Origin of the sequence: Tateyamaria sp. ANG-S1, assembly GCF_000814025.1 — a bacterium.
GTDB lineage: Bacteria > Pseudomonadota > Alphaproteobacteria > Rhodobacterales > Rhodobacteraceae > Tateyamaria.
In genome coordinates this window covers 1-55428 of record NZ_JWLL01000016.1, presented here as the reverse complement: position 1 = coordinate 55428, position 55428 = coordinate 1, and the positions used below count along the sequence as shown (strand labels likewise).

Below are 55428 nucleotides of genomic sequence, written 5' to 3'. Positions count from 1 at the left end.
CCGATTGCAAGACTGTCAAAACCGATAAATCCATGTCTGCTCCACCAAATCCTGTCCATATGAATGCACAGGCCGTGACCGGGCCATCTGCCACCCGTTGCGGGCATAAAGGGCACAGGCCGCCTCGTGGCTTTCATGGGTCCACAAGGTCATGCCCTGGTATCCCTGCTCCCGGGCAAAACCCATACACTGCTCTAACAGCATCCGACCCACACCGCGCCCCCGCGCCTCCGGCACCAGCAGGAACAGACGCAGCTTGGCCGTCACCTCATCGTGACGCACGCAAAAGATCGACCCAAGGCGCACACCGTCTGCCTCCGCAATCCATCCGCGCTCGCAGGCCGGATCATGGTCCCCGTTGAAGGCTTCAAGAATCGACCGCACCAGCCGCCCGAAACTGTCGTCAAAGCCAGCTTCGCGGGCGTACAAAGACCCATGCTGCTCCACCAGCCAATCGGTGTCGCTTGCTTCAAAGGTGCGCAAAGTCACATCTGTCATGCCCGCACCATCCCGCACCACAGCTTGCCTTTCAATCCCGATCAGGCTAGCACGCAGCCTTCACGTCCGCCGGAGAAGACCATGGGTATCAACACCGAAAGCGATATCGAAGCCAACCTGCAAATCGGCCCCACCGACACAGGCATGGTGCGCATCTATATCGAGGCGAAAGGCGTTGAAATTCCAATGGATTTCGACCCCGAGGAAGCCAACGAGATCGCGGACGAGATCAAGGCCGCCGCCAAGGCCGCAGGCGCGCTGAAACGCTAAGTCACCGCGCCAGCCCCTCCGGGCAAACGTCTCAGAACCGAATGTCGTACCCGGCCTTCACACCGTAGGTGCGCTTGGTGTAGGCCCCCAACCCGCCCAGAAAGCTGTCGATCACCACGGCCCCGCCACCCGGGGTCCGGTAGCTGACGCCAAGGTTCACCCGCCCCTGCCCCTTGCGCTGATCCGGCATGGTAAAGGCGGCCCCGTAGCGATGGGTCGATGTGCGCGACAGCGCACCACCACCGCGCAGCACAAAATTTGCGCCGTTCTTGTGGCGCAGGATGCGGCGAAACTGCAGGCCCATCTTGACCTCGTTCATCCGCACGCCCTGCCCGGCCAGCGCGCTGCCCGCGCGGGCAGCCGCATCATCCGTGGCATAGGACGCCACCAGGCTCGGCGTCAGGGTCGTCACCCCATAGCTCAACTGCCCCGACAGCTTCAGCTGCGCCAGCCCGCGCCGGCTGTCGGGCCACTGCGTTCTATCGCCCGCCCGCCGGATGCCGTAAGACGCCCGCCCGCGCAAAATCCGCCCTTCCACGTAAAGCGGGTGATTGGCGGCACGGGCCAGGAAATAGGACCCGGCCATCGCGCCACGCCCCGCCCGCGCGGACTTCGCTCCGGCCTGGGCCAGATAGTCCGCCTCGATCATGCCCCCCACGATGAAGTTGGGCGTGACAAAACTGTGCAACCCCACCACACCAATGCCATAGCGGTCCTTGCGCAGCCCGTCCGCGTCCCACCGGCCCGTCGCCCGCGCCCACAGCAACCGGTCCACACCGCTTGAAAAGGTCAACGCACCCTTGTCGTCGGTCACATCGGCATTGAACACACCCGTCCCCGCCCCCGACAGAAACGCCGACAAATCAGGCTGATGGCGCACCAGCCGGTTCATGCGTGCGGTCTTCAACTGATACATCAGCCTCTGCGCTTCGACCGTCTCGGCCCGCGCAGCACTGTCACCCAGCACCCCGACACATGCGACCAAGGCCACCACGCCGCAGGACACAGCAACACCCCGCAGCCGACCGGCATATCGCATCGCTTTGCTGACAAGACGTTTGATCATCACATAAGGCCCCGGGCGTGGCTGGAACAGGCAGAAAGGCAGCAGTATGATTGAGCAGCATGTGCGGTCGTCAGAGGTGCATCACGCTACGGCGGGTGTTCTACCCCAAAACGCACAAGCGCCCAACACCGAACCGCACCCCGGCCCCGATCTGCGCGGTGAAACGTGGCGTCATGGCACCGCTTGCCCTACCACCCCAGCCCCGCACCCGGATCGCGCAGCGCCTGCAAGCGCCGCGCCGCATGGGTCGCAAATTTCTGCACCATCACCTTGCGCCGCGCAGGCGCCAGCTTGTCCTCGGGCGCCATCCTTATGATCTCCGCATCATAGGCATCGGCAATCAACAACCCCGTCCCCTCCGGCAACAAATCCACCGGAAACTCGCCATCGACGGCCCAGAAAAACCGGTCACACCACTCCAGATAGCCGTCCCACTTGTGATCCGACATGAAATCCGCCCGGCTCGACTTGCACTCGATGACCCAGACCTCCCCCTTCGGCCCCAGCGCCATTACGTCCACGCGCAAACCCCGCGCAGGCACGAACTCCTCAACCGTGGCCCAGCCCAGCGACGCCAGATGGCGCGACACGCCCCGCGCCAGCACCTGACCGGGCATCATCGTGGTGAGATCAGCGACAACTTCCATGGCGTCCAGAATATGAACAAACCCTGAACAAAAGCAAGCCACCCCCACAAGGCTTGGCGTTCCGCCCCTCTGCCCCTACCTTTGGCCGACAGCGGTGGGAGCCGACACATGACCAACGACACAAGGCTCAACGATACTGGGCTAAGCCAGACACAGGCCCGCGGCGTCCGCTATGCGCGCGAGCTCGAAGGACATCTCGGCTGGCTCGACACCTTCTCCGGCACCGCCCTCGGCGTGCTGGCCACGGCATCAGGCATCTACACCTATCTCGGGGTGTCGTCCCTCCTCGACGAAAACGGCGCCATGTCGGTCTTCGCCGCCATCGCCTACTCGGTCGCCGTCTCCGTCGGTATCTTCGTCTTCTGGTCCTACATGATGCGCCTCTTTCCCGCCGTCCGCTCGGCCCAGGCCCGCATCGGCCTGATCGTGGCCATGGGCGCAGGCTCGCTCGCCATCGTCGCCATGTCCTCCTGGCTCAACGCCGCCGCCCTCGCGGGCTCGGCGGCTGTCGAACAGCACCTCGCCAAGACGGTGCAGGACTACCAGACCAGCCTCGAACGCGCGCACGAGGTTGCGCTCAACGGCCAGTCCCTCGAACGCGACGTCGCCCGCGTCCGCCAATCCTTCGAAGACCTCTCCGAACAGGAAGCCGCAGGCGCGCTCTCCGGCCTCGCAGGCCGCGGCGCCGTCTTCCGCGTCCTGCGCTAGAAAGCGGCAGAACTCTCGGGGCTCGAAGGACAAATCAGCGCCCAAACCCCTCTGGTCGAGGCCGCCTTCACCGAAGGCAACGCAATCCTCTCCCGAATGCGCGCCCTCACCGTCGAACCGGGGCCCGTTGAGGCGCGCAGCGTCGAATTCTCCGAACAGGCCGTCCGCCTCGCGGGCCTCATCACTCAATTGCGCCAACTCTCCGTCGCCCCCCTCGTGGAACGCGCGGCCCAAGACCTCGCCGCCTCCGTCGTCCTGCCCGAACTCGACAGCTCCACCGAACAGGGCCGCACCGACCAGGCTGCCACCATCACCTCCGTGCTCGAAGTGCTCGCCCAACGCGCCAACACGCTCGAACGCGCCGCCCAAAACGTACAGGCGCAAAGCACGACCACGGACGTCACCTACACCCCCATCTCCTCGGCAGACGCGGTCATCCTCTACGCCCGCAATTTCGTCCCCTCCTGGGCCGGGGCCATCGCCATCGATCTGCTTCCAGCGGTCCTCGTCTTCATCCTCGCCATCACCCAATCCGCCATCCGCGGCGGACGCGAAGGGGCCGCAGTCGAAGACACCCTCACACTCGCCGAGCTGCGCGCCGCCATGGCCGCCCTGCGCGATGTCGAGGACACGATGACCGCCCCCGGCCAGATCAACCCGCCGGACACACCCAAACGGGTCGCCGAATGACCGACACGGCGGACACGGGGACCCCACAAGGCAAACAACGCAACCCCGTCGCCCGCGTGCTGATGGGCGTCCTGATCTTCCAGCTTGGCATCGGCGGCCTCCTGATCCTCGGCGACATGCAGGGCCTCCGCCTGCCCACCTTCGGCCCCGACGCCCCGCGCCTCACCGAACCGGTGCGCCCCGGCGACCAACGCCGCACCTTCCGCCCCGACCGCGACCGCCCCGTCACGCAACCGGCCCGCGATCCCGGCGAACTCCCCAACCGCCTCGTCCTCACACAAACCGATGGCACAACCTACCGGCTCGAAGGGGGCATAAGCGCAGGCGACGCCGACCGCCTCGCCGCAATGATCCTGCAGTCCGACCCCCGACCCGAAACGCTCATCCTGCAAAGCCCCGGCGGCTCGGTCCAGGACGCCCTCGCGCTCGGCCGCACCATCCGCGCCGAAGGGATCAGCACGCAAATGCTGCGCGGCGAATTCTGCTACTCTGCCTGCCCGTACCTGCTGGCCGCAGGCACCACGCGCGACATCTCCCCCGACGCCTCGGTCGGCGTACACCAGCACTATTTCGGCCAAAACACCTTCCTCCCCGCCGCCTTCGCGGTCGAAGACATCCAGCGCGGCCAGGCCGAGGTGATGACCTATCTCGACGAAATGGGAATCGACCCGCTCGTAATGCAACACGCGCTCAGCACTCCACCCGACCAGATCTACGTCCTGCTCCCGGAGGAGCTTGCGCGCTACGGCTTTACCCCACCAAAGGAGTAAGCCCGACCATCAAGGCTGTTGCCGCGTCAATCCCTTGCCGTCCTCGATGTGCCGATGCGTCGCCAAAACGGTCGCGATGCGTTTTTCATCCGGCGGATGCGTCCCCCAGAAACTCAGTTTCCCGCTCTCGGTCCGGGCCTGCTCGGGACGTGCAAAATAGCGGGCACCCTTCACCGGATCATAGCCCGCCGCATCCGTGATGTAGGTCCCCAGCGTATCGCTCTCCAACTCATAGGTCTGCGAATAGGCAGCGGTTCCAATAGCTGCTCCCAACTCGACGCTCCGGTTCACCAGATTGGGATCAGTGTACCCGCCATAGGCCGCCGTTTGGGCATTGGCGGCTGCCGCAATCGTCCCCAGGATCAGCGCACCGGCGATCTGTTGTTGCTGCTGCTTCTCGATATGGCGCCCGATCAGATGGCCGTATTCGTGCCCCATGACAAACGCCACCTCGTCATCGCTTTGTGTGTCGCGCAGAAGTGGCAAGGTCATGCGCACCACCGGTGTGCCGTCGACGTAGGTGAAATACGCATTCCGCTCGGGCAAGGCCCGGTCGATCTCGACACGCGCCGCACAGTTAAAATCGGGCCGTTCCTCCATGACCTCCTCGCAAAAGCGCTCGGCCACCGGACGCACCCGCCGCGCAACGCGCTGAAACCGGCGCTCTGCTGCCGCAACAGACAGCGGCACACGCGCGCCCTCAGACTGCGCATCTGCAAACATCGACCGGGCCTGCGTCGCACTCGCGGCGTCGATCTCGGGCAGCGAGAACGTAGTACCGCACGCCCCACAAAATGCCAGCAACGCGAACACAGCCAAATGTTTGAGTTTCGTGTAACGCATCCCGGCAGCCCTTTTGTGAGATTCTTGCTCTACCACCACTAGGACTGACGCGAATAGGCGTCAATACGCAGCCGTCTGCACCACGCGCAGCACGGCATCAGAGCGCCTCAGCAAATTCGTCCATACGATAGATCGCCTGCGGCATAAGGTATCGCGTTAACCCTTTGAGACGGCCGATTTTCCGCACGCACCCGAAAACGCGCAATTTTGCCCCAAAACTGCGCAGTTTCTCAAAATCGGCGCGAAACAGCCCCGTTTCAAGGGTTCCAAAACACGCAGTTTCCGCCGGAAACTTCGCAGTTTCACGACCCGGCACAGGTAGACCGCCATCAAACGAGCCGCCAAATCGCTGGTTAACACACCGCACGCACCCCGGTCCGGGGCTCCGCCCATTCGAACCTCAAACACTCCCCCGGAGTGTTTGCCGCTGGCGCGGACCGGTCCGAATTCCCTGTTTCAAAAAAATCCTCCCCGAAGGGCCGATAAGCCACCTGCCCCCAACGGCAAGCCTTGCCGCACGCCACCCTCCCGCCTATGTAAGCGCGTGGCGGGTTCTGCCCTTCTCGTGACAGGTTGCATTCCGGTGGCCTTAAGCAATTCCGAGGGAGCTGGCTCTGTCCGGGCCCTGGTCCGGTTACCTGGCGCCCACCTGTATATACAGGTCCTCGGGAATGAGAGAACCAAACGGTTGTGGTGGTCCCGTCACTTCACCCCAACATCTTGTGCTGCAATCCTGCACAGACCCGGTTCGCAAGCGCGAATTGCGGTGCGCAGACGCGCGCCTATCTTTGCCGCAACGCAAGGATGAAAGGAGACACCCATGTCCCTCAGACCCACCATTGAAACCCGCAAGGCCCAGCCCACGATGGAAGGCGCAGGCGTCCACCTGCACCGCGCCTTCGGCTTTCAGGACCCCTCGGAAATGGACCCGTTCCTCCTCTTCGACGACTTCCGCAACGACGTGCTGGAAAATTTCGAAAAGGGGTTCCCCTGGCACCCACATAGGGGAATAGAAACAATCACTTATGTGCTTGAAGGCACCGTCGAACACAGCGACTCCTTAGGCAATTCAGGCACCCTCGGCGCAGGCTCTGTCCAATGGATGACCGCCGGGTCCGGCATCCTCCACCAGGAGATGCCACACGGCAATGCGCGCGGTCAAATGCACGGCTTCCAGCTCTGGGGCAACCTGCCCGCGGACCAGAAAATGACGGCTCCACGCTATCAGGACATCCACGGGTCAGACATACCCGAAATCACCGATGACGACGGAACGAAAGTACGGGTTATCACAGGCGAATTCTGGGGCAAGACAGGCCCGGTCGACGGCATCGCCGCCGATCCGCAATACCTCGATATCTCGGTGCCCGCCGGTGTGAAAAAGACCTTCAAAATAGACACTTACCGACGCGCCTTCGCCTATGTCTTCCAAGGTGCGGGCGCCTTCGCCGACGCCTCCGACCCTTCGGGCATCTTGCTGGAAAAGGAAGTCGCAGGACAAGAGCTCAACATCCGCGACCTCTCCGGCGACCGCACCCTGATCCGCTTCGGCACAGGCGACGAAGTCACGGTGCAAGCGGGCCCAGACGGCATCCGCTTCCTGCTGATCTCCGGTGCGCCCATCAACGAACCCGTCGCCTGGCACGGCCCCATCGTGATGAACACGCAAGAGGAACTGATGCAGGCCATGCGCGATCTGCGCAACGGCACCTTCATCCAACCTGCACACTGAACGGGACGGCGGGCGGGGCGCATTTGGCGCAGCCAAACAGCGTCCGACCCGCCGTCACGCCATCACGGACTTGCGCACCATGTCCCAATACTGATCCTGCACGTCCCCAAGGCTCAAACGCCCCTCATCCCGGAACCATGTCGTCACGCCCGTCAGCATCGCAATCACGGCGAGCGTGGCGATCTTGGGGTCTGGCACGTCAAACACACCAGCCCCGGCCCCATCGCGCAAAATGCGTTCCAAAACAGCCTCATAGCGACCACGCAGCCCCTCAATCTCGGCAAAGTTGTCGACGTCCAGATTGCGCAATTCCATGTAAGCAATGAACACCGCATCCGGTCGCGCGTGGTGAAACCCGATGTGAAAGCGAACAAAGGCCTCAAGCTGCTCCAGCGGTGGATCACCCCCATCAACTGGCACCGCCGCCAGCAGCTCGACCATATGGTCACGCATCAACTCAACAAGCAGGCTCTGCTTGTCCGGAATGTAGTTATACAGCGCCCCCGCCTGCACCCCAACTTCGCCCGCGATCTGGCGCATGGACACAGCCGCATAGCCATGCCGCGCAAACAGCCGCAGTGCCGCGTCGCGGATACGCGGGCCTGTGATGTCGGAATGCGAACCAGTTGTGCGCGCCATGGGCAGGATTTAACTGAACACCCATTCAAACCCAAGCGATGCTTGCGCCATTCGGGACCATGGTGCATCACAAGGGCAACACATGGTTTTCGGAACCCGTTTGAATATGCGCGCACCTGCCGCCCTTCTTCTCTTTGCACTTGCTGCGTGCACACAATTCCCCGAATTGGACGACGCAGTATCACCCGATGTGGCAGGGTCAGACTTCCCGGCCCTTCTCCCGCTGGAGCCGCTTCTGGCGGGCACAGCACCAATTGTCGGCGACCCGATCCAAACCAGCGAAAGCCTCGAGGCGCGTATCGAAGCGCTGCGCGCCCGCGCGCGCGCCCTGCAACAGCGCCCCATCGTCGATCCCGCCACCCGCGCCCGGATGCAGGAACGCTGGGGCTAACGGCAATTGCACCCCGCCCATGAACCCGCTACATCGCCCGCGACGCCCAATCGCTACAAGGACCCCGACATGAACGCACCGCTTCGGCTTGGCATCGCAGGGTTGGGCACCGTCGGCATCGGCGTGGTGAAGATCGTGCGCCAGCACGCCGCCATGCTTGAGGCACGCACCGGCCGCAAGATCGAGATCACCGCCGTCAGCGCGCGGTCCCGCAACAAGGATCGTGGCGTCCCCCTCAACGGCTATGCGTGGGAAGACGACCCCGTTGCCCTCGCCACCCGCGATGATGTGGACCTGTATGTCGAACTGATGGGCGGCACCGACGGCCCGGCCAAAGCCTCCGTCGAGGCCGCGATTGCTGCAGGCAAGGATGTGGTCACGGCCAACAAGGCGATGCTCGCCATTCATGGGCAAGCGCTGGCGGAGGCTGCGGAAGCCAAGGGCGTCAGCCTGCGCTATGAGGCGGCTGTCGCCGGTGGTATTCCCGTGATCAAAGCGCTGACCGAAGGGCTTGCCGGAAACGAGATCAAGCGCATCGTCGGCGTCATGAACGGATCCTGCAACTACATCCTGACCCGGATGGAAGACGCGGGCCTGAACTATCAAGAGGTCTTTGCCGAAGCTGACGGGCTGGGCTACCTTGAGGCCGACCCTCAGCTTGACGTGGGCGGCATCGACGCCGCGCATAAGCTGGCGATCCTGTCCTCCATCGCCTTCGGCACGCGGGTCGATTTCGACGGGATCGAATTGGAAGGGATCGAGCGGGTCAGCATCGACGACATCCGCCATGCCGCCGACATGGGCTACAAGATCAAGCTGCTGGGCGTGGCGCAAAAGACGGGCCGCGGGCTGGAGCAGCGTATGATGCCCTGCCTCGTGCCCGACACATCACCGTTCGGGCAGCTTCAGGGCGGCACCAACATGGTCGCCATCGAAGGACACGCGGTAGAACAGGTTGTCCTGCGTGGTCCCGGCGCGGGCGAAGGGCCCACTGCCTCTGCGGTGATGGGCGATGTGTGCGACATCGCGCGCGGGCTGCGCCTGCCTGTCTTTGGCCAACCTGCTGATACTTTGACGGAGGCGCCACGCGCCGCATCCATCCTTCCCGCACCCTACTATCTACGCATGGCGCTGGTCGACAAACCCGGTGCGCTGGCCAAGATCGCCACCGTGCTGGGCGATGCAGGCGTCAGCATCGACCGGATGCGCCAATACGGGCACAGCGACACGACCGCCCCCGTGCTGATCGTCACCCACACCTGCACCCGTTCAGCCGTGAACGCGGCGCTGGAGGCGATGCAGAGCACCGGTGTGCTGGCCTCCGACCCGGTTGTGCTGCGCATCGAATCCATCTGAATTTTCAAACTTCGCCAAAGGACTTTTCTTCATGACCGACACCGCACAATTCCAGGACCGCATGCTGTCATTGGGCCTCGCCCGCGTGTCCGAGGCGGCAGCACTCGCCTCCGCCCGGCTGGTCGGCCACGGCGATGAAAAGGCAGCCGACCAGGCGGCCGTGAACGCGATGCGCCAACAGCTCAACATGCTGGACATCGCGGGCGTCGTCGTCATCGGCGAAGGCGAGCGGGACGAAGCACCCATGCTCTATATCGGCGAAGAGGTCGGCACAGGCACAGGCCCCGGCGTGGACATCGCGCTCGACCCGCTCGAAGGGACGACATTGACGGCCAAGGACATGCCCAACGCCCTGACCGTGATCGCCATGGGCCCGCGCGGCAGTATGCTGCACGCGCCTGACGTCTACATGGACAAACTGGCCATCGGCCCGGGCTACGCGCCCGACACCGTCACACTCGACATGACGCCTGCCCAACGGGTCGAGGCGCTGGCCAAGGCCAAGGGCTGCGAAACTTCCGACATCACGGTTTGCATCCTGGAACGCCCCCGGCACGAAGCCGTCATCAAGGCCGTACGCGACACCGGCGCCTCCATCCGCCTCATCACCGACGGTGACGTCGCAGGCGTGATGCACTGCGCCGACCCGACCACGGGTATCGACATGTATATGGGCGAAGGCGGCGCACCCGAAGGTGTGCTGGCAGCCGCGGCACTGAAGTGCATGGGTGGCCAGATCTATGGCAAGCTGCTGTTCCGCAACGACGATGAAAAGGGCCGCGCGGCCAAGGCGGGGATCACCGATCTCGACCGTATCTACACGCGGGATGAGATGGTGACGCAGGACGTGATCTTTGCCGCTACGGGCGTGACCAGCGGATCGCTTCTGCACGCCGTGCAACGCGAACCCGGCTGGCTGACGTGTGAAACGCTGCTGATGCGGTCCAAGACAGGCTCGGTCCGCCGCATCAACTACCGCACCCCGACCCACACGGTCTGAGTGCCGGGCGGGCGACATGGCCCGCCTTACGATTGCTCTGGCGCGTGCCGGGGCCCTGCCCGCGCCGATCTGGCGCGGCGCGACATGGGGGGAGAGTGGCGCTGTGGCATTTCTGGGGGTCGAACAGTCCTTGACCGGTCGGGCCTGGATCGGCCCGGACCTTGCCACGGAACGGGCCGCCGAAACGCTGGCGCAACATACCCAATTGCCCCGCCCTATCTGCCAGATCCTGGCGCGGATGGGTGTCGCGCCGGACAGCGCCGACAGCTACCTCAACCCGACCTTGCGCGATCTGATGCCCGACCCGAGATCGCTGCGTGACATGGAATCAGCGGCGTCCCGAATTCTGGCGGCTGTCCGTGGTCGCCAACACATCGCCATCTTCGCAGACTACGATGTGGACGGCGGCAGCTCGGCTGCCCTGCTCATCACCTGGCTGCGAGAGGTCGGAGCCACCGCGCCAACACTCTACGTGCCCGACCGCATCGACGAAGGCTACGGCCCCAACGACGCCGCCATGGCTCAATTGGCTCGGGCGCACGACCTGATCATCTGCGTCGATTGCGGCACCCTGTCTCATGGCCCAATCGCAGCAGCACAGGGCGCGGATGTAATCGTTCTGGATCACCATTTGGGCGGTGAAACGCTGCCGGACGCCTATGCCGTCGTGAACCCCAACAGGCAGGACGAAGACGGTGCCTTGGCCCATCTCTGCGCAGCCGCGGTGGTGTTTCTGGCGCTTGTCGAAGCGGGGCGGCAAATGCGGGCGAGCGGACAGACCGGGCCCGATCTCATGGCGATGCTGGACCTTGTTGGCCTTGCCACAGTGGCCGATGTGGCACCGCTGACCGGTGTGAACCGCGCGTTTGTGCGGCAAGGGCTCAAGATCATGGCACGGCGAGATCGGACAGGTCTGGTCGCGCTGGCGGACATCGCAGGTCTCGACACTGCGCCGACACCATACCATTTGGGCTATCTTTTGGGTCCCCGGATCAACGCAGGCGGCAGGATCGGACAGGCTGACCTTGGCGCGCGGCTGCTGGGCACAACCGACCCGCACGAGGCGGCGGCACTGGCCGAGCGCTTGAACACACTGAACGCCGAACGCCGCGACATCGAAGCCAAGGTGCGGGCAGAAGCAATTGCACAATGCGAAGCGCGCGGCAGCGACGGTGCGCTGGCCTGGGCCGCTGGACCGGGTTGGCACCCCGGTGTCGTGGGCATCGTTGCCTCGCGCGTGAAGGAAGCGACCAACCGCCCCTCCATCGTGATCGGCATTGAGGACGGGATCGGCAAGGGATCGGGGCGCTCGGTCTCGGGCATCGATCTGGGTGCACCCATTCAACGGCTTGCGGCCGAAGGGCTTTTGATCAAGGGGGGCGGACACAAGATGGCGGCCGGGCTGACCGTCGAGGAAAGCAAGATCGACGCGGCCATGGCGCGGCTGTCCGAATTGCTGGCTAAACAGGGCGCCGACGCGCTTGGCCCCGCCGATCTGCGCCTCGACGGTGCCCTGATGCCGGGCGCAGCAACCGTCGAGCTGCTGGATCAAATCGACGCCGCAGGCCCGTTCGGGGCCGGCACCCCTGCCCCGCGCTATGCTTTTCCCGGGATGCGCATCCTGAACGCCCGGCGCGTGGGAGAAACCCATCTGAAAGTGACCTTTGGCGAAGCGGGCGGCACGCGGATGGACGCCATAGCCTTTGGGGCGTTCGACACCGCGCTCGGGCCGGAATTGATGGATCACGGCGGCGCCTCTTTCCACCTGGCAGGCCGGGTCGAAATCAACACATTTCGCGGGCGGCAATCGGTGCAATTGCGGCTCGAGGATGCCGCGCGGGCCTGATCACGGGGCGACGGGAAAATTCCGCAGATTTATATCGGCTCCGGCGTTTTTTCCGCTTGCGCCCTTCCGCTGAATTGCCTATCTGAGCGCTCACACCAGCGATGGCCCGTTCGTCTATCGGTTAGGACGCCAGGTTTTCAACCTGGAAAGAGGGGTTCGATTCCCCTACGGGCTGCCACCTCCCCCGACAAGCTATTGATAAGCATGGACTATCCCTCCTGCTTGTCCAACTCTTTAGAAGAGTTGGACAATTTTCCCAGTTTTTCGAAGCCGCTATCGGCCAGTTTCGAGCGGTTTGCAGCCCTCGTGTAGACCGAAGCTTGCGTGGTATCCGTGTGTGCGAGATACGACGCGATCTCCCAGTCGGACGCTCCCGCATCGGCCAACCTCGTCGCTCCTGCCTTGCGTAAGCCGTGTATCGATCCGGGAACTTCTGCTTCGCGGCAACGGTCACGGAACCAGTTGCCAAAGGACGTGACCTTGTAGGGTTGGCTCGCGTAAAGGGTGCGCAGAGTATCGACTTCGACCAGTGCGGCAGTCTTCAGGTTGCTAATTGACCAAAGTGCAGCCAAAAGGATCAACGCACCGAGCAGACCGGAAGCAGCAATGCCACCAATTACAAAATGCCGAGTCCGCTTTACGCGGGTTTCAAGTTTGTCCATCTCATCTTAGACAAACGCCATCTTTGCCTCGACAGTTGCGGACTTGAACGCTGTCTCTTGCACAAGCGTCTGTAGGTAATCTATCGCCTTGACTAGGTCGGCTGCCTTCTGTGTCTGCACTGCACCTTCAAGCTGGCGTTGCTGCCGCAGATAGGCGATCCGGTCATCTAGATCGGCGCTCATGGCTCATACCCCTGATCCAAAGGCACCGAGGCGGATTTCAACTCGTCTGATAGGTCAGAGCGCAGTTGTGTGGGGTCAGCTCTTGGCAGAAACGCGGACAACTTGTGCCAGGCCGAAATGATCGCCGAGACAGGTTTCTCCAGGTAAGACATGATTCCGTAATCATCCACACTCTTCGCCAAGGCTCGATCCGAGATTTCAATTGAGGAACGTTCCGGGTTGAACCGAACGGCCCCCGAAAACACGCCTACGAGCACACGCACCGTTGTTCCGGCAACGTCCAGCACCACCCTTTTGACAACCCGCCTTTTCTCAAGCTCAAAGGCGAGTTCTTGTTGTTTCATGTCCGCCTTTGCGGCTTCCATCTGAGCGGACTGAGCTGCGAGTTCTTCACGCACTTTCTGTTGCAGTTGACGGGCGTCCTGCTTCGCCGCGTCAACCACTTGCCGAGCATGCTTCGTAGTGCGTCTCTTTGCTTCCTCAGCCTCACGCTGAGCCTGATCGACCAAAGCCAGCTTTTCGGCGAGTTCTTCTGCTTTCTGCGCCGCAGACTGTTCCAGGGCGTCCTCAGCGTCAATGATGCGCTCCACCCGCGTCGCAATATCAGTTTGCAGCTTGGCATCGCGCCGCGCTTGATCTTTGCGGGCCTTCCATTGCTGGCGGCTGAGCCGTTCACGTTTCGGCCCAGTTCGAGTCAGGCCACAGGCAAGACTCACATGCTCATAGTAGTGGTCCTGCAAATCTCGCGCCTTCGCGCGATACGCGGCATTGCCAAGTTTCAGTGCGGCCTTGTTGTCATGACCTTCGGCACGGGCTGCCTCCACCGTCTCCTCTTTGGCTTGCCAAGCTGGATTGAGCTGGCGGGCCGAACAGGTCCGATCATCAAGCGGCAAGACATAGGCGTGCATGTGCGGGTGCTTTTCGCCCCAATGCTCGATCACCGAAACCAACTTGTCGCCGAACCGCCTCTTGAGCCAGGCAAGATTATGGTCCCGCCAGCGTTCGTATTCGACGCGGGCCTCGGGTTTCGAGTTCACAAGATCGGTCGGCAAGGGGTGCGATGAAACAGCCGTCATCAATGTGTGCCGGTCTTTTCGGATACCGCGCCGCGCCTTTCGGCCATTCTTCAGAGCGACCTCGACCCCACCAGCGGCGACCATTTCGTCATGCAGCCTCCGGACCTCGGTAGCAGCCACGCCATAGACGAGAGACGGCGGGCGTGGATCGGCAACGTGCTTGCTGTACTCAGGTCCACGGGAAGCTTCAGCGAGCACCCTTTCAACAGACTGCCCGACCTCATTGGCTTTGCGCGAATAGGACTGAAGGTGCATGAATTGGGGACCGGACATCACAGCCCCCCAGTTTCAAAGCAAACGCAATATGGACCGACTATTGAGTTGCAAGCAACTCGCCGGGCAGGGCGCCGCGCCCCTGCACCCAACCAAGCGGCTGTGCCGCCGATCCCAGCGGGACCGAAGCCGCCTTCCGCGGCTGCAACACCAGCCCGCGCCAGCCTTTTGGTGGGCGTGCGGTCTGATGTTGCTAAGGGGGCTTTGTGGGAGAGTGGAGACCGCAACATCACAGGCACCCTGCAGCTTGCGCATCATCGAGCGTGATGAGATTGTGGCCAACGACGTCATGCAATTGAGTCTTCGTCAGGTGCCGACACATCCCGTGGCGCGTCCTGATCCAGCCTGCAATCTGTTCGGCACGTTTCACTGCCGCCGCTTCTGCCTCCACCCGAACAAGCCTCAGATCATCAACATGCCGCTGCCACTTTCGATCCCGCAGCCAGTTGTCGATGAATGCTACCTTGCTTCTGGTGAAATCTGCGCTTTCTGTCGAATAGGCTTGGGGGGCTACCACCAACTCATCCCTGGAAATCTGCCGTAGGATATCCTTCACAAGTTGGCGACAAGCTTTTCGGTCCCGCCTACGGTCTTCAGGTTAAGCCGCCCAGACGATTTCAAGGTCAGCATCCGCCTCCTCCGCGCTGGAAGGATCTGGTTTAGAATATGGTTCTGATATGTTCGTATTACATTTGCCCTCAGGGGCCGATGCGCTGTCCTCTGGGGCAAATGCATCATCTGACCTTTCGGGTCGCTCCATTTGCCCTTCTAGGCAAATCGGTTCGCCCAAGGCATACCAGTTCGCGCGCTTAAACTTGTCTTGGGCAAAGTTCCCCTTGAGGATCAGCCCAGCCTCAACCAGCTTGTCTAGTGCTGTTCTGATCTGCTTGGCGGTCAGATATGGGAACTTCTTATCGAAGGCGGAAAGGGAGTTATAGGTCCAGTAGCGGCCTTCATGGAAGTTGCGCCGATTAGTTTCATTGTGACGGACCCAGAAGACGAGGTTGCGATAGACGACCGCCGCGTTGACGCCCACCAGCATGGCGATGTCTGGGTCGAATGTATGAAAGGCCGCATCGGCCTTGACCTCCGAGCGACTCATTGGACTAGCTTTAGACGGTTGGACGGACCCCGGTTTTCTTGAATAAATTCAATGGGGTCGAAGCAACCAGTTGGACACTTCAAGCCGTTGATTTCATTTACTTCTTGGCTTACCCTACGGATTGCCACACTTTTCCCTATAAGCATGAGAAGTTGGCGTATGCGCCGGCTGGTTGGTGAAACGATTAACACGTAAGCCACTCATCGCATCAGTCGCGCTGCTTATGTATTTATCAGCGGGCTTCCGGCGACCGGGATACTCCCATCAAATGGACTTGCATGTCCCGGCCCGCAGGAAACCGACCAAGGCGCTTCTAACTTGGCCGCTGGTCGCTTCACACGAGTGTCTCAGCGATCACTACTAAGCTGCGTCGACGCATAATCAACACAGTCGAAGGGTACCAAACAACGCGCGTCGGCATTGAGTTTATCGCCTAGGACTCCCGTTCCACGTCGCGGCCTTTGGGCGGAGCGAGGTTTTCAGCAGAACGCCGGAGTGCGGGGACATAGTGGGTCTGTTGCCCACGGCCACCGTGCTTGGAGGCATAAAGCGCCACATCGGCGTCATCCATCACCTCGGCGACGCTTTGCTTCGATGCCGGGTCATAAATGGCGGACCCGATGCTGGCAGAGATCTTGCACACCTCACCCTGAAACGGGATCGGCCGCGACAGGCGTTCGATGATGCGGCGCCCTATACCCTCCATCGCTTCGCCACCCTTGGCATGCGGAAGAATGATCACAAACTCATCACCGCCCACGCGCGCGACAGTGTCGCTGTCCCGCGTCTCTTCGACCATGACACGCGCAACCGTCTGCAATACATGATCGCCTGCGGCATGGCCCAACGTATCATTCACCGCCTTGAACCAATCCAGATCAATCTGCATCAAGCCGAACCGCGTGCCCCAATCCACGTGGCGAGCCACCACATGGTCCATTGCCCGGCGATTTTTGAGGCCGGTCAAGGTATCGGTAAACGCCTGCTCCTCTGCTGCGATCATGGCCCCCTGAAGGCGCAGATTGAGCTTGCGGGACGCTTCCATCGCGGCCGACTTGGCCTCAACCAGATACAGCATTTCGACGGTCAGATCGGTAGCCGCAAAGTCCCCGCTGGTCAACGCATAGTCAGACACCGCATCCACGACCGAAATGCCAAAGGATAGGTTCACAATGCTTTGGCCTTCGGTCAGGCCGGGAACCAGCAGCCCCTTCACCTCGGTCTTGGGGGCATCGCGCAATTGAAGATGCAGCTTGGTTCCAGCGGCGGCACGCAACGCATCCATCGTGGTGATCGCACGCGGCCGTTTGAGATCGAAGATTTCAAGAAAGCGACGCCCCACCATCTGCGCATCCGGGCGCAGCTTTTGCAGCGTCGGTCCTGCGTGCACCACATGTCCTGTGGGCCCGAGAACAACATGCATCGGACATAGAACATCCAGGGCCTGCATGAGTGCTTCGTGATCGTTCATGACGCGCGTGCCCCCAGATCAAATGCACGGCCTGCAGCAAATTCAGTTTCGACCAGAGTGACCGAAATCGTTTCGATCCCGTCGCCGCCCCCAGTATGTTCAAGCAATGCAAGTGCGCCGTAATCATCGGCCATCGTTCGCAGAATACCCATCATCACATGCCCATACCCCACCATCGGGCTTTCACAGATCAGGCTGAAATGCGTGGGCGAGTGATCCCTTAATTCGATGCGCGGCAGGTTCAGATCAGACACAGCAAGGCGCGCGCGATCCGGCAGATCATCCAACGAGTGCAGGAATTCAACGAATGTGACCCCGCCGAAACGCAGCAATCGGCGCAAGGCTTCGACATTCGGATGCGACACCAGATATGTTCCCATATCCTCCATCACATCGCTGCGCGGCCTGTTCAGCACGTTGCTGATCGCATCCAGCAGGCGCGGTGTGATGTCATCATCATAAGTGAGCATCGCCTCGAACTCGACAAAGTCGAGATCTGCGATGCGGGTCGCTTCGACCCATTTGTCAGCCCCGTAACTGTCCGTCACGAAACACTGAATTGCTCGATTGATCAGCCCATGCATGGCGCGACATTCCCATTTCCACGAGACCGACAATGCCCGCTGACCTCTAAACAATCCAATAACAGATGCAATTTGACCTAATTATTGGACCGCACAGGCTCAGAAATCGGTGGGCGCGCCGCCTTCGGTTTTGCGTCGCGCGACAAAGTCAGCCAACGCGTCGCGAATGGCCACGTCCATGGGCGGGGCTTCAAAGCTGCCGATGATGTCCTTGAACATCCGATGCGCCCGCTCCGGCGTCCAGACAGCACCTGCAGCCTCCCAACCTTCGTAGTTTTTCCAATCACTCAAAAAGGGCTGGTAGAACGCGGTCGCGTAACGGTCCTGCGTGTGTTGAATGCCAAAGAAGTGTCCATCGTTGCCGACCGAGGTGATGGCCTCCAGCGCAATATCATCCGGGCCCGTCCCGGTGATGACAGGGTCCATATACCGCTGAATTTGCTGCAAGATCTCGCAATCCATGATGAACTTTTCGGGGCTCGCGATCAGCCCGCCCTCCAGCCAGCCTGCGGCGTGGTAGACCATGTTGCTGCCCGACTGCACTGCGGCCCACAGGCTGTTCGACGTCTCCCACATGGCTTGCCCATCGGGCACATTGGCCGCGCACACGCCAGAGGACCGCATGGGCACCCCGTAGAACCGCGCAAGTTGCCCGGTCATCTGGGTCGCGCGCATATATTCGGGCGTGCCAAAGGCGGGCGCGCCGGACTTCATGTCAACATTGGAGGTGAACGTCCCGATGGCGCAGGGCGCGCCGGGGGCCACGTATTGGAAGAGCGCAATGGCGCACAGCGCCTCGGCAATGGATTGGGCCACGGCACCTGCCATCGTCACCGGGGCCATCGCGCCCGCAAGGGTAAAGGGCGTCACCACAACGGCCTGCCCGCGCCGGATCATACGCAAACACCCGTCGATCATCGGCTGGTCGTGCTTGAGCGGCGAGGTTGAATTTATGTTGGTATACATCCGCGGCGTCGCCTCGAACGCCTCGTGGGTCAGACCGCCCGCGATGCGCACCATCTCCATCACGTCCTCGACCCGCTCCTTTCCCAGCGAATAGGCGTGCATGACCTTGTCGGTCAGGGTCAGCTTGTCAAAGACAACATCCAGGTGGCGCACGCTGGCGTGGATATCGACCGGCTCGACCGGATAGCCACCCGCGAAATGGATGCAGTTGAAGTATTGGGTCAGCTTCAGCAGGTTCGCGCACTTCTCCCGCGTGCCGGGCACCTTGGTGCCAGTCTCCATGTCCCAGTAGTTCGGGGGTGAGGAGACGTTGCCAAACAGAATATGCCCGCCGCCCACGGTGATGGTTCGGTCCGGGTTGCGGGGGGTCAAAGTAAAGGTGGACGGCGCCTTGCCCACCATCTCCATGACGAAATGGCGGTCCATCCGCACAAGGTCACCATTGATCTTGCAGCCAGCCTCGCGCAGGATCTCCAACGCCTCTTCGTTCAGGAACTGAACACCGATCTCTTCGAGAATGCGCATGGCCCCGTCGTGAATGGCCTCCACCCCCTCGGGCAACAGCGGCTCGATCGGAGCATCCGTGACCACAGGTGGGTTCCAGGGCATTTGCTCAATCACCGCTGCGCCACGCCGGGCCGCAGCCCCGGCCCGTCCGCCGCCCCGTGCCCTGCCACGGCTGCGTCCCCGTGGTTGATCCGGTGTTTGGTCAGGTGTCGCGATCTCTGCCATGGAACTGTCCCCCGGTCATCCGTCCGACCCCAAGACAGCGCAGCATCAGGGCGCGCACCGTTCCATTTGCGACCGCTCGTGTCGTTTTTTCCGAGAGAACAGACGATTCCGGTCCGTCAGGGGACGGCAACCTCGTCCAGCCAGGCGGGCAGCGCACCGATATCGGGCAGCACGGCATCGGCAAAAGGTGCCAGCACCTCGCGCGGCGCAAGACCGGTCAGCACGGCAAGCGTGCGCATCCCGGCGGCACGGCCAGCCATCAGGTCATGGGTGCTGTCGCCCACCATGACGACTGTATCCGGCGTCAGTCCAGTCTGCGCGCAGAAGCCCAAAAGCTGCCCAGGCGCGGGTTTGCCACCATAGCCACTGTCGCTGCCTGCAATGAAATCGAACAAACCGTCCACTTGCGCTTCCGCCAGATGCGCGCGGGCGGGCGTTTCGGCGTCATTGGTCGCGACCCCAAGGGCAAGCCCGCGCTCGCGCAAGGCAGTCAGCAAGGGCACAAGAGGCACAGCCTCCGCCTGCGGTGCCCGTGACGCCTCCTGGTTCAGAAGGAGGATCATGTCGTCAGGCGACAGATCCGGAAAATGGGCTGCAAGCTCCGCCGCGATCTCGGTTGGCGTTCCAGCAATCACGATGCTGTCGCGTGCAAATCGGGCGCGCAACAGGTCAAAGCCAATGGCCGCACCCGCCCGCTCGGCCAGGGCCTCGTCCCCTTTGGCTGCCCGGCGCAGAAATGCGGCGGCCCACGCTTCCCACGTCGTGGAAAAGTCAAAGAGCGTGCCGTCCTTGTCAAAGATCACGCCGCGGACCGGCGCAGGTGGTGCAGTCACGTCCAATGCACGTCTCCGCCACCCGGCAGCGCCATGCGTGCCCGCATCGGTGCGTCGTAAGGCAGGCCCTGTGCGTCGCAGAACGCCGTGACCCAGGCATCATCCATCATTATGAAATCCAGAAGCGCGCCCAGAAAGGCGGGATCTCCCACACCCGCGCGCATGTCTGCCTCGCTCGCACCTGTCGCGCCCAGAAAGACGGGCAACATCTCTTCATTGCCCGCCATCCACGCCACGGCCTGCAGCGCGACCACTTCGGCGGATTCTTGCGAATGGGACATCACGTTTGTGCCTTTGCAGTCTGATGGAAACGCTTTGTTAACCTAAACGATCAAGAACCTAACGTACGTCTTTTGTAACGAATTGGAAACGCATCATGCACGGCAAGGTCCTTCTTATCGACCCGATTGCGACAAACCGCATCGTGCTGCGTGTCAAACTGGCGGCCAGTCACTACCACATGGCCCAAGCCGCCTCCGTCGCTGAAGCGATGCAGGTGATGGCGCAAGATCTCCCTGATCTGATCCTGTGCGCAACCGACCTGCCCGATGGTGATCCGCTGCGGCTTCTGAACCGGATGCGCAAGGCTGGCCTGGCGGGCAAGGTTCCGATGATCGCGCTCAGCGGCTGCGATGACAATGCCGAACGCCTGCGCTTGCTGGCCGGTGGGATCGACGATGTGATGCAGAAACCGATCAACGACGCACTCCTGCTGGCGCGCACCCGGTCGATCATCCGGGCCTATGCAACCGCAAGCGAATGGACATTGCGCGAAGGGACATCACGCGCCCTGGGCTTTGCCGAGGCGGCAACGGGTTTTGCCCCGGATCAGTCAGTCCGCATCATCGCCCGCGACGGGGCCAAGGCCGAACCATGGGCGGCGGCGCTCACCCACCGGATGAGCGCACGGATCAGCTTTGCCCGGCCCGCAACCGCTGTGGCCGACCTGGAGCCAGGCCGCGCACCCGACGCGCTTTTGCTGATCGTTGAGCCGAATGAAGGGCCGCAGATGCTGCAACTGCTTGCCACCGTGCGCAGCCAGGCCAGCACGCGGCATTGCGCGATACTCGGTGTAATTGGGTCCGATGACATGACGCTGGGCGCGCAGATGCTCGACATGGGGGCCAACGACATGATGCGCAACACGCGCACCACGGACGAGATGGCCCTGCGGCTTGAGGCACTGCTGAACCGCAAGCGGGTCACCGATGCGCTGCGCGACACGGTGAAATCCGGGATCGAGGCCGCCGTGATCGACCCGCTGACAGGGTTGCACAACCGACGCTATGCCATGCCGCACCTCTCCCGGATCGCGGAACGGGCAGCGCGCACGGGCAAGCCCTATGCGGTGATGGTCGCCGATATGGACCACTTCAAACGGATCAACGACACCATGGGCCATGCGGCGGGCGATGCGGTGCTGATCGAAACCGCACGCCGCCTGCGCGAGAATCTGCGCGCGGTGGATCTGATTGCCCGGATCGGGGGCGAAGAGTTCCTGATCGTCCTGCCCGGCGCGGGCCTGTCAAACGCGCGCAAGGCTGCCAAACGCCTGTGCAACATCATCGAAGCAACCCCGTTCGATGTGCCCGACCAAGCCACTCAAGTGAACGCCACCATGTCGATTGGCATGACCGTGGTCGATCCGGCCCGGGGCGCGAAGACGTCCGTGCCCCACACCCCCGAAACCCTGCTCGACCGGGCGGACCGCGCGCTTTACGGGGCCAAGGCGGAGGGGCGCAACCGCGTCACGCTCGACCGCCCGGCAGCCTAGCGGCGCAGATCAGTCCTTGCGATCGGGCTTGCCACGCCCGCCACCGCGCCGCGCAACCTCGCGGACACGCTGGGCATAGGCGCGCCGTTCCTCAGCAGGCATCTCCGCCACGATCTCCAACCAAGTGGCCTGCGCCACGGCCTGAACGTCGGCGACACCGCGGGACTGACGCAGCAAGACAGCCTCGACCGCCGCGCGATCAAACTCGTCTGCATCAAGGGCCGCCACCATGTCATTATATGCCGCCCGACGCGCGCCGCGGCCGGGCAGGTCCGGATCGTTGCGCACACTGCCAAAGACGCGGCGGCGGTCCTCCTGCGGCAGCGCCATCACATACGGCATCGCATAGCCCATGCCCGGCCCCTTGCCTCCCAGCGGCCCGCCCCGCAACACAAACCCGGCAACCAGTCCAATCACTGCCAGATTGAGCGACAAAGAAAGGCCAAGCAGAAGCTTCAACCAGAGCGGCGCGCGCCGCTCAACTTGCGTGTCACCCATACTCACCCCTCCTCCAGCGCCCAACCAAAGGCATCGAGGCCGAGCTCAGCGTCATAGTAATCATCATATCCAAGTGTCCAAACCAGGTCCGCACCGGTCGAATCCAGCGCCCCCAAACCGACGACAAAGCCAGTGACCGTCGCCGCCATAAGGCCACCGACAGCGCCCCAGCCACCAATGCCCTGTACCATCTGGCGCCACCAAGGAGCCGCAGCCACGGCTCCACCCGGAGCAGGCAGATGGGTCTGTGCATCCGCCAGCACACGGGCCATCAGGTCGGCAGACGGGCCCGGACCGGGATCCGCTGCCAGATCATCCAGCATCTCTTCGATGGTCTTGCCCGGATCGGGCGCGTGTGGGCCTCGGGTCATGTCCTTCATCCTTCATATCCAAGGGCGGCCACCCGCCCTTTCAAGGCCTGCGCCAGCGCGCGCTTGGCACGGGCGGTCAGGCTTTCCACCGCCTCGACACTCACGCCAAGTGCCGCTGCAATCTCTGGGTTCGACGCCCCCTCGAAATGGCGCAATGTCAGCGCCATACGCTGCCGTTCCGGCAGATCTGAAATGGCCGCGCGCAAGGCGGCGTGGCGGGCGGTCTCCTGCAAGCGCGCCTCCGCGCCGGGGCTGGGGTCCTCGGGCTCGGCCACGTCCTCCAGGGCCATCCCTGACCGCGGGCGCTTGCGCAGACGGTCAGTACACAGGTTCGACACCACGCGATAAAGCCATGTCGACACCTGCGCCTCCCCCTCCCGCCACTCGGGCGCGATACGCCACAGGCGCAGCATCGCCTCCTGCACCACATCTTCGGCCTCTGTCGCGTCCCCCAGCATGCGAAAGGCCTGCGCCTGCGCGCGGGGCACAAGGCGGATGGTCAACGCACGCGCCGCCGCCGCATCGCCCCGCGCATAGCGGGCCAGAAGGGCTGCGTCATCCACATCCGGGCGGGCGTCAAGCGGCATGGTCATCGTTTCGGCAAACTGCATGGTCCCGCCCCTGCAAACAAGGGGCGGGACCGCTGACCATCAGTTGTCGCGCTGCTTGGGGCCACGCTTGCGGGCCTCTGACCGCGCCTGCTCGAACTCTTCGGCGGAAATGCCGCCGCTGCTGTCGGCATCCAGACGCTCGAACATCCGTGCCGGATCGCGGCGATTGTTCCGCATCTCTTCCATCGACAACTTACCGTCCTCGTTGGCATCCATCCGGGCCAGAACACGCTCGGCCCGTGTCCTTGCACGCTCTTCGCCACGGGCTTGAAGCTCCTCAACGCTCAAGAACCCGTCACCATCGGTGTCCGCCTCGGCAAAGCGCGCCTGCCCGGCGGCCTGCATCTCCTGCAGGGTCACTTCACCGCTGCCATCCGCGTCCAGCGCGGAAAAGTCTGGACCGCGGTCACGCGCCATGGCCGAAATCGTGGTCACGCCGATAGCCGCTGCGGCGATAGCGGCAATAAATGTGCTGCGTTTCATAGGTGTCTCTCCGTTTTCTTTGCCTCCGAACGGTCGGTTACTTCCGCCGCTCTGTGCCTCTTCAAACGGGAGGGGCCGCAGGTTCCGTCGAAAAAAAATGCACACGCCCCCCAAAGACATCTGGACGCGACATCGGGACGCAAGGACAGATTGTGACATTCCACTCGGCCGACAATCACAGCATGGTGCGCAAATTCCGAGAAAGGTGTTTCCCATGCAGTCCGAGCAGACAAGCCTCACCGACACGCCCGAACGTTCCATGCGCACGGCCCTGCTGCGCGGCTGGCGGCGCAAATGCCCGCGCTGCGGCAACAGCCATGTGCTCAAGGGCTATCTGAAGCTCGCTGATAGCTGCTCTGTCTGCAAGCTGGACTACACGCACGCCCGCGCCGATGACGGCCCTGCCTATCTGACGATCCTGCTGGTCGGGCACCTGATGGCGCCGCTCCTGCATGTGGTGTTTGTCGAATTCCGGCCCGAGCCGCTGGTGCTGTTCACCATTTTTGCAGTTGGCTGCGTGGGCCTGTCGCTTTACCTTTTGCCCAGGTTCAAGGGGGCCATCGTCGGCTTTCAATGGGCGCGGGGCATGGGCGGCTTCGGCCGGCACGGCTAGGTCCAGCACCCCGGGGGGGCGCTGAGCCGCAAGGGGTAAGATGACGGAAACAGACAAGTCCCAGATCCGAAACGCAGCCACCGTGATCGTGCTGCGCGACCGGTTCACGACCCCGCGTATCCTGATGGGCCAGCGCGGGGCCAAGGCGGCGTTCATGCCGAACAAATTCGTCTTTCCGGGCGGCGCGGTGGATGCAGGCGATCATACCGTCCAGCTGGCTTCGCCACTGACGTCCCCGAATGACGCACGGCTGGCCGAGGACGGCGATGCCGGTCTGGTGCCTGCCCTCGCAGCCGCCGCCATTCGCGAGCTTTTCGAGGAAACCGGCCAGATCCTCGGCCAATCGGGCCGTTGGTCCGACGCTCCGCCCGATTGGACACAGTTCGCCTCCACCGGCTACAGGCCCCATGCGGCACCGCTGCAGTTCGTGTTCCGCGCGCTCACGCCTCCGGGCCGTCCCCGGCGCTTTGACGCCCGCTTTTTCCTGATCGACGCCGATGATCTCGCCTCCGAGCCCGATGATTTCAGCCGCGCCTCGGACGAGCTGTCGCATCTGCAATGGGTCGCGCTGGACGAGATCCGCAGCTTCGACATGCCCTTCATCACCGAGGTTGTGCTGGCCGAAATAGCCGCTCGCGTCACCGACCGCACGCCGCCCGACAGCGTGCCCTTCTTCAAAAACAATGACGAAGAAAGCCTGTTCCTGCGTCTGCGCGGTCACCCGATGACAGACTAGATCACCGCAACCAGCAGCAGGATCGACGCCAAAAGCACGCCCATCCCCATCCATTCGCGCAGTTTGATGGTCTCGCGAAAGATCAGCACACTGGCCAGCGCGCTCATCGCCAACTCCACCTGGCCGACGGCTTTGACATAGGCCGCGTTTTGCAGGGTGAAAGCGGTGAACCAGCAAAACGACCCCGCCATCGACATCAGGCCAACCCAAATGGCCACCCGGCGCGCAGACCACACCGCAGCGATCTGCCCCGGCTCGCGCCAGCGCAGCCACAACAGCATCGCCACTGTTTGCATCGCTGTCACCGCCGCCAGGGTCAGGCCCGCCCGCGCCAGCGGATCAGCCAGATCAAGGCTCAGCGACGCTCCCCGGTAGCAGACACCGGAAACTGCAAAGAGCAGCCCAGCCATCACGCCCAAACCAGTGGAGCGATTGGCCAGGTCACGCCACCCCCACCGCGCCATCTCGGGCGGCGCAGACAGCAACAGCACCCCAACCAGCCCAAGGCCGATGGCGGCAAAGCCCCAACCGCTGACCACATCCCCCAGCAGCACCCAACCCACCAGCACGGCCTGAATGCCCTCGGTCTTCTTGAACGTGATCCCAACGGCAAAGTTGCGGGCCTGAAACAGCATCACGGTCGCAACGGTGGCGAGAATCTGTGCCGCACCGCCAAGGGCGCCAAACACCCAGAACCGCCACCCGAACTCCGGCCACACCTGTGCCGTCCAGGTCATATAGAGAATGATCAGCACCAGAACGAGCGGCGAGGAATAGAGAAACCGCGCCAGCGTAGCACCCGACGCGCTCAGCGTGCCCAGCGACAATTGTCGCTGCAGCATGAACCGCAGCGTCTGAAAGAACGCCGCAGCGACGGTGATCGGAATCCAGAGGGCCATGGCCCTCTATGGCCGCTTACCGATCCGAGAACCAGAGCGGATGCGGCACCGGATCCTTGGCCTTCAGAAAGTGACGCGCAAACACCTCTCTGTAAGACCCGTAACGATACCCTTCATTGCACGTCAGGTACCGCTCACGATGCACCCGGTAGAGCGCAGGTAACCGGTACCACGGCACCCGCGGATGCATGTGATGCACCACATGGAAGTTGTTGTCCAGAAACAGAAAGGCGAGCAGCCCGCGATCCTCGACAATCACCGTCCGCGCCCGCGCCTGATGCTCCAAAAACATCCGGATTTCCAGCACCGACAGCGCCGCATAGCACGCCGCCAGATAGACCCAGCCCGTCATCGCACTCACGCTCACCGAAACCAAGACCAGCGCAAAACCCGGCAGATGCACCCCCCACCCGCGCAGCATCTTTTAGTGCCCCACACGGACCGCCCGCCAATCATCACGCATGAAAACAGTCTGCCCCACAAGCGGCCACACGATCATCCGCCCCGCCAGGGTGTTGTTCACCCGCAGCAGAGCCCGCACCAGGACTGGCATCCGCCGCCAAACCGCAGGGTCGATACAGTTGCTCTCAAATTCGTCATAGGGGTCAGTAAGGTTCGCATCCTGATGATGCGCCAGATGCGTATCGCGAAAGCGCACATACGGCACAAACTATCCCGGATTGACCAGCACAGCCAACGCCACCGGCCCGGACCCAAAGCGCCATGTAAACAACCCACAGCCCCCCAACGTGATCCACTCAATCTGCAAGGGGCGATCAAAAGGCAAACGGCGCGATGACCGACGTACAGGCATCGACAAAACTCTCCGGAAAAACCATTCGGAGAATACGGCTACGCCCGGCTGCCGAGAATTCCGAAATGACTTAACAATTCAGCCAAATCGTTACAAAAACGTCATGTGCTGGACATCCTCGACAAGCGCCTGATTGGCACCCAATTCCGCACCTGCCTCACCCCGGCCATTCAGGACCAGAACATGTCACAAAGCGAACTCACCCGCGCCATAGGCACCCTGTCCCTGCATGTCGACACGCTGGTACAGCAAGCCTCCTTCACCGCCCGCGCCCTACCCGATCACCTGCAAAGCCTGCGCACCCTCATCGCCTAAGGGGCCTTTGTCTCGGAGCCAGCATCGCTTGGTCGACGTGGGACAGGAGCGCACGGCTTTGCCAAGCAAAATCGCCGAGGGACCCCGCACCGCGGGGATACGGTCTATTTTCCTTGGCAAAGACGGGCGGTTCTGTCACGCCCAAGACCCTGCGACGCCGGACCCGGGACAAAGGTTTTGTCTTGGTGAAGCGGAAGCCAAAACCAAAAATGTCACGCGCCGCAAGGCGCTCAATCGGATCACCTCACGGCCGCTGCCCGACAGAACGCCCCGCACCCTCAGGCACCGTCAACACAGCATGCGCCGCCGCAATCCGCTCCAACGCCGCCACAATCCCCGGCGCAGGCTCCGACGGCCGCCGCGTCTCCAGGCTCACATGCAGCAGGAAATGCTCCCCGGTCGCCAGCAATCGGTCGTCATCATACATCTCGTGAAACAGATGCAGCTTCTTGCCCGCCCCGGCCAACACCTGCGTGCGTACCTCAATCACAGTGCCTGCATGCACCTCGTCCACATGCCGGATATGCGTCTCGGCGGTGAAGTAGCTGCCCCCCGTCGCAATATACTCCGCATCACACCCGATCAGCGCCATGAAACGGTCGGTCGCATCGCCAAAAGCCTGCAAGTACCGTGCCTCGTTCATGTGCCCATTGTAGTCGGTCCAATCCAGCGGCACCGCCCGGCGCACGGTCAGAATGGGGGCCGAGACATCCTCCAGATCAGCGGCAGAAGCGTCCAAAACGGAACCTGCACGCAACGACGCCTCGTGCCTATTCAAAACCGCACCCGCGCCCCAGTCATTGGCCTTCAGCGCCCGCATCATCGCGACCAGATTGTCATCCCGCGCCGCCAACATCTCCGAAATGCTCATATGCCCCGACTGCGCATCCGACTGCCCGGCAATAAGATCGACAAGGTCATCGGTAAATTCCGGCACATCCATCAACTTGGTCCAGGGCCACTTCAGCGCCGGGCCAAACTGCGCCATGAAATGGCGCATCCCGGCCTCGCCCCCGGCAGTTCGGTAGGTGTCAAACAGCCCCATCTGCGCCCAGCGAATACCAAAACCCATGCGAATGGCCTCGTCGATCTCCTCGGTCGTCGCCACTCCGTCCTTCACCAGCCACAAGGCCTCGCGCCACACCGCTTCAAGGAAGCGATCCGCAATATGCGCATCAATCTCCTTGCGCACATGCAGCGGGTACATCCCCAGCGAAGACAGCGTGGCCTTGGCCCGCTGGATGAGCGGCGCATCCGTAGCCCCCGACGGCACCACCTCGACCAGCGGCATCAGGTAAACCGGGTTGAACGGATGACAGACCATGATCTGCCCGGGCCGCGCCGCGCCGTCCTGCAACTCACTGGGTTTGAACCCGCTGGTGGACGACCCGATGATCGCATCCGCAGGGCACGCTGCCTGCACTGCGGCCAAGGTGCGATGCTTAACGTCTAACCGCTCCGGCACGCTCTCCTGTATCCAGTACGCCCCCGCAACGGCCTCCGCCAAATCAGAATGAAACGACAACGCTCCTTCGCCGGGCAGGGCCACATCCGTCAGGCTCGGCAAAGCGCGCCGCGCCTGCGCCAGCACCGGTGCCAGCTTGGCCTCCGCCTCCGGGTCCGGATCAAAGACCCGCACATCCCACCCGTTCAGCAAAAACCGCGCGGCCCACCCGCCGCCAATCACGCCGCCGCCGATGATGGCGGCGACCTTTGCTACAGGCTCGCCCATGTGTCCGTCCGATATCCGTTGAAATCCAAAACCTGCTCCGCCGCCCGGATCTGATCCGCGCGCGCTTTGCCATCACGGGTCACCACAAAGCCAAAGCGTCCCTCCGGATCGCCCATCGCAGCCGTGTTGTGATCGGGATCAATCCAAAGCACCCAAAGATCGCGACTATCGCCATCCTCATAAGTGAGCCGCAGGATACCCGTCCCAACCGGCGCCACCGCCGCATCCCGCCCGTCGCCTGATGCGCTCCGTTCCCGCCAGACACCTGCCGCAATCTCAAACCCCACCAGAGGCCAGTCACCGGCCCCACTGCGCACAACCTGCCAGCGCCCGTCAAAGCGCGGAAATTCGAACCGCGTGATCGCCCCGATCGGCACCGTGGGATTGCGCAACAGCCGCGCATCATCCGAACCGGTCAGTGACCCCGACGTACAGGCAGCCAGCGAGAATATTGCCAAAAGGTAAACGAAACCCGACCAAAGCGCCCGTTGGGGGTGCACAGGGGGTGCACGCATGGTGCACGGGGGGTGACACCTTGTTCTCACCCCTTCGGCGCCCGCTTCACGAGCCCCAGTTTCGCCCGCACCTCTTCCGGGCCAATCACCCGCGCCCCCATATTCTTGATGATGGTCCCGGCCCGTTCCACAAGCTGCCAGTTCTCCGCCAGCACCCCTTTGCCGAGCCACAGGTTGTCCTCCAAACCCACGCGCACATTGCCCCCGGCAAGCACTGCAGCCGCGACATAAGCCATTTGGTTCCGCCCCAACGAGAACGCGGAAAAGGTCCAATCCTCCGGCACGTTGTTGACCATGGCCATAAAAGTGTTCAGGTCATCCGGCGCGCCCCAAGGCACGCCCATGCACAATTGCACCAGCGCGGGCGCATCCAGAATACCGTCCTTAACCAGTTGTTTTGCATACCATAAATGCCCAGTGTCAAAGGCTTCGATCTCGGGTTTCACCCCCAGATCGGTCATCATCCGCCCCATCGCCGTCAGCATCCCGGGCGTGTTGGTCATCACGTAGTCGGCCTCGGCAAAGTTCATCGTCCCGCAGTCGAGCGTGCAAATCTCCGGCAGGCATTCCGCCACATGCGCCACCCGCGCCGACGCCCCGATCATGTCCGTCCCGTCCTCCTTCAAGGGCAGCGGCGCCTCAGTATCGCCAAACACCATGTCGCCCCCCATTCCCGCGGTCAGGTTCAGCACAACGTCCACATCCGCATCCCGAATACGCTCCGTAACCTCCCGATAATACTCAAGTTTCCGGCTCGGCACCCCCGTCTCCGGGTCGCGCACATGACAATGCACCACCGCGGCCCCCGCCTTCGCAGCCGTAATGGCGCTGTCGGCAATCTGCTTCGGCGAACGCGGCACATGCGGGCTGCGATCCTGCGTCCCCCCCGACCCGGTGACGGCACAGGTTATGAAGACCTCACGGTTCATGGACATCGGCATAACAACCCTCCTTGCATCCCACACCACTTTGCCATCCAAGTCAGGTTCTACTTGTCATAAAACGAAGCAACATGACAAAAATCGCAATTCTCGTGCTGCAAAATACCAACATGCTGTCGCTTGCAACGGCGGTGGACCCGCTCCGTGCGGCCAACCGACAGGCCGGATCGGACCTCTACACCTGGCAATTCCTCACGCCGGACGCAGCACCCGTCGACCTCACCTCTGGACTAATTATCCCCGCCAATCCCATCCACCGTCTGCCAAGCTGCGACATCCTGATCCTCGTCGCAGGCTTCGATCCTGCGGCTCAGACCAGCCCCCGCCTCATCGCAAGCCTTCAGCGCCTCACCGAAAAGAACACCACCCTTCTCGCCATCGACGGCGGCGCCTGGCTGGCGGCCAAGGCCGGGCTGCTCGACACCCACAAGGCCACAACCCATTGGGAAGATTTGCAGATCTTCGCCGAAACCTTCCCCGCCATCACCGTGGAAAATGCACGCTACGTGGTATCAGGTCAGCGCTGGACCAGCGGTGGCGCGGCCCCTGCGCTGGACATGATGCTGCACCTCATCGGCCAGCACCACGGCCCGCAGCTCGCCGCCAAAGTCGCCGCGGGGTTTATCCACATGACCCAGGCCACCCCGTCCGATCCCCAGATCCGGCACCACCCCACAGCAGATCACAACGCAGTCACGGCCCGCGCCCACGCGCTCATGGAGGCGCATCTCGACGCGCCTCTCCCCATCCCGGACATCGCCTCGCGCCTCGGCCTCAGCCCCCGTCGCCTGCAACAACACTTCCAAAAACAGTTCGGCCACAGCCCCAAAGCGCACTACACCACCCTCCGCCTGACAGAAGCACACCGGCTCATCACGACAACGACCCAAGACCTCCACAGCATCGCCCTCGCCACCGGCTTCACAAGCCAATCCAGCCTATCGCGCGCCCACAAGGCTCAGTACGGCCAAAGCCCAAGTGCAACCCGAAACACACTTCACTTTGCCAAATAAACTCCCCCCGGAGGGCCAGGTCGCCAACGCCCAAACCCCTAGCCTATCTGAGTAGGCCAGCCATCCCGCTCCCTTCCCCCGAGGGGAAGGACAGGATGGGGGTCACCGGGAATCACATGCGCTAGCGCATTCAGGTCAGAACGGCATCGGATGGTCGCGGTGAGCATTGTCCAGATCGACCATGACCTCTTCACTCAACGCGACATCGGCAGCACCGATGGCGACCTCAAGCTGCTCCATGGTGGTCGCGCCAAAGATGGCAGAGCACATAAAGGGCCGCGTCAAACACCACGCCAGTGCCATCTGGCTGGGGTCCAGCCCGTGCTTCTGCGCCACGGCAAGATAGGCATCCACCGCCTCGAATGCGCGCGGGGTCTTGCGCCCACCCAGATCCGGGTTCAGCGACAGACGCGAGCCATCTGGCACTGCGCCACCCTGATACTTCCCGGTCAACAGCCCCGTGGCCAATGGGGAAAAAGACAACAGGCCCACATCCTCGTTCAAACTCAGCTCAGCCATGTCCGTGTCATAAAACCGGCACATCAACGAATATTCGTTCTGGACCGAGGCCACACGCGGCCCACCCGTCCGCTCGGATGCAGCCAACCACTGCGCCGTACCCCAGGCACTCTCGTTGGACAGGCCAAAGGCACGGATCGTGCCCCGGTCAACCTCGCGCTGCAGCGCGCCCAGACAATCCTCCATGTTCTGACGCACGGCGACCGTGTCGTGGCCCGACGGATCATAGGCCCAGTTCTGCCGGAACATGTAGCTGCCGCGATTGGGCCAGTGGAACTGGTAAAGATCGATGTAATCGGTCTGCAACCGGCGCAATGATCCCTCGACCGCGCCGGGAATGGTTGCACCGGAAATGTCGGCCCCGTCACGCACGTGCTGCATCCCCGCGCCCGAATGCTTGGAGGCGAGGATCATCCGATCCCGCGCACCGCCGCCCGCAAACCAGTGACCGATGATCTCTTCGGTCCGGCCAATGGTCTCCTTGGCGATGGGGTTCACCGGATACATCTCGGCCGTGTCGACAAAGTCGATACCGGAATCAAGGGCCCGGTCGATCTGTGCGTGGCCCTCCTCCATTGTGTTCTGGGTGCCCCACGTCATGGACCCAAGGCACAACGCGGACACCTCGATCCCTGTACGGCCTAATTTGCGTCGTTCCATGTGCGGTGCTCCTTTGGTCATCAGGCCGACCCTAACGGTGCGCGAAAGAGGGACAAGCCCAAAATCCTGCCCCGCAACATGCAAAATTCATTTGAGAACAAAAATAGAACATCTATACTGATCAGTATGCCGCTGCCCACGTCACTTGCACATCACACCCAGACCCGGACCGCCCCGTGTCTGCCGCTCTTGCCCGAGGGTGCGCAGCACGGGTTGGGCGACGGGCTGGCGCTTGGCCGCGTGCACGAGGCTTGCGGGCCTGCCCGCCACCGCTTTGCCCTGTGGCTGGCGGCCCAAACGACAGGGCCGGTGATCTGGATCAGCCCGGACTGGAACAGCGAAAGCCTGAACCCCTGCGGCATTGCCCCCTTTGTCGATCCGGCACGGCTGCTTCTGGTCCATGCCAGACGCCCCGATGATGTCCTCTGGAGCATGGAAGAGGTGCTGCGGTCGGGTACTGTGCCCCTAGTGATTGCCGACCTGCCGGGCTTGCCCGGCCTGACCCCGGTGCGCCGCATGCACCTGGCCGCCGAAAATGGGGGCGCGGGCAAAGGGGCCGCACCGCTGGCCCTGCTGCTCACCCCCGGCATGGGCGGCGCACAAGGGGTGGAAAGCCGCTGGCACCTTGGCCCTGACCACAGGGGCACGCCCGGGCATTGGCGGCTCACGCGGCTGCGCGCCCGCACGGCTCCCGAACGGGCGTGGGAAGTCACACGCACCCCCGGCCAGCCCCTGCCGCGCATCTCCGGAACGATCAAGGCCGCGTGAGCACCGATTAAACCTCAGGCTAGCGTGTTACCTTTGCATCAAGCCCCTGCACAGGACATTGCCATGCACCGCCGTCACCTTCTGCTTTGCGCGCTCGCCACACTCGCCCCCCGCACCTCATTCGCCGCTCCAACGCCCTACCGTCTGGGCACAGGCGGTGCCACGATCACCTATACCTTCATGCTAAGCGGTGCGCCGGTCAAAGGCACCATACCGGTCAGTCAGGCGGATCTACAGGTCGATCCGAACAACCTGCCCGCCTCAACAGCAGTCGTGCGGGCCGATGTCCGCCGTGCGCGCACCGGACTGATCTTTGCCACCGAGGCGCTGAAATCCGAATCCGTTCTTGATGCCGCAACCCACCCCACCGCACAGTTCCGCTCAACCCGCGTGCGCGTCGGTCCCGGCGGGCGCATCTCGGACGGGGCCACGCTCGAAGGGGATCTGACCCTGCGCGGCGTTACTCGCCCCGTGCGCTTTGACGCAGGCCTGTTTCGCGCACGCGGCAGCGCCGCTGATGATTTCAGCCAACTCACCGTCATGCTCAAGGGCCGCGTGGACCGCCGCGACTTTGGGGCCACGGGGTATCCGGACCTTGTCGACAACGCCATCGGCATCGACATCACCGCAGAAATTAGCGCCACGGGCTAAAAACGACCCCCAACCGTCGAATACCCGCTAGGAACGGCACCGGACTTGCGCCACAAGGGCCACGCCATGCGTATGCTCATTTCCTTCGCGGCCCTGTTTCTCTCGGTCATTCTGCTGCAACTCAGTTCTGGGGCGCTCGGCCCGCTGGATGCGCTCTCGGGCCTGGTGCTCGACTTCACGCGGCAGGAGATTGGCCTGCTGGGCTCGGCCCACTTCCTTGGCTTTTTCATCGGCTGCTGGTGGGCACCGCGACTGATGGGCAGCGTAGGCCACAGCCGCGCCTTTGCCGCCTTCACCGCCGCGGGCGCCATTGGCCTCATTGCGCACATGCTGGTGGTGGACCCGATGGCTTGGGCGGTCATGCGGGTCGCATCGGGCATGTGCGTGGCAGGCTGTTACACGGTGATCGAGGCATGGTTGCAATCCAAGGTCACCAATGAAAGCCGAGGACGCACTATGGCCGTCTACCGCGTGATGGACATGGGCGCATCGCTGGCCGCGCAACTGGTGATCGGCGTGCTCGAACCGGCCAGCTATGTCAGCTACAACATACTGGCCATCGTCTGCTGCGCCGCCCTGCTGCCGCTGACACTGACCAAAGTCAAACAGCCCGAAACACCCGCTGCCCCTCGCCTGCGCCCGCGCCTCGCCGCACAACGCTCGCCGCTGGCTGCCGCCGGGGTGGTCGTCGCAGCCCTCTCCAGCGCGTCGTTCCGCATGGTCGGACCGATCTACGGGCAAGAGGTCGGCCTGAACACCCAACAGATCGCATGGTTCATGGCGGCGTTCGTGTTGGGCGGTGCCATCGCGCAATACCCTGTCGGCTGGCTCGCCGACAAATACGACCGGCGCTGGGTGCTGATCTGGCTCTCGGGCGCGGCTGTGGCAAGTTGCGGCATCACCGCCTTTGCCACGGGACTCAACGCTATAGGCATCATGATCACCGCTGGCCTTTTTGGACTGACGACCTTTCCCATCTATTCAGTGGCCGCGGCCCACGCACACGACTTCGCGGACAGCTCCGAACGGGTAGAGCTGTCCGCGGCGCTCATGTTCTATTTCGCTCTGGGGGCCATCGCGGCACCGTTTACGGCCTCAGCGCTCATCGACGCCTTCGGGCCACCCGCCCTCTTTGCCATGATCGCCGTCGGCCATGTCGCCCTGATCATCTTCGGCCTCGCCCGTATGCGCGCCCGCGCAACCCCGTCCGAGCGCACCCGCTATGTATACGCACCGCGCACCTCGTTCCAGATCGGGCGTTTGCTGGGCCGCAGCCGCGACGGAAAGTAAGGGGCCTTTTCCAGCCGACACCACACTGCTACATGGGCCGCAACCATGCGAAGGCCCATCATGCAGCGTCACCTGATCACATCCGCCATTCCCTACATCAATGGCATCAAACACCTCGGCAACCTCGTCGGCAGCCAGTTGCCCGCCGACCTCTACGCCCGCTACCAGCGCGCGCGCGGCAACGAGGTGCTGTTTCTCTGCGCCACCGACGAACACGGCACACCGGCCGAACTCGCCGCAGCCAAGGCGGGCAAACCCGTCGCCGAATACTGCGCCGAGATGCACGCGGTCCAGTCTGAAATCGCCAAGGGGTTCCGCCTGTCCTTCGACCATTTCGGGCGCTCCTCCTCGACCCACAACCATGCGCTGACCCAGCATTTCGCAGGGCGGCTGGCTGACGCCGGGCTGATTCGCGAAGTGACTGAAAAGCAGGTCTATTCCCATGCCGACGGGCGCTTTTTGCCCGACCGTTACATCGAAGGCACCTGCCCCAATTGCGGCTATGACAAGGCCCGCGGCGACCAATGCGAGAACTGTACCAAGCAACTTGATCCCACAGACCTGATCGACCCGCGCAGCGCCATCTCCGGCTCTACCGACCTCGAAGTGCGCGAGACCAAGCACCTCTACCTGCGCCAGTCCGCGCTCAAGGACGATCTGGATGCCTGGATCGATAGCAAAACCGACTGGCCGGTGCTGACCACCTCCATCGCCAAGAAATGGCTACATGACGGCGACGGCCTGCAGGATCGCGGGATCACGCGCGACCTCGACTGGGGCATCCCGGTGCGACGCGGGGATGACGACTGGCCCGGCATGGAAGGCAAGGTGTTTTACGTGTGGTTCGACGCGCCCATCGAATACATCGCCTGCGCGGGCGAATGGGCGGACGCGCAGGGCGGCGCCGATTGGGAACGCTGGTGGCGCACCGACAAAGGCGCGGATGACGTGCGCTACACCCAGTTCATGGGCAAGGACAACGTGCCCTTCCACACGCTCAGCTTCCCGGCCACGATCCTGGGCTCAGGTGAGCCGTGGAAGATGGTCGATCACCTCAAGTCGTTCAACTACCTGAACTATGATGGCGGCCAATTCTCGACCAGCCAGGGGCGTGGCGTGTTCATGGACCAGGCGCTCGACATCCTGCCGGCTGACTACTGGCGCTGGTGGCTCTTGTCGAATTGCCCGGAAACCTCGGACTCCGAATTCACGTGGGAGCTGTTTCAGCAAGGCGTGAACAAAGACCTCGCCGATGTGCTTGGAAACTTCGTCAGCCGGGTGACCAAGTTCTGCCGTTCGAAATTCGGTGAAACAGTGCCAAATGGCGGCGCGTACGGCACCGCCGAAAACGCCCTGATTGATGACCTCGACAAACGTATCGCGCGGTACGCAGCGTTTATGGAGGCCATGGAGGTCCGCAAGGCCGCGCAGGAGCTGCGGGCGATCTGGGTGTCCGGAAACGAGTATCTGCAAACCGCGGCACCATGGGCCACGATCAAAGAAGACCAAGATCAGGCCGCCATGCAAATCCGGCTCGGACTCAACCTGATTGCGCTTTATGCCGTCTTGTCAGCACCCTTCATCCCGGACGCCGCTGCCCAGATGATGCATGCGCTTGGGCAGAAGCAGATGGACTGGCCAGACACAGCCGCCGACGCGCTGAACCGATTGCCTGCCGGTCATCTGTTCACTGTGCCCGACAATCTGTTTGCCAAGATCAGCGACGAAGATCGCAGCGCCTGGCAAGACCGCTTTTCCGGTATCCGAACATAGTGCCATCCCGGCGCTGCCCTGGGGAGCGCCGCACTTTGGGTGCGCGCTGTGCTTGAGAAAGCGGCTGTGGTCAGGGCCGTAGACATTACATCGTAGCGCCGCCCGTTTAACGACACGCGCCCCACCTTCACGGCAGCGGTCCCATTCCGGACGGCGCAGCCCAATCCCTAGGGCGTTCACCCGAGAAGCGGCCTTCAAAACTCTTCCCACCCAGTCGCCACAGGCTCGTCTTCGGTATTGATTTGCATGGCGAGCGCGCCATCCGTCTGCTGCGGCGCAGGCTGAGCCGTTTCCTTGGCCACGGTCAAAGCGCGCGCGGTCAACCCGCTGGGACCGATATTGAACTTCGCCACAGCATCAGCAAGCGCATCCGCCTCACCTGTTAAAGCATGACTGGCGGCTGTCGTTTCCTCGAACATGGCCGCGTTTTGTTGTGTGACGTGATCAAGCTCATTCACGGCGGCGTTTATTTCGTTCAGGCCCGCCGATTGCTGACGTGCCGATGATGCAATTTCCGCCACTCGGGTCGAAATGTCGTCCACCGAAGACACAATTGCGGCGAGCGCAGTGCCAGTCCGGTCGACAAGATCGACGCCCTGCTGCACTTGCTCACCACTGGTGGAAATCAACGTATTGATCTCCCGCGCCGCGTCCGAGGACCGCTGCGCGAGGGCACGCACCTCGGTTGCGACCACCGCAAACCCACGACCTGCCTCACCAGCGCGCGCCGCCTCGACGCCCGCGTTGAGGGCCAGAAGGTTCGTCTGAAAGGCAATGTCATCAATCACCGAGGTGATCTTTGATATCTCTTGCGAGGATGCCTTGATCCCGTCCATGGCCACCACGGCCTGGCGCGCAATCTCGCCGCCCTGCTCGGCATTCTGCTGAGCATCCTCGGACATCTTGCTGGCCGCATCTGCCCCTTCGGCCGCAGAGCGCACCGACGATGTCAGCTCGTCCAAAGCGGCAGCTGTTTCCTCAAGCGTGGCAGCCTGACGTTCTGTCCTGCGGGACAAATCATCTGCAGCGCTGGTGATCTCGGTGGTTTCACTGCGGATCGATTCAACATTGTGCGTCACAGCAGTCATGGCCTCGCGCAGCCCAACCAGCGCGTTGTTAAAGTCCTGTCGCAGCTTTTCATAATCTGCCGGAAACGGTTCCGTCAGTTCCAGGGTGAGGTCCCCGTCAGACAGGTACTGCAGGCTTTGACCCAACGCCGCAACAACGCGCGCCTGTTCATCCGACAACCTGACCTGCTGGTCACGCGCCTCCCGTACTTCGCTCTCCGCCTCGGTCACATCGGTTCCGATCAGAATGCACCGTTCCAGACTGCCATCATCTGTTGAGACGTTTATGAAACTGGCGTCAACCACCACCCGCTCGCCATCCAGACGCAACAGATCGACTTTGCCGTGGATGCCGTCACCATTCTTCAACGCAAGCAAAATATCTGCTGGGATCTCCGTCGTCGATTGCTCCGGCGCGATGATCGTCCCCAAGGACACACCATCCAGTTCTTGCGGGTCCAGCCCGAGCCGAACCGCCGCCACTCTGTTGAGGTCAGAACAACGTCCCTGCGCATCGAATTCTATGCGCATCTGGGTGCTGTCGATCCCATCCAAAAGGGCGGCATTTCGGTGGGCAACGGTCTGTTCCGCCCATTCGACAACCGCACCAATGGGGTGACCTGCCTCATCGCGCGCCGGACTGAAGGTCACACGGATATGCCTATCGCCCACACGAATGAACGTGGTCCCGACGTCAGACGTGGTGTCCCCATTGTCAGGCCTGAGAAGATGCCCAAAGCCTTGCAGACCGCTCAGATCAGCGCCGATCCACGTGTCAGAGTGCGCGTCAGGCCATATCTCGGCCAGTCCGGGCGCGAGATCATCAAGCAGCCTGTCGCAAGCAGCGTTCGTGAACCTGATGTACCCGCCCTCGTCCACAATCATCATCGGGGCGGTAGACCCCTGAAAGGCCGCGCTTTTGAACGCACTTTCGCGCTGGCTTTTCTGGGCCTTGGACAAGGCGACCCGAAAGCCGTCCAGACGCCGGGCAATATTGCCGATCTCATCCCCTCGGGCGGTGCCGGGCACATCCATGTCGTAAGACTTGCGCGCCATCGCTTTCATCACGTGGGCGACACGATTCAGCGGGCGCGACAGATTAAACCACGCATAAACAGTGACAAAGGCCATAGCCAGGAAAAACACGCCCGTAGCGACGGCAATCGCGGTCATCTGATTCTGCGTGAGCAAAGACAGAATTCTAGCGTCATCCCATGTGGTGACGACAGCGCCCGCAACAGCCCCGTCCGCTCCGAAAAAAGCCGGATAGGCCACAATCATGCCGTCCGCCGACCTGACAGACACACCGCCTTCGATGGCCTCACGGGCGAAGGGGCCGGGATCCAATGCGGCATCCGTGCCCATCGACGTGGCATACAATGTCGCGCCGTCGAGGTCCGTTACGAAAATGCCGCGCGCCTCGGGTTCTGCAGCAGACAACGCGCTTTTGGTGATCTCCCTGATTGCAACGTCATTCCCGAACCTGATCGATCCGCCCAGTTGCATGGCCAGAAGCTCGGTCACATTCTCTGCGCGGGCGGCCATCTCATTGTGTAGCAAATTGCGCTGCGCAGAGTGGTCGAACGTCACCATCGCAGCCAGGACAGCAACCGTCAGAACGGCCGTCATCGCCACTGCCTTGAACATCAAGGTGTTGAAACGGGACAAAAATGACCGGCTGTGACCAGTTTCTGGCATCATGTGATCCTTGGCATTGCGGCGGACCGGCATGGCGGCCCAAAGCGGATTTGAAGGATCGTTTAAGGCAGCGCCATTACCGCCAGCTTAATTTCGGCGCACCATAAAGGGCGCCGAAACTTACAATTGTTCAGATAACTGGTACGGGCGGTGGGACTCGAACCCACACGGGCGTCAGCCCTTCGGATTTTAAGTCCGATATGTCTACCATTCCATCACGCCCGCGTCTCATGTGTGATAGGCAATCGGGCGCGCGACCTCAAGGCTCGGGTTAAAGCTTCTGGCCCAAGGGCCCCAAAGGTGCCCCATCGGCCAGCAAATGACGCTCGGACAGCCATGGGTTCTTCTGAAGGGCCGCTTCAAGCTGCGCACGCGCATCGTCGCGGCGGCCAAGGTTCATCAGGGTCAGCGCACGGCCCGATTGCGCACCGACATGATCGGGCGACAACGCAAGCGCGCGGTCCAGATCAACCAGCGCAGCCTCAAAATCCTCGCGCAGAAAGCTGGTAAAGGCGCGCTGGTTGTACCCTTCGGCATAGTCCGGGCAATACGCGACCAACGCATCGAAACTCTCGTAAGCGCCGACGAAATCGAAATTGCCACGCTGCCGCATACCACGATCCAGAACCTCCTGGGCAGCCGTGTCAGGTGCCCGCAACCACACCTGCCACATCTTGTCAGACGCCGCCCGACCGGCACGCTCATCCGGGGCCGCGTTGGCCTCGGCGATCAAGGCGCGCATCTCCTCCGCAATGTCCGGAGACGCAGGGCAGGCAAGCGACCATACGGGCGCGCAGGCAAAGAGAATGGCAACAAAAGGTCGTTTCATACCGGCAAAGATGACCCAACACACCGGTCGGTCAAGCCGCCACTTACTCAAGCCCGGGCAGCATCACTTCCTTGACCGCCTCCATCGCCACGTAGGTCGATGTAGACGCCACATGCGGCAGGCCGGAAATCACATCCCCCAAAAACTGACGATAATGCGCCATGTTGCGCGTGCGCACCTTGAGCAGATAGTCGAAATGGCTTGCAATCATATGAGCCTGTTCGATCTCCGGTACCTGCTGCACGGCGGTATTGAAGGCGCGCAAGGCCGCCTCGCGCGTGTCGCTCAACCGCACCTCGACAAAGGCCACGTGATCAAGGCCCAGCGAAATCGGGTCCAGAAGCGCGCGATATCCCATGATAATGCCGGACTTTTCCAGCCGCCGCAGCCGCGCTTGTGTCGGCGACTTCGACAGACCGATGCGCACGGCAAGGTCGGTGATGCTGATCCGCCCATCCTCGGCCAATGCGGCGAGAATCGATTGATCCAGCCGGTCCAGCGCAACTGACTGTTTTTGCGGTTCGTCCGCCTGCTGCTTTACCATTTGTTCTGCTATACCCTGTCAGATTGGAAATTATACCTTCGCAAGCGGTGATACACTATGCAAAACGAAATGGGAAAGCGCTATGCCACGCGACATCGACCCGAACATCGCCTTGCAACTCGACGCAGGCATGTACGCCTGCGCCGACACGACCCTCCACGCTCTTGTCCAGCAAGCCGACCTGACCCCAAGCGACCGCGTAGCCATCTGCGCGGCAGCCACACAGCTTGTCACCGCCATCCGCACGCAATCGGCACCCGGACTGATGGAAACATTTCTGGCCGAATACGGCCTCTCCACCGACGAAGGTATCGCGCTGATGTGCCTCGCCGAAGCGCTCCTGCGCGTCCCCGACGCTGACACCATCGACGCGCTGATCGAGGACAAGATCGCACCGTCCGATTGGGGCAAGCACCTGGGCCATTCGACCTCCACCCTCGTTAACGCCTCCACTTGGGCCCTGATGCTCACGGGCCGCGTGCTGGACGACGACCAGCCCGGCCCCATCGGCCACCTGAGGGGTGCCATCAAACGGCTGGGCGAACCTGTGATCCGCACCGCCGTATCCCGCGCGATGAAGGAGATGGGCCGTCAGTTCGTGCTGGGCGAGGATATCGACAGCGCCATGGACCGCGCCGCGGGGATGGAGGCCAAGGGCTTCACCTATTCCTACGACATGCTGGGCGAGGCGGCGCTGACCGAAGCAGATGCACGGCGCTACCACCTGAGCTATTCGCGCGCCATCTCGGCCATCGCGCGGGCCTGCACCTCGGACGACATCCGCCAGAACCCCGGCATTTCCGTCAAGCTCTCGGCCCTGCACCCGCGCTACGAACGCGCACAGGAAGCTTCCGTGATGCGCGATCTGGTGCCGCGCCTGCGCTCACTCGCCCTGCTCGCCGCCTCCGCAGGCATGGGCCTGAACGTCGATGCCGAGGAAGCAGACCGACTGTCCCTCTCCCTGCAAGTGATCGACGCCGTGATGGGGGAAGAGGCGCTTGCAGGATGGGACGGCTTCGGCATCGTTGTGCAGGCGTACGGCCCGCGCGCAGGCGCTACGATCGACGCGATCCACGACTTGGCCACGCAGCACGACCGCAGGGTCATGGTCCGTCTGGTCAAGGGCGCCTATTGGGACACCGAAATCAAGCGCGCACAGGTCGAGGGCGTCGCAGGCTTCCCCGTCTTCACCCGCAAGGCGGCGACCGATGTCTCCTACATCGCGAACGCGCGCAAGCTTTTGAGGCTGACCGACCGCATCTACCCCCAATTTGCCACACACAACGCGCACACCGTCGCCGCCATCCTGCACATGGCCGACAGCCAACACTTTGAATTCCAACGTCTCCACGGCATGGGCGAGGCGCTACACACCATGATCATGCGCGCCCAGAACACCCGCTGCCGCATCTATGCCCCAGTCGGCGCGCACCGCGACCTGCTCGCCTATCTCGTGCGGCGGCTCTTGGAAAACGGAGCCAATTCCAGCTTCGTGAACCAGATCGTGGACAAGGACGTCCCGCCAGAGGTCGTGGCCGCCGATCCGTTCGACGCGCTGGAATACACCTCAATTACCATCCCGGACGGCCCCGCGCTCTTCGCCCCCGAGCGGCGCAATTCCCGAGGCTTCGACCTCACGCACCTGCCCACGCTCGACCAGATCGACACCGCCCGCGCGCCCTTCACGCAGCATCAATGGCAGGCGGCCTCACTGACAGTCACACCCGGAAAGGGGGAAAACACAACCGCCTTAAACCCCGCACACCCCTCCGACACGGTGGGGCACGTGTCATGGGCAACACCCGATATGGTCAAACAGGCATACGTGGACGCCGCACCATGGGATGCACCGGTAGACCAACGCCGCGTCACACTGAACGCAACCGCCGACCTCTACGAACAGCACTTCGGCGAACTCTTCGCCCTGCTCGCCCGCGAGGCCGGAAAAACCCTGCCTGACGCCGTCGCCGAACTGCGCGAGGCGGTCGATTTCCTCCGCTACTACGCCACTCAGGCCGACGACAGCGCGCCCGCAGGCACCTTCGCCTGCATCTCTCCCTGGAACTTCCCGCTCGCCATCTTCACCGGCCAGATCGCCGCGGCCCTCGCCGCTGGCAACGCAGTGCTGGCCAAACCAGCCGAGCAAACACCCCTCATCGCCCACCGCGCCATCTCGCTCCTGCACGAGGCAGGCGTGCCGCTCCACGCCCTGCAACTCCTGCTGGGCGCAGGCGACATCGGCGCTGCGCTGACCAGCGACCCGCGCGTGTCCGGGGTCGCCTTCACAGGCTCCACCGAAACCGCCCTGCGCATCCGCGCCAGCCTCGCTGACACCGCGGCTCCCGGCACACCGCTCATTGCCGAAACCGGCGGTCTCAACGCCATGATCATGGACAGCACCGCCCTGCCCGAACAGGCCGTGCGCAGCATCATCGAAAGCGCCTTCCAATCCGCAGGCCAACGCTGCTCCGCCCTGCGCTGCCTGTACGTGCAGGAAGACATCGCCCCCCACCTGACCGAGATGTTGATGGGCGCCATGGACGCGCTCCGGATCGGCACCCCATGGCACCTGTCAACCGATGTGGGCCCCGTCATCGACAGCGAAGCGCACGCCACCATCGCCACATACATCGCCGACGCGCAGGCGCAGGGACGGCTCCTGCACCAAGTGAAAGCGCCCTCACACGGCCACTTCATCGTTCCCACCCTGATCCGCGTGACCGGCATCGAAGACATGGACCGCGAAATCTTCGGCCCGGTCCTGCACATCGCCACCTATAAGGCGCAAGACCTCGACCAAGTGATCGACGCCATCAACGGCACAGGCTACGGGCTGACCTTCGGCCTGCACACACGGATCGACGACCGCGTGCAGCACATCACAGACCGGATCAGCGCGGGCAACCTCTACGTCAACCGCAACCAAATCGGCGCCATTGTCGGCAGCCAGCCCTTCGGCGGGCACGGCCTGTCTGGCACGGGACCAAAGGCGGGCGGGCCCGACTACCTGCTCCGCTTCCGGGCCGTGACCCCGACGCAGGTGTCCGACACATGGTCAAAGGCCGCCCCCTTGCCCGCGTTACCCAAAACGAAATCCCAGCACCAAAGCAGCACCGCCCTGCCCGGCCCCACGGGCGAATCCAACATGCACAGCCGTCACCCGCGGCCAGCTCTTCTCTGCGCCGGTCCGGGCGCAGAGACAGCAGCCGCACAGGCAGAAGCCGTGCGCGCCCTCGGCGGCATCGCGATCGAAACGACGGGGTCCGTCGAACCACCCGCACTCACCAATGGCCCGGCCTATGGGGGCGTACTCTGGTGGGGCGACACGGACACCGCCCGCGCAATGGCGCAAGCACTCGCAAAACGTGACGGCCCGATCATCCCGCTGATCACAGGCCAACCCGACCGCGCGCACGCACTGATCGAAAGACACGTCTGCGTAGACACCACCGCATCGGGCGGAAACGCGGCCCTGTTGAGCGCCGCGAGCTGAGGCAGCGCCGTTTTCTGACAGAGAAAACGGACCGGAAACCGTGTCGGTTTCCGGCACGCCCCTTGACCCCGGCCCCGCGCCAGCCAAGTGTCGGGGCATGTTTCCGATCCGTGATCACAACCCATCAGGCCGCACACCCTACATCACCTACACACTGATGGCGGTGAACATCCTGATTTTCCTCAGCTATGTCGGCCTGTTCTCGGACGAACGCGCCCTCAGCCGCTTCTTTTTCGACTACGCCGCAATCCCCGCCCGGATCGTCACTGGCGACGGGGCACTCACGCTCGTTAGCTCCATGTTCCTGCATGGCGGCTGGCTGCATCTGGGGGGCAACATGCTCTTCCTCTACATCTTCGGCGACAATGTCGAAGACGAGATGGGGCATGGGCGTTTCCTCGGCTTCTACCTCGCCAGCGGCATCGCCGCAGGCATGATCCACATCCTCTCCGCCCCCGATTCCATCGTCCCAGTCGTCGGAGCATCGGGGGCCATCGCAGGGGTCATGGGCGCGTACCTCCTGCTCTTTCCCAAGGCACGGATCGACATCCTGCTGATCCTGATCATCATCTTCCGGGTCTTCCCGATCCCGGCATGGATCATGCTGGCGCTCTGGTTCGGGATGCAGTTCATCGGCGGCGTCGGCAGCGACCCGAACGCGGGCGGGGTCGCCTACTGGGCGCACGCGGGCGGGTTCATCGCCGGTATCCTGCTCACGATCCCGCTCTGGCTGCGGCTCGGCGGTCCGGGCTTCTGGCGGCGCACTGACGGGCATCCGCCCCACCCGGAGGCCCGCTATTCCACCTCCCGCATCCCAAAGGTCAGACGATGAAAGCCACCTGTCATTGCGGCGCGGTCGTGCTTGACGTGACGCTCACCGACGGGCTGGCAACCGCTGCCCGCTGCGACTGCTCCTTCTGCCGCCGTCGCGCGGCCCCTGCGGTCACGGCCCCCAAGGACGGCGTCAAAATCGTCAAAGGTGCGGACAAGCTAACGCGTTACCAATGGGGCACCAATACCGCCAAACACCACTTCTGCAGCATCTGCGGCATCTACATGTACCACAACCGCCGCTCAAACCCGGATGAGATCGGCGTCAACATGGGCACGCTCGAAGGCGTGAACCCGGCCGAGCACGAACCGATGCCGTGGCATGACGGGGTGAACCACCCCTCGGACACAAAAACCTAGATGCGAATGATCTTGGCCAACTGAGAAAACATGTTCTCGTTGGCACAAATGATCTCGCCATCGTCGAGAATGCTTCCGCCCTCGGTCAGCGGCTCAACCAGCCCGCCAGCCTCGCGCACAATCAGCGACCCGGCGGCGATGTCCCAGGCGTTCAAACGACGTTCCCAATACCCATCGTAGCGACCGGCGGCAACGTACGCCAAATCCAGCGCTGCGGACCCAAAGCGACGCACACCGGCGCAGGTCGGCATCAACCGCGCCAGCTCCTTCAACGTCTCAGGCAAATCCGACCGCCCGCCAAAAGGCAGGCCGGTGGCAAAGACACACTCGATCAACTGCCGCCGCCCCGACACCCGCAACCGGCTGTCGTTCATAAAGGCACCGCCACCCTTCTCGGCAAAGAACATCTCGTCTTTGGCCGCATCATAGACGACACCCGCTACAATCTGCCCCTTGTGCTCCAGCGCAATGGACACGGCCCAGTGCGGCAGCCCGTGCAGAAAGTTCGTCGTGCCATCCAGCGGGTCCACGATCCAGCGCCTGGTCGGGTCTTCGCCGTCTTCCTCGCCACCCTCTTCGGCCAACCAGCCATAGTTGGGCCGGGCCGTGCGCAACTCTTCCTTCAGGATCTCTTCGGCCGCCAGGTCAGCCTTTGACACGAAGTCACCCGCCCCCTTCATCGACACCTGCAAGTTCTCCACCTCGCGGAAGTCCTTGACCAGCGACCGGCCCGCCTTGCGCGCGGCCTTCATCATGATGTTGAGATTTGCGCTGCCTTGCATGGGGACGCTCCGGGGATGGGGAAGATCAAGGGCGCGCTATACGCCGCGCATGCGGGGTTGCCAAGGGGGGTCCGCTCAAACGCCCTGCAGCACAAGGGCGGCAAGGCTTGCACGCGCATCATCCAGTGCCGTGGCATCCTCGGTGGCAACGGCCAGGATCATGGCACCCTGCAAAAGCGAAATGACAACCCGCGGCGGCAGCTCAGGGGCATGATCGGCCAGGGCGTCTGCAATCCAAGCCTGCAGCCGATCATAAAAGGCGCGTACCTCCTGCGTGGCCACATCCGGCAGATGGGCCTGGACAGCCCCCAGCACCGCGCACAAACATGATGATCCCCGAACGGCATAGGCGGCACGGTAAGCGTTTGCCAGGTGATCCATACGCTCCGCCGGCGCAGCACCCGCATCCAACGGCGCACCCAACCCATCCAGAAAAGCATCCGCATATCGCTGCACAACGGCTTTGCCCAGATCGGCCTTGGTCGGGAAATGGTAGTGCACCGACGCACTCTTGATCCCTGCGGCCTCTGCAAGATCGCGAAAACTCACCGCATCAAAGCCGCCGCGCCGCATCTCGGCTTCTGCCAATTCCAAAATCTGTTCCGCCCGCTTGGACATGCCGCTGCCTCGAAAATTTTACCTATCACTAGATAGGGGGTTGAACTTGGAAATGAAAGCATCCAGTTATCTACCTACTGATAGATAGAGGATCAGAACATGAAACGCATCTACATCATCGGCGGCACATCCGGCATGGGTCTTGCGACCGCAAAGCAGCTGGGCAACGCAGATCACAGCATTGTCCTTGTGGGCCGCAACAGCACCAAACTGGCGACCGCTGCGGACATGGTCGGGCAAACAGGCGCATCCGTCGAAACCATACAGGCGGACATCGGCGACCCGGCATCGGCCACTGCATTGGTCGATAAGATCAACGCAGACGGCACTCACATCACCGGCCTTGTGAACGCGGCAGGCACCTTCGCCCCCAAACCATTCCTCGACCACGACGGCACGGACTATGACAGCTACGCAAACTTGAACCGCGGCACCTTCTTTGCAACGCAAGCGGTGGCGCGCAACATGGCCCAACACGGCGGCGGCGCCATCGTCAATGTCGGGTCCATGTGGGCAAAACAGGCGATCAAGGCCACGCCCTCCTCCGCCTATTCCATGGCCAAGGCGGGCTTGCACAGCCTGACACAACACCTCGCCATGGAACTTGGTGACCAAGGCATCCGCGTCAACGCGGTATCACCTGCCGTGGTCGAAACGCCGATCTACGGTGCATTCATCGACCCCGACAAGATCAGCGAAACGCTCGCCCAAGGGTTCAACGCCTTCCATCCCATCGGGCGGGTCGGTCAAGCGAACGACGTCGCACGGCACATCGCCTTTCTGCTGTCAGACGACGCAAGCTGGACAACCGGCGCAATCCACGATGTCGATGGCGGCGTGATGGCCGGACGCAACTAAGAAAAAACCTGGGTCGGCGGGCGGGCGCATTTGCCAACGGCAAACAGAGCCGCCCCCGACCCTACGCCGCCTGCAACTTCCGTGCCTCCACCCGGGCCAGATCAATCAGCTTCTCCATATACGGCTTGCCCAGATCATCGTCCCGCACCGCCGCATACAGCCGCCGGGTCAGCCCCTCCTTGGTCAACGGCCGAGTCACATAATCACTCGAATACTTCACCTCCCGCACCACCCAATCCGGCAGCACCGACACCCCGCGATTGGACGCCACGAGCAGCAAAATCACCGCCGTCAACTCCGCTTGCCGCACGGCTGCGGGCTCCACCTTCGCCGGGATCAGCAACTGGCTGAACACATCCAGCCGCGTCCGCTCCACCGGGTAGGTAATCAACGTCTGATCCCGAAAATCCCTTGCCTCCACATACGGCTTCTGTGCCAGCGGGTGGGTCGAGGCCGCTACAAAAACCGGCGCGTAATCAAAAAGTTCGACAAAGGTGACACCGGGCAGATCCTCCGGGTCCGACGACACCACCAGATCCACCTCCTCCTTCATGAGCGCAGGCAGCGCGTCAAAAGCAAGGCCGGGACGAATGTCCACATCCACATCCAGCCAACTCTTCCGAAACACTTCCAGCACAGGAAACAGCCACTCGAAACAGGCATGACACTCGATGGCAATATGCAAGCGCCCGGACGATCCATCGCGCAAGGCCGAAAACTCCGCCGCCGCCGCCTCTACCTGCGGTAACACCTGCTCGGCCAACCGCAGCAACCGCAAACCCGCCGCCGACAGCTTCAAAGGCTTCGACCGGCGCACAAACAGCTCCACACCCGCCTGATCCTCCAACCCTTTGATCTGATGGCTCAGTGCCGACTGCGTGATGTGCAGTTGATCGGCTGCACGGGCCAACCCGCCCGCCTCGTGAATGGCCTTGATCGTGCGCAGATGACGAAACTCGATATGCATATAGAACTCATGTTGATGATGAGAGTTATGAATTTGCTTCAAAATACTCGGCAGGGCATCCTGCAACAAGCCCAAAGGAGCCCCCCATGCCCACACCCGACGTCGCCCTGTCGTTCGAAACCTTTCCTCCAAAGTCGCTGGATGCGTCCTTCCACCTCTGGGACACGGTACAGGCATTGGCGCCCCTGAACCCCCGCTTCGTCTCGGTCACCTACGGCGCAGGCGGCACAACACAATCGCTCACGCAGGAAGCGGCCCAAACCCTGCGCAAAACCTCCGGCCTGCCGGTCGCCGCCCACCTCACCTGCACGGGCCAAAGCCGCGATGACGTGCTGGCCACCGCCCAGCGCTACGCCAAAAGCGGGGTCAAGGACATCGTGGCCCTGCGCGGCGACGCCCCCGGCGGCGGCGCGTTCGAGGCGCATCCAGACGGCTTTGCCAACAGCATCGACCTGATCCGCGCCCTCGCCGACCTGAACCAGTTCACAATCCGCGTGGGCGCCTACCCCGACAGCCACCCGGACGCCGCCTCGCCCCAACAAAACATCGACTGGCTCAAGGCCAAGCTCGACGCAGGCGCATCCGAAGCCATCACCCAATTCTTTTTCGAGCCCGACAGCTTCCTGCGCTTCCGTGACGCCTGCGCAGCCGCAGGCATCACCGCCCCGATCACGCCGGGCATCTTCCCCGTCGCCAACTGGGCGCGTGCCCGCAAGTTTGCAGAAACCTGCGGCACACCCATCCCGGCTGCCACGTCCACCGCCTTCGACCGGGCCGAACGCGAGGACCGCGCGCACCTCTTCGCCCTCACGCACTGCGCAGACCTCTGCGACACTCTGATCTCCGAAGGCGTGGACAAATTACACTTCTACACGCTCAACCGCCCCGACCTCACATTGAAGGTTTGCCGCGCCTTGGGCCTCGTCCGCCCAACACAGATGCGCAATGTGGCGTAGACCCAAGCCTCACAAACCGTCTCTGGCACGCAACCCCGCACACGCCGAAGCTCAGCCCCACCCATTCTCACCTCAACAAGCGTGCGGTACAGCGGTGCGCGAGAAGGGCGCCACCCCACGGCGTTTACCGCTGCGCGGACGGGTCCTGGGCTCTGCCCATTCTCACCTCAAAGGCCGCCCCACGGCCTTTGCCGCTAAAGCGGACCGGTTCGAATTCCCTGTTTCGAAAAATCCCGGGGGAGTCGCCAAAGGCGACGGGGGCTGGCCCCCGCCACCACTTCCCACTAGACCAATCGGTCTGATCCCACTACCGTCCCGGCATCACGACCCGGAGACGTTACCATGCCCCGCCTCGCCCAAACCATGGCCGACCTGCCCAGCCAGGACGAACTTCTCTCCATGTCCGGCCTCGCCTTCATGCAGGGCATCCTCGACGGCACAGTACCGGGTCCCCCCATCGGCCATACGCTGGGCTACGCACTGCATGCCGTCCAAGATGGCGAAGTCACCTTCCGCGGCACACCCGAATTCGACGTGACAAACCCGATGGGCACAGTGCATGGCGGCTGGTACGGCACGCTCCTCGACAGCGCCATGGCCTGCGCGGTGATGACCAAAGTGCCCGCCGGGTCCGTCTACACAACGCTGGAATACAAGATCAACATCACCCGCGGCATCCCCCTGGGGATGGAAATCGCGTGCACGGGCCGCATCGACCACGCCGGGCGCAGCACGGGCGTGGCCACGGGCGAAATCCGCGGCGTGGATGACGGCAAACTCTATGCCACTGGCTCCACCACCTGCATCATCATGAAACTACGCTGAATACGGGACGGCGGGTGGGGCGACTTTAGCCACAGGCTAAAGAGCGTCCGCCCCCGTCCCACGCAAATCGGCCACCCAATCGGACCACGACCGCGGCGGCGGTGCCTGCGCCACCGTGGGATGCACACGCTCGGACGGATCAACGCCCACCAGGCGGGGCCGCCGCGTCACAAACCATTTCCCCAAACCCACAAACGTCCCCATCGACGGGGCCGAGGCATCCTGCACAAACCGCCCTGCCCAGCCCTCGGGCAAGGGCAACCCGCAGCGCTCCGCCTGCTCCAGCATCCAGACCAGCGGAATATTGGCGAGCGGGCGCGACGCCCGCCGCCCCGACAGATGCCCCCCAACATCGCCATGCACGCCCCGGAACCACATCTGCACCAGATGCCCATCCCAGCCCTCGGTCGTGTCCCACATCACAGGGGCATAGGCGACGCGCGTCTCATTCCGCGCCACCGCGTGAAATCCATGCTTCACGGACTTGCCCAGCTGATGGTTGTGAAAGGCGTGACGCGGCGCGCTCAGCCGCCACAGGAACGGCATGTTCAGGCCCAGCGCCTTGACCGTGTCCCACACGCCAATCATCTCAATCTCGACCGCCGCATGGCAATTGTTGCGTACAAAAATTCGCGCCGCATCCCCATCAGGGCTGCACTCATAATGGCGGTACACATCCCGGATATTCCGCTCGGTCGCAGCCTCGGGCTTCAACAGGCCAACGCGATCAATGATCCCCGCCAGTGACCGCACGGCATAAGCACCTCGCGAGTACCCCAGCAAAAACACCTTGTCCCCGGGCCTATACCGTGACGCAAGATACCCATACGCCCGCCGGATCTGCCGGTTGATCCCCCGGCCAAAGACAACGTCACCCGCCTTGCGCCAATGCGACCATTGCAGCCCCGGCTCGTAATAGAGCGACACGGCCGTACCCATCTCCTCCAGCAGCTTTGCCGTCAGCCCGGCATTGGTCTCGTCCCCCGGCTCAAGGGTCGACATGGTCCCATCAATGATGATGACATGGATCGTCTGCCCGCGCACGGGCGGGTCCACATTGGGAAGACCCGCGCGCAAGCGGCGGCGCAGCCAGTGCGCAATGGCGTTATTCAGCCGCGATCCGAGCATCCCTCATCAAGTCCCAAACCTTCATCGGTGTGAATGGCATATCCACCTGCCGCACGCCGTGCTCCCACAGCGCATCCTGCACCGCATTGGACACCGCAGCCAACGCTCCAACCGTCCCGGCCTCGCCACAGCCCTTCATGCCCATGACATTGGCAGTAGACGGCACCGGCTCGGACGTGAATCCGATGTAAGGAACGTCGTCGGCACGGGGCAAGGCATAGTCCATGAACGTTGCCGTGAGCAATTGGCCATCCTCATCGAACTGAACATGCTCTGTCAGCGCTTGCCCAATGCCCTGAACAACACCGCCATGCACCTGACCTTCGGCCAGCATCGGATTGATAAGATTGCCAAAATCATCGACGACCGCATAGCGATCCACAGTCACAACGCCCGTGTCGGGATCAATCACAACTTCTGAAACATGACAGCCGTTGGGGAAGCTCCGCGCCTCCAGCGTGGTGCGCTGTTCATGCACCAACAGGTCCTCGCGCCCCTTCTCGCGGGCCATATCAGCGACCTCCAGCATCGTGGGCGTCATGTTCGACCCCTCGATCCGGAACTGCTCATCATCAAAGGAAATCCCGGAGGCAGGCACCCCCTCCTCCTCGCTCAGAAACGCCACAAACGCCTCGGTCATCGCGGACACAGTCGCCAAAGTGGCCGTATTCTGCACAGTCACAGACCGCGACCCACCGGTGCCGCCACCCTGCTTGATGCGGTCACTGTCGCCCTGCACCACATCGATCATCTCAACCGGAATACCGGTCTGATCGCTCAGGAACTGGGCATAGACGGTCTCATGTCCCTGCCCGTTCGATTGGGTGCCGACATAGATGTTCACACGGCCCTCATCCGTAAACTCAACCTTCGCACTCTCGGCAGGATCACCCAAAATGCTTTCGATATAGTAACACAGGCCCAGGCCCCGCATACGGCCCTCGGCCGCGTCGGCAGCCCTGCGCGCAGCGAAGCCGGGGATATCCGCCTCCGCCTCTGCACGGGTCAGCACCTTGTCGAAATCACCCACGTCATAGGTCTCGTCCACCAGCGTCTTGTACGGAAACTGATCCGGCTTGATGAAGTTGATGCGGCGCAGCTCCAGCGGATCCACACCCAGCTCACGCGCGGCCCGGTCCATCGCACGCTCCAGAATGTAAATCGCCTCGGGCCGCCCCGCCCCGCGATAGGCATCCACCTGCGTCGTGTTGGTGAAATACCCGACCGAACGCAGGTAAGCGGCAGGCATGTCATACACCCCGGTCAGCACCCGGCTGAACAGTTGCGTCTGAATGGCTTGCGCATATTGCGAGTTATAGGCTCCCATATTCGCCTCGGTGAACACGCGATAGCCAATGATCCGGTGACCCGCGTCAAAGGCCAACTCGGTCAGCGAGGTCAGATCCCGCCCCGCATTGTCCGACAGCATGGCCTCCGTCCGCTCCGACATCCAGCGCACCGGGCGCTTCAATGCGCGGGCGGCATGGGCGACGACAAAATACTCCGGGTACATCATCCCCTTCATACCGAAACCACCGCCGGTGTCCGGGTTGGTCACACGAATATCGTCGGCAGGCATGTTCAGCCCCTTCGCCAACTGATCCTTCGGCCCCCACACGCCCTGCCCGTTGATGGCCACATGCAGCCGGTCGCCCTCGGGCTCGGCATAACAGCCACGGGGCTCCATCGAATTCACGATGATGCGGTTATCACCCACATCCAGCGACACCACCCGCGCAGCCTTGTCGAATGCCGCCTGCGTCGCCGCCTCATCCCCCATATGCCAGTCATAGGCCACGTTGTCCGGGGCTTCGGCATGCACAGTCTCTCCACCCGCCGCCATATCCATCTTGGCCGGCAGGTCGTCGTAATCGAGCATGATCAACTCAGCCGCATCGCGCGCCTGCGCCAGCGTCTCGGCGACAATCACAGCCACCGGCTCACCGACAAAGCGCAACCGGCCTCGCGCCAGAATGGGCCGCTCAGGGGCCGCCCCGTCCGACCCATCCCGGTTCTTCACAGTCACCCCTTGCATGGCAACGTTCAACCCCGCGGCCTCCAGATCGGCAAGGGTATAGACGGCATGCACACCCTCCGCCTCCCGCGCATCGCTCACGTCGAGCTCGGTGATCACCGCATGGGCCACAGGCGACCGAAACACGAAAGACTGCAACGCATTCGCAGGGGCGATGTCATCCACATAGCGCCCCTCACCGGTCAAAAAGCGCACGTCCTCGCGGCGTTTTACGGGTTGAGACTTGCCGAACTTTTCCATGGGGAACTCCTGTGTGCCGGTTGGGCTGTTACCGCGAACCTATCGTGGACGGGCGCAGTGTCCAGCGCCAGTTACGACGCGGGTTTGCCTGCATCCGGCACCGTGGGGGCAGAAGCGCGCGGGCCGACGTCTCCGACCCACCAGGTTTTGCCCCGACTGTCGCGATAGACCTCAACGCGCGCAGGCGGACGATACCGCTCATATCGCGCCTTCGAACGCGCGGACATGCTTTGCCCACGCCCACCGTGATCGTCCTGCCAAACAAGAAAGGAGCGGACGGATTTGCCGCTCTTGGTTTTCCGCACGCGCTCCTCAACAGACACCACATCAACCCATTCGGCGTGCCCAAATTTGCGCGCGCGCAGTGCCTCGATCACCGACCGTGCGGTCCACCAGAATGCGCCAAGCGCGACAAGGCCAAAGGCCAGAGCCGCCCAACGCATCACCTGTCCATCGCTCCAGGTCTTGCCAATGGTGTACTCCATCCGGCGTGGCTGCTCGGGCAAATACCGGATCTCGCGCGGCGTGCCCGGCTCCAACCTGCGGTACAGTCCCAATCCAACCTTACGCTCCACGGACAGGGTCGCACCTTCTGCAACATATTCGAATGTCACGAAATAGTCGGTCTCGGTCTTGTCGTTGCGCCGCACACGCCGCTCGCGCCTATCCGTGGCTGTCGCCTCGACCACGACGCCGCGTGTATCAAAAGCCATGCCCAATTTCAGGCTATGATAACTGCCAGCGGTCAACAGCAAAGCGACCAAAAACGGTATAATCGCGAAAAGCGCCCTCCTGTGCCACCAAAGCCGAAAAAAGCCTGGCGCAGGACCATTCGTATAATCCTTCATAGCCCCAACGCTAGCGCACAGCCGCCGCCCCCAAA

Annotated in this window: 57 protein-coding genes, 2 tRNA genes and 1 pseudogene; 25 read left to right on the top strand and 35 right to left on the bottom strand. The window is 62.7% G+C overall.

Annotated features, from left to right (window positions below; translation table 11 throughout):
- Positions 1-15 precede the first annotated feature (15 nt).
- On the bottom strand, positions 16-498 hold the full coding sequence (locus tag RA29_RS20240; protein ID WP_039689464.1) for a GNAT family N-acetyltransferase: 483 nt from the start codon (positions 496-498) through the stop codon (positions 16-18).
- Positions 499-579: 81 nt separating this feature from the next.
- Here RA29_RS20240 and RA29_RS20235 point away from each other — a divergent pair, with 81 nt between their 5' ends.
- Positions 580-768 (top strand): DUF6324 family protein, encoded by a 189-nt coding sequence (locus RA29_RS20235; RefSeq protein ID WP_039689462.1) that lies wholly within the window; start codon positions 580-582, stop codon positions 766-768.
- A gap of 31 nt (positions 769-799) precedes the next feature.
- Here RA29_RS20235 and RA29_RS20230 read toward each other — a convergent pair whose 3' ends face one another.
- Positions 800-1834 carry a hypothetical protein gene (locus RA29_RS20230; protein WP_039689460.1) on the bottom strand — a complete coding sequence of 345 codons (1035 nt, stop codon included), beginning with the start codon at positions 1832-1834 and terminating at the stop codon, positions 800-802.
- 188 nt (positions 1835-2022) lie between these two features.
- Positions 2023-2481 carry an MmcB family DNA repair protein gene (locus tag RA29_RS20225; protein ID WP_039689458.1) on the bottom strand — a complete coding sequence of 153 codons (459 nt, stop codon included), beginning with the start codon at positions 2479-2481 and terminating at the stop codon, positions 2023-2025.
- Positions 2482-2589: 108 nt separating this feature from the next.
- Between RA29_RS20225 and RA29_RS20220 the strand changes: the two are divergent.
- Together RA29_RS20220 and RA29_RS20215 are read left to right on the top strand one after the other, a co-directional pair.
- A pseudogene (locus tag RA29_RS20220) lies at positions 2590-3879 on the top strand (hypothetical protein).
- Positions 3876-4649 carry a hypothetical protein gene (locus RA29_RS20215; RefSeq protein ID WP_052249834.1) on the top strand — a complete coding sequence of 258 codons (774 nt, stop codon included), beginning with the start codon at positions 3876-3878 and terminating at the stop codon, positions 4647-4649. Before RA29_RS20220 ends, RA29_RS20215 begins: the two are co-directional and overlap by 4 nt.
- Positions 4650-4658: 9 nt before the next feature.
- Here the strand turns inward: RA29_RS20215 and RA29_RS20210 are convergent, their stop codons facing one another.
- Positions 4659-5492 (bottom strand): M48 family metalloprotease, encoded by an 834-nt coding sequence (locus RA29_RS20210; protein WP_039689457.1) that lies wholly within the window; start codon positions 5490-5492, stop codon positions 4659-4661.
- 820 nt (positions 5493-6312) lie between these two features.
- On the opposite strand from RA29_RS20210, the gene RA29_RS20200 reads away from it, so the two are divergent.
- On the top strand, positions 6313-7224 hold the full coding sequence (locus RA29_RS20200; RefSeq protein WP_039689453.1) for a pirin family protein: 912 nt from the start codon (positions 6313-6315) through the stop codon (positions 7222-7224).
- A gap of 54 nt (positions 7225-7278) precedes the next feature.
- On the opposite strand, the gene RA29_RS20195 is transcribed toward RA29_RS20200, so the two are convergent.
- Complete coding sequence (locus RA29_RS20195; RefSeq protein ID WP_039689451.1) at positions 7279-7863, bottom strand: TetR/AcrR family transcriptional regulator; 585 nt, start codon at positions 7861-7863, stop codon at positions 7279-7281.
- A gap of 82 nt (positions 7864-7945) precedes the next feature.
- Between RA29_RS20195 and RA29_RS20190 the strand changes: the two genes are divergently transcribed.
- The 5 genes from RA29_RS20190 to RA29_RS20170 all read left to right on the top strand — a co-directional run bounded on the left by RA29_RS20190 (position 7946) and on the right by RA29_RS20170 (position 12634).
- A complete protein-coding gene (locus tag RA29_RS20190; RefSeq protein ID WP_241462668.1) occupies positions 7946-8254 on the top strand; it encodes a hypothetical protein in 309 nt (102 codons plus the stop codon).
- A gap of 69 nt (positions 8255-8323) precedes the next feature.
- Complete coding sequence (locus RA29_RS20185) at positions 8324-9610, top strand: homoserine dehydrogenase (RefSeq protein ID WP_039689447.1); 1287 nt, start codon at positions 8324-8326, stop codon at positions 9608-9610.
- A gap of 31 nt (positions 9611-9641) precedes the next feature.
- Positions 9642-10610, top strand: coding sequence for a class II fructose-bisphosphatase (gene glpX / locus RA29_RS20180; protein ID WP_039689445.1), 969 nt, complete (start codon positions 9642-9644; stop codon positions 10608-10610).
- Positions 10611-10713: 103 nt separating this feature from the next.
- A complete protein-coding gene (recJ, locus tag RA29_RS20175; RefSeq protein WP_039689502.1) occupies positions 10714-12456 on the top strand; it encodes a single-stranded-DNA-specific exonuclease RecJ in 1743 nt (580 codons plus the stop codon).
- A 103-nt stretch (positions 12457-12559) separates the two neighbouring features.
- Positions 12560-12634, top strand: a tRNA-Glu gene (locus RA29_RS20170).
- Positions 12635-12665: 31 nt separating this feature from the next.
- On the opposite strand, the gene RA29_RS20165 is transcribed toward RA29_RS20170, so the two are convergent.
- Genes RA29_RS20165 through RA29_RS20160 form a run of 3 tightly spaced genes read right to left on the bottom strand, consistent with a single transcriptional unit; the run spans position 12666 to position 14650 of the window.
- Positions 12666-13118: a tyrosine-type recombinase/integrase gene (locus tag RA29_RS20165; RefSeq protein WP_039689443.1), complete on the bottom strand. Its 453-nt coding sequence runs from the start codon at positions 13116-13118 to the stop codon at positions 12666-12668.
- Between the two features lie 6 nt (positions 13119-13124).
- On the bottom strand, positions 13125-13301 hold the full coding sequence (locus RA29_RS23335) for a hypothetical protein (RefSeq protein WP_193743600.1): 177 nt from the start codon (positions 13299-13301) through the stop codon (positions 13125-13127).
- Entirely contained in the window at positions 13298-14650 is a 1353-nt protein-coding gene (locus RA29_RS20160) for a plasmid recombination protein (protein ID WP_039689441.1), read from the bottom strand. Before RA29_RS20160 ends, RA29_RS23335 begins: the two co-directional genes overlap by 4 nt.
- A gap of 247 nt (positions 14651-14897) precedes the next feature.
- Here RA29_RS20160 and RA29_RS23030 point away from each other — a divergent pair, with 247 nt between their 5' ends.
- A complete protein-coding gene (locus tag RA29_RS23030; RefSeq protein ID WP_152613100.1) occupies positions 14898-15194 on the top strand; it encodes a hypothetical protein in 297 nt (98 codons plus the stop codon).
- Positions 15195-15248: 54 nt separating this feature from the next.
- On the opposite strand, the gene RA29_RS22175 is transcribed toward RA29_RS23030, so the two are convergent.
- The 6 genes from RA29_RS22175 to RA29_RS20130 all read right to left on the bottom strand — a co-directional run bounded on the left by RA29_RS22175 (position 15249) and on the right by RA29_RS20130 (position 20619).
- Entirely contained in the window at positions 15249-15752 is a 504-nt protein-coding gene (locus tag RA29_RS22175; protein ID WP_052249832.1) for a hypothetical protein, read from the bottom strand.
- Between the two features lie 433 nt (positions 15753-16185).
- Positions 16186-17223: a GGDEF domain-containing protein gene (locus tag RA29_RS20150; RefSeq protein WP_039689439.1), complete on the bottom strand. Its 1038-nt coding sequence runs from the start codon at positions 17221-17223 to the stop codon at positions 16186-16188.
- The gene (locus RA29_RS20145) at positions 17220-17807 is read right to left on the bottom strand and encodes a heme NO-binding domain-containing protein (protein WP_039689437.1); all 588 of its coding nucleotides are present in this window, start codon (positions 17805-17807) and stop codon (positions 17220-17222) included. Before RA29_RS20145 ends, RA29_RS20150 begins: the two co-directional genes overlap by 4 nt.
- A gap of 99 nt (positions 17808-17906) precedes the next feature.
- Entirely contained in the window at positions 17907-19505 is a 1599-nt protein-coding gene (locus RA29_RS20140; RefSeq protein ID WP_052249831.1) for a trimethylamine methyltransferase family protein, read from the bottom strand.
- 116 nt (positions 19506-19621) lie between these two features.
- A complete protein-coding gene (locus RA29_RS20135; RefSeq protein WP_241462667.1) occupies positions 19622-20344 on the bottom strand; it encodes an HAD family hydrolase in 723 nt (240 codons plus the stop codon).
- Positions 20335-20619, bottom strand: a complete 285-nt coding sequence (locus RA29_RS20130) for a DUF3572 domain-containing protein (protein ID WP_039689435.1) — start codon at positions 20617-20619, stop codon at positions 20335-20337. The genes RA29_RS20135 and RA29_RS20130 overlap by 10 nt, the downstream gene beginning before the upstream one ends.
- A 95-nt stretch (positions 20620-20714) precedes the next feature.
- Between RA29_RS20130 and RA29_RS20125 the strand changes: the two genes are divergently transcribed.
- Positions 20715-22112: a diguanylate cyclase gene (locus RA29_RS20125; protein ID WP_039689433.1), complete on the top strand. Its 1398-nt coding sequence runs from the start codon at positions 20715-20717 to the stop codon at positions 22110-22112.
- Positions 22113-22121: 9 nt separating this feature from the next.
- Here the strand turns inward: RA29_RS20125 and RA29_RS20120 are convergent, their stop codons facing one another.
- From RA29_RS20120 to RA29_RS20105, 4 genes are read right to left on the bottom strand one after another with little or no spacing between them, the layout of a single operon-like run.
- Positions 22122-22610 carry a periplasmic heavy metal sensor gene (locus RA29_RS20120; RefSeq protein ID WP_052249830.1) on the bottom strand — a complete coding sequence of 163 codons (489 nt, stop codon included), beginning with the start codon at positions 22608-22610 and terminating at the stop codon, positions 22122-22124.
- A gap of 2 nt (positions 22611-22612) precedes the next feature.
- On the bottom strand, positions 22613-22981 hold the full coding sequence (locus tag RA29_RS22170) for a hypothetical protein (RefSeq protein WP_152613099.1): 369 nt from the start codon (positions 22979-22981) through the stop codon (positions 22613-22615).
- A gap of 5 nt (positions 22982-22986) precedes the next feature.
- Positions 22987-23574 (bottom strand): RNA polymerase sigma factor, encoded by a 588-nt coding sequence (locus RA29_RS20110; protein ID WP_082029645.1) that lies wholly within the window; start codon positions 23572-23574, stop codon positions 22987-22989.
- A gap of 57 nt (positions 23575-23631) precedes the next feature.
- Positions 23632-24075 (bottom strand): EF-hand domain-containing protein, encoded by a 444-nt coding sequence (locus tag RA29_RS20105; RefSeq protein ID WP_039689429.1) that lies wholly within the window; start codon positions 24073-24075, stop codon positions 23632-23634.
- 214 nt (positions 24076-24289) lie between these two features.
- Between RA29_RS20105 and RA29_RS20100 the strand changes: the two genes are divergently transcribed.
- Both RA29_RS20100 and RA29_RS20095 read left to right on the top strand, forming a co-directional pair.
- Positions 24290-24688 (top strand): DUF983 domain-containing protein, encoded by a 399-nt coding sequence (locus tag RA29_RS20100; protein WP_039689427.1) that lies wholly within the window; start codon positions 24290-24292, stop codon positions 24686-24688.
- 40 nt (positions 24689-24728) lie between these two features.
- A complete protein-coding gene (locus RA29_RS20095) occupies positions 24729-25424 on the top strand; it encodes an NUDIX hydrolase (protein WP_039689425.1) in 696 nt (231 codons plus the stop codon).
- On the opposite strand, the gene RA29_RS20090 is transcribed toward RA29_RS20095, so the two are convergent.
- Genes RA29_RS20090 through RA29_RS23695 form a run of 3 tightly spaced genes read right to left on the bottom strand, consistent with a single transcriptional unit; the run spans position 25421 to position 26990 of the window.
- A complete protein-coding gene (locus tag RA29_RS20090; RefSeq protein ID WP_039689424.1) occupies positions 25421-26323 on the bottom strand; it encodes a DMT family transporter in 903 nt (300 codons plus the stop codon). The genes RA29_RS20095 and RA29_RS20090 overlap by 4 nt on opposite strands.
- A 16-nt stretch (positions 26324-26339) precedes the next feature.
- Positions 26340-26744, bottom strand: coding sequence for a fatty acid desaturase (locus RA29_RS23700; protein ID WP_052249828.1), 405 nt, complete (start codon positions 26742-26744; stop codon positions 26340-26342).
- 3 nt (positions 26745-26747) lie between these two features.
- Complete coding sequence (locus RA29_RS23695) at positions 26748-26990, bottom strand: hypothetical protein (RefSeq protein ID WP_052249827.1); 243 nt, start codon at positions 26988-26990, stop codon at positions 26748-26750.
- 252 nt (positions 26991-27242) lie between these two features.
- On the opposite strand from RA29_RS23695, the gene RA29_RS20080 reads away from it, so the two are divergent.
- Complete coding sequence (locus tag RA29_RS20080) at positions 27243-27452, top strand: hypothetical protein (protein ID WP_039689422.1); 210 nt, start codon at positions 27243-27245, stop codon at positions 27450-27452.
- Positions 27453-27696: 244 nt separating this feature from the next.
- On the opposite strand, the gene RA29_RS20075 is transcribed toward RA29_RS20080, so the two are convergent.
- The 3 genes from RA29_RS20075 to RA29_RS20065 are packed head-to-tail and all read right to left on the bottom strand — an operon-like array spanning position 27697 to position 30640.
- Positions 27697-29184 carry a carnitine 3-dehydrogenase gene (locus RA29_RS20075; RefSeq protein WP_039689420.1) on the bottom strand — a complete coding sequence of 496 codons (1488 nt, stop codon included), beginning with the start codon at positions 29182-29184 and terminating at the stop codon, positions 27697-27699.
- The gene (locus RA29_RS22155) at positions 29169-29699 is read right to left on the bottom strand and encodes a hypothetical protein (protein WP_152613098.1); all 531 of its coding nucleotides are present in this window, start codon (positions 29697-29699) and stop codon (positions 29169-29171) included. Before RA29_RS22155 ends, RA29_RS20075 begins: the two co-directional genes overlap by 16 nt.
- Before the next feature lie 26 nt (positions 29700-29725).
- Entirely contained in the window at positions 29726-30640 is a 915-nt protein-coding gene (locus tag RA29_RS20065) for a 3-keto-5-aminohexanoate cleavage protein (protein WP_039689418.1), read from the bottom strand.
- A gap of 71 nt (positions 30641-30711) precedes the next feature.
- Here RA29_RS20065 and RA29_RS20060 point away from each other — a divergent pair, with 71 nt between their 5' ends.
- Positions 30712-31653: a GlxA family transcriptional regulator gene (locus tag RA29_RS20060; protein ID WP_052249825.1), complete on the top strand. Its 942-nt coding sequence runs from the start codon at positions 30712-30714 to the stop codon at positions 31651-31653.
- Between the two features lie 135 nt (positions 31654-31788).
- On the opposite strand, the gene RA29_RS20055 is transcribed toward RA29_RS20060, so the two are convergent.
- Entirely contained in the window at positions 31789-32832 is a 1044-nt protein-coding gene (locus RA29_RS20055) for an aldo/keto reductase (RefSeq protein WP_039689489.1), read from the bottom strand.
- 126 nt (positions 32833-32958) lie between these two features.
- On the opposite strand from RA29_RS20055, the gene RA29_RS20050 reads away from it, so the two are divergent.
- The 4 genes from RA29_RS20050 (at position 32959) to metG (ending at position 37314) form a co-directional block, all read left to right on the top strand.
- The gene (locus RA29_RS20050; RefSeq protein WP_052249824.1) at positions 32959-33600 is read left to right on the top strand and encodes a hypothetical protein; all 642 of its coding nucleotides are present in this window, start codon (positions 32959-32961) and stop codon (positions 33598-33600) included.
- Between the two features lie 63 nt (positions 33601-33663).
- Complete coding sequence (locus RA29_RS20045) at positions 33664-34251, top strand: YceI family protein (protein ID WP_039689416.1); 588 nt, start codon at positions 33664-33666, stop codon at positions 34249-34251.
- 66 nt (positions 34252-34317) lie between these two features.
- Positions 34318-35541: an MFS transporter gene (locus RA29_RS20040; RefSeq protein ID WP_039689414.1), complete on the top strand. Its 1224-nt coding sequence runs from the start codon at positions 34318-34320 to the stop codon at positions 35539-35541.
- Between the two features lie 60 nt (positions 35542-35601).
- Entirely contained in the window at positions 35602-37314 is a 1713-nt protein-coding gene (gene metG, locus RA29_RS20035; RefSeq protein WP_039689412.1) for a methionine--tRNA ligase, read from the top strand.
- A 194-nt stretch (positions 37315-37508) separates the two neighbouring features.
- Here metG and RA29_RS20030 read toward each other — a convergent pair whose 3' ends face one another.
- The 4 genes from RA29_RS20030 to RA29_RS20015 form a co-directional block, all read right to left on the bottom strand.
- Positions 37509-40082 carry a methyl-accepting chemotaxis protein gene (locus tag RA29_RS20030; protein ID WP_193743599.1) on the bottom strand — a complete coding sequence of 858 codons (2574 nt, stop codon included), beginning with the start codon at positions 40080-40082 and terminating at the stop codon, positions 37509-37511.
- 136 nt (positions 40083-40218) lie between these two features.
- Positions 40219-40304, bottom strand: a tRNA-Leu gene (locus RA29_RS20025).
- Between the two features lie 46 nt (positions 40305-40350).
- The gene (locus RA29_RS20020; RefSeq protein ID WP_039689411.1) at positions 40351-40908 is read right to left on the bottom strand and encodes a tetratricopeptide repeat protein; all 558 of its coding nucleotides are present in this window, start codon (positions 40906-40908) and stop codon (positions 40351-40353) included.
- A gap of 43 nt (positions 40909-40951) precedes the next feature.
- Positions 40952-41452, bottom strand: a complete 501-nt coding sequence (locus RA29_RS20015) for an Lrp/AsnC ligand binding domain-containing protein (RefSeq protein ID WP_039689409.1) — start codon at positions 41450-41452, stop codon at positions 40952-40954.
- A 130-nt stretch (positions 41453-41582) separates the two neighbouring features.
- On the opposite strand from RA29_RS20015, the gene putA reads away from it, so the two are divergent.
- The 3 genes from putA (at position 41583) to RA29_RS20000 (ending at position 46136) form a co-directional block, all read left to right on the top strand.
- Positions 41583-44945: a bifunctional proline dehydrogenase/L-glutamate gamma-semialdehyde dehydrogenase PutA gene (gene putA / locus RA29_RS20010; protein WP_241462670.1), complete on the top strand. Its 3363-nt coding sequence runs from the start codon at positions 41583-41585 to the stop codon at positions 44943-44945.
- Between the two features lie 97 nt (positions 44946-45042).
- Positions 45043-45777 (top strand): rhomboid family intramembrane serine protease, encoded by a 735-nt coding sequence (locus RA29_RS20005; protein ID WP_039689405.1) that lies wholly within the window; start codon positions 45043-45045, stop codon positions 45775-45777.
- A complete protein-coding gene (locus RA29_RS20000; RefSeq protein WP_039689403.1) occupies positions 45774-46136 on the top strand; it encodes a GFA family protein in 363 nt (120 codons plus the stop codon). The genes RA29_RS20005 and RA29_RS20000 overlap by 4 nt, the downstream gene beginning before the upstream one ends.
- On the opposite strand, the gene RA29_RS19995 is transcribed toward RA29_RS20000, so the two are convergent.
- On the bottom strand, positions 46133-46918 hold the full coding sequence (locus RA29_RS19995; protein WP_039689400.1) for an inositol monophosphatase family protein: 786 nt from the start codon (positions 46916-46918) through the stop codon (positions 46133-46135). The two genes, RA29_RS20000 and RA29_RS19995, sit on opposite strands and share 4 nt — an antisense overlap.
- Before the next feature lie 75 nt (positions 46919-46993).
- Entirely contained in the window at positions 46994-47536 is a 543-nt protein-coding gene (locus tag RA29_RS23475; protein ID WP_052249823.1) for a TetR/AcrR family transcriptional regulator, read from the bottom strand.
- Positions 47537-47635: 99 nt separating this feature from the next.
- On the opposite strand from RA29_RS23475, the gene RA29_RS19985 reads away from it, so the two are divergent.
- A complete protein-coding gene (locus RA29_RS19985) occupies positions 47636-48394 on the top strand; it encodes an SDR family oxidoreductase (protein WP_039689399.1) in 759 nt (252 codons plus the stop codon).
- Between the two features lie 61 nt (positions 48395-48455).
- Here RA29_RS19985 and RA29_RS19980 read toward each other — a convergent pair whose 3' ends face one another.
- Entirely contained in the window at positions 48456-49361 is a 906-nt protein-coding gene (locus RA29_RS19980) for a LysR family transcriptional regulator (protein WP_039689397.1), read from the bottom strand.
- Positions 49362-49447: 86 nt separating this feature from the next.
- On the opposite strand from RA29_RS19980, the gene RA29_RS19975 reads away from it, so the two are divergent.
- Both RA29_RS19975 and RA29_RS19970 read left to right on the top strand, forming a co-directional pair.
- Positions 49448-50317: a methylenetetrahydrofolate reductase gene (locus RA29_RS19975; protein WP_039689395.1), complete on the top strand. Its 870-nt coding sequence runs from the start codon at positions 49448-49450 to the stop codon at positions 50315-50317.
- A gap of 342 nt (positions 50318-50659) precedes the next feature.
- Positions 50660-51142, top strand: coding sequence for a PaaI family thioesterase (locus RA29_RS19970; protein WP_039689393.1), 483 nt, complete (start codon positions 50660-50662; stop codon positions 51140-51142).
- Between the two features lie 36 nt (positions 51143-51178).
- Here RA29_RS19970 and RA29_RS19965 read toward each other — a convergent pair whose 3' ends face one another.
- The 3 genes from RA29_RS19965 to RA29_RS19955 form a co-directional block, all read right to left on the bottom strand.
- A complete protein-coding gene (locus RA29_RS19965; protein WP_052249836.1) occupies positions 51179-52270 on the bottom strand; it encodes a DUF2235 domain-containing protein in 1092 nt (363 codons plus the stop codon).
- Positions 52248-54545: a xanthine dehydrogenase family protein molybdopterin-binding subunit gene (locus tag RA29_RS19960; protein ID WP_039689388.1), complete on the bottom strand. Its 2298-nt coding sequence runs from the start codon at positions 54543-54545 to the stop codon at positions 52248-52250. Before RA29_RS19960 ends, RA29_RS19965 begins: the two co-directional genes overlap by 23 nt.
- Positions 54546-54616: 71 nt before the next feature.
- The gene (locus RA29_RS19955) at positions 54617-55393 is read right to left on the bottom strand and encodes a DUF3592 domain-containing protein (RefSeq protein WP_152613096.1); all 777 of its coding nucleotides are present in this window, start codon (positions 55391-55393) and stop codon (positions 54617-54619) included.
- Between the last annotated feature and the right edge of the window lie 35 nt (positions 55394-55428).

Coding starts and splice junctions, on each gene's coding strand:
- RA29_RS20240 (WP_039689464.1), bottom strand. CDS start 498: ATGACAGATGTGACTTTGCGCACCTTTGAAGCAAGCGACACCGATTGG.
- RA29_RS20235 (WP_039689462.1), top strand. CDS start 580: ATGGGTATCAACACCGAAAGCGATATCGAAGCCAACCTGCAAATCGGC.
- RA29_RS20230 (WP_039689460.1), bottom strand. CDS start 1,834: ATGATCAAACGTCTTGTCAGCAAAGCGATGCGATATGCCGGTCGGCTG.
- RA29_RS20225 (WP_039689458.1), bottom strand. CDS start 2,481: ATGGAAGTTGTCGCTGATCTCACCACGATGATGCCCGGTCAGGTGCTG.
- RA29_RS20215 (WP_052249834.1), top strand. CDS start 3,876: ATGACCGACACGGCGGACACGGGGACCCCACAAGGCAAACAACGCAAC.
- RA29_RS20210 (WP_039689457.1), bottom strand. CDS start 5,492: ATGCGTTACACGAAACTCAAACATTTGGCTGTGTTCGCGTTGCTGGCA.
- RA29_RS20200 (WP_039689453.1), top strand. CDS start 6,313: ATGTCCCTCAGACCCACCATTGAAACCCGCAAGGCCCAGCCCACGATG.
- RA29_RS20195 (WP_039689451.1), bottom strand. CDS start 7,863: ATGGCGCGCACAACTGGTTCGCATTCCGACATCACAGGCCCGCGTATC.
- RA29_RS20190 (WP_241462668.1), top strand. CDS start 7,946: ATGGTTTTCGGAACCCGTTTGAATATGCGCGCACCTGCCGCCCTTCTT.
- RA29_RS20185 (WP_039689447.1), top strand. CDS start 8,324: ATGAACGCACCGCTTCGGCTTGGCATCGCAGGGTTGGGCACCGTCGGC.
- glpX (WP_039689445.1), top strand. CDS start 9,642: ATGACCGACACCGCACAATTCCAGGACCGCATGCTGTCATTGGGCCTC.
- RA29_RS20165 (WP_039689443.1), bottom strand. CDS start 13,118: ATGGACAAACTTGAAACCCGCGTAAAGCGGACTCGGCATTTTGTAATT.
- RA29_RS23335 (WP_193743600.1), bottom strand. CDS start 13,301: ATGAGCGCCGATCTAGATGACCGGATCGCCTATCTGCGGCAGCAACGC.
- RA29_RS20160 (WP_039689441.1), bottom strand. CDS start 14,650: ATGTCCGGTCCCCAATTCATGCACCTTCAGTCCTATTCGCGCAAAGCC.
- RA29_RS22175 (WP_052249832.1), bottom strand. CDS start 15,752: ATGAGTCGCTCGGAGGTCAAGGCCGATGCGGCCTTTCATACATTCGAC.
- RA29_RS20150 (WP_039689439.1), bottom strand. CDS start 17,223: ATGAACGATCACGAAGCACTCATGCAGGCCCTGGATGTTCTATGTCCG.
- RA29_RS20145 (WP_039689437.1), bottom strand. CDS start 17,807: ATGCATGGGCTGATCAATCGAGCAATTCAGTGTTTCGTGACGGACAGT.
- RA29_RS20140 (WP_052249831.1), bottom strand. CDS start 19,505: ATGGCAGAGATCGCGACACCTGACCAAACACCGGATCAACCACGGGGA.
- RA29_RS20130 (WP_039689435.1), bottom strand. CDS start 20,619: ATGTCCCATTCGCAAGAATCCGCCGAAGTGGTCGCGCTGCAGGCCGTG.
- RA29_RS20125 (WP_039689433.1), top strand. CDS start 20,715: ATGCACGGCAAGGTCCTTCTTATCGACCCGATTGCGACAAACCGCATC.
- RA29_RS20120 (WP_052249830.1), bottom strand. CDS start 22,610: ATGGGTGACACGCAAGTTGAGCGGCGCGCGCCGCTCTGGTTGAAGCTT.
- RA29_RS22170 (WP_152613099.1), bottom strand. CDS start 22,981: ATGACCCGAGGCCCACACGCGCCCGATCCGGGCAAGACCATCGAAGAG.
- RA29_RS20110 (WP_082029645.1), bottom strand. CDS start 23,574: ATGACCATGCCGCTTGACGCCCGCCCGGATGTGGATGACGCAGCCCTT.
- RA29_RS20105 (WP_039689429.1), bottom strand. CDS start 24,075: ATGAAACGCAGCACATTTATTGCCGCTATCGCCGCAGCGGCTATCGGC.
- RA29_RS20100 (WP_039689427.1), top strand. CDS start 24,290: ATGCAGTCCGAGCAGACAAGCCTCACCGACACGCCCGAACGTTCCATG.
- RA29_RS20095 (WP_039689425.1), top strand. CDS start 24,729: ATGACGGAAACAGACAAGTCCCAGATCCGAAACGCAGCCACCGTGATC.
- RA29_RS20090 (WP_039689424.1), bottom strand. CDS start 26,323: ATGGCCCTCTGGATTCCGATCACCGTCGCTGCGGCGTTCTTTCAGACG.
- RA29_RS23700 (WP_052249828.1), bottom strand. CDS start 26,744: ATGCTGCGCGGGTGGGGGGTGCATCTGCCGGGTTTTGCGCTGGTCTTG.
- RA29_RS20075 (WP_039689420.1), bottom strand. CDS start 29,184: ATGGGCGAGCCTGTAGCAAAGGTCGCCGCCATCATCGGCGGCGGCGTG.
- RA29_RS22155 (WP_152613098.1), bottom strand. CDS start 29,699: ATGCGTGCACCCCCTGTGCACCCCCAACGGGCGCTTTGGTCGGGTTTC.
- RA29_RS20065 (WP_039689418.1), bottom strand. CDS start 30,640: ATGCCGATGTCCATGAACCGTGAGGTCTTCATAACCTGTGCCGTCACC.
- RA29_RS20060 (WP_052249825.1), top strand. CDS start 30,712: ATGACAAAAATCGCAATTCTCGTGCTGCAAAATACCAACATGCTGTCG.
- RA29_RS20055 (WP_039689489.1), bottom strand. CDS start 32,832: ATGGAACGACGCAAATTAGGCCGTACAGGGATCGAGGTGTCCGCGTTG.
- RA29_RS20050 (WP_052249824.1), top strand. CDS start 32,959: ATGCCGCTGCCCACGTCACTTGCACATCACACCCAGACCCGGACCGCC.
- RA29_RS20045 (WP_039689416.1), top strand. CDS start 33,664: ATGCACCGCCGTCACCTTCTGCTTTGCGCGCTCGCCACACTCGCCCCC.
- RA29_RS20040 (WP_039689414.1), top strand. CDS start 34,318: ATGCGTATGCTCATTTCCTTCGCGGCCCTGTTTCTCTCGGTCATTCTG.
- metG (WP_039689412.1), top strand. CDS start 35,602: ATGCAGCGTCACCTGATCACATCCGCCATTCCCTACATCAATGGCATC.
- RA29_RS20030 (WP_193743599.1), bottom strand. CDS start 40,082: ATGATGCCAGAAACTGGTCACAGCCGGTCATTTTTGTCCCGTTTCAAC.
- RA29_RS20020 (WP_039689411.1), bottom strand. CDS start 40,908: ATGAAACGACCTTTTGTTGCCATTCTCTTTGCCTGCGCGCCCGTATGG.
- RA29_RS20015 (WP_039689409.1), bottom strand. CDS start 41,452: ATGGTAAAGCAGCAGGCGGACGAACCGCAAAAACAGTCAGTTGCGCTG.
- putA (WP_241462670.1), top strand. CDS start 41,583: ATGTACGCCTGCGCCGACACGACCCTCCACGCTCTTGTCCAGCAAGCC.
- RA29_RS20005 (WP_039689405.1), top strand. CDS start 45,043: ATGTTTCCGATCCGTGATCACAACCCATCAGGCCGCACACCCTACATC.
- RA29_RS20000 (WP_039689403.1), top strand. CDS start 45,774: ATGAAAGCCACCTGTCATTGCGGCGCGGTCGTGCTTGACGTGACGCTC.
- RA29_RS19995 (WP_039689400.1), bottom strand. CDS start 46,918: ATGCAAGGCAGCGCAAATCTCAACATCATGATGAAGGCCGCGCGCAAG.
- RA29_RS23475 (WP_052249823.1), bottom strand. CDS start 47,536: ATGTCCAAGCGGGCGGAACAGATTTTGGAATTGGCAGAAGCCGAGATG.
- RA29_RS19985 (WP_039689399.1), top strand. CDS start 47,636: ATGAAACGCATCTACATCATCGGCGGCACATCCGGCATGGGTCTTGCG.
- RA29_RS19980 (WP_039689397.1), bottom strand. CDS start 49,361: ATGCATATCGAGTTTCGTCATCTGCGCACGATCAAGGCCATTCACGAG.
- RA29_RS19975 (WP_039689395.1), top strand. CDS start 49,448: ATGCCCACACCCGACGTCGCCCTGTCGTTCGAAACCTTTCCTCCAAAG.
- RA29_RS19970 (WP_039689393.1), top strand. CDS start 50,660: ATGCCCCGCCTCGCCCAAACCATGGCCGACCTGCCCAGCCAGGACGAA.
- RA29_RS19965 (WP_052249836.1), bottom strand. CDS start 52,270: ATGCTCGGATCGCGGCTGAATAACGCCATTGCGCACTGGCTGCGCCGC.
- RA29_RS19960 (WP_039689388.1), bottom strand. CDS start 54,545: ATGGAAAAGTTCGGCAAGTCTCAACCCGTAAAACGCCGCGAGGACGTG.
- RA29_RS19955 (WP_152613096.1), bottom strand. CDS start 55,393: ATGAAGGATTATACGAATGGTCCTGCGCCAGGCTTTTTTCGGCTTTGG.